At 66.1% G+C, this 57,671-nt stretch carries 45 protein-coding genes and 2 other RNA genes (2 of these 47 running past the window's edge); 25 read left to right on the top strand and 22 right to left on the bottom strand.

Annotated features, from left to right (window positions below; translation table 11 throughout):
* A protein-coding gene (gene prmB / locus ACCQ12_RS12660; protein WP_047693191.1) for a 50S ribosomal protein L3 N(5)-glutamine methyltransferase crosses the window boundary here: on the bottom strand, positions 1–386 show its 5' end (the start). 541 nt of this gene lie to the left of the window's left edge; 386 of the gene's 927 nt are visible here — the first part of the coding sequence; its start codon is at positions 384–386; its stop codon lies beyond the left edge, outside the window.
* 80 nt (positions 387–466) lie between these two features.
* Here prmB and ACCQ12_RS12665 point away from each other — a divergent pair, with 80 nt between their 5' ends.
* Both ACCQ12_RS12665 and asd read left to right on the top strand, forming a co-directional pair.
* A complete protein-coding gene (locus ACCQ12_RS12665; RefSeq protein WP_166745094.1) occupies positions 467–1,117 on the top strand; it encodes an SCO family protein in 651 nt (216 codons plus the stop codon).
* The gene (gene asd, locus ACCQ12_RS12670; RefSeq protein ID WP_372381870.1) at positions 1,114–1,956 is read left to right on the top strand and encodes an archaetidylserine decarboxylase; all 843 of its coding nucleotides are present in this window, start codon (positions 1,114–1,116) and stop codon (positions 1,954–1,956) included. The genes ACCQ12_RS12665 and asd overlap by 4 nt, the downstream gene beginning before the upstream one ends.
* 407 nt (positions 1,957–2,363) lie before the next feature.
* On the opposite strand, the gene ACCQ12_RS12675 is transcribed toward asd, so the two are convergent.
* Complete coding sequence (locus ACCQ12_RS12675) at positions 2,364–3,947, bottom strand: transglycosylase SLT domain-containing protein (protein WP_047693195.1); 1,584 nt, start codon at positions 3,945–3,947, stop codon at positions 2,364–2,366.
* Between the two features lie 284 nt (positions 3,948–4,231).
* Here ACCQ12_RS12675 and ACCQ12_RS12680 point away from each other — a divergent pair, with 284 nt between their 5' ends.
* Positions 4,232–5,737 carry a helicase HerA-like domain-containing protein gene (locus ACCQ12_RS12680; RefSeq protein ID WP_372381871.1) on the top strand — a complete coding sequence of 502 codons (1,506 nt, stop codon included), beginning with the start codon at positions 4,232–4,234 and terminating at the stop codon, positions 5,735–5,737.
* 24 nt (positions 5,738–5,761) lie between these two features.
* Entirely contained in the window at positions 5,762–6,283 is a 522-nt protein-coding gene (locus tag ACCQ12_RS12685; RefSeq protein ID WP_372381872.1) for a hypothetical protein, read from the top strand.
* 207 nt (positions 6,284–6,490) lie between these two features.
* Here ACCQ12_RS12685 and ACCQ12_RS12690 read toward each other — a convergent pair whose 3' ends face one another.
* Positions 6,491–7,090: an NUDIX domain-containing protein gene (locus ACCQ12_RS12690; RefSeq protein WP_372381873.1), complete on the bottom strand. Its 600-nt coding sequence runs from the start codon at positions 7,088–7,090 to the stop codon at positions 6,491–6,493.
* A 221-nt stretch (positions 7,091–7,311) separates the two neighbouring features.
* Between ACCQ12_RS12690 and ACCQ12_RS12695 the strand changes: the two genes are divergently transcribed.
* Both ACCQ12_RS12695 and ACCQ12_RS12700 read left to right on the top strand, forming a co-directional pair.
* A complete protein-coding gene (locus ACCQ12_RS12695; RefSeq protein WP_372381874.1) occupies positions 7,312–8,583 on the top strand; it encodes a hypothetical protein in 1,272 nt (423 codons plus the stop codon).
* Between the two features lie 128 nt (positions 8,584–8,711).
* A non-coding RNA gene (locus tag ACCQ12_RS12700) (sX9 sRNA) lies at positions 8,712–8,787 on the top strand.
* Between the two features lie 4 nt (positions 8,788–8,791).
* Here ACCQ12_RS12700 and ACCQ12_RS12705 read toward each other — a convergent pair.
* Positions 8,792–10,258: a rhomboid family intramembrane serine protease gene (locus ACCQ12_RS12705; RefSeq protein ID WP_372381875.1), complete on the bottom strand. Its 1,467-nt coding sequence runs from the start codon at positions 10,256–10,258 to the stop codon at positions 8,792–8,794.
* Positions 10,259–10,369: 111 nt separating this feature from the next.
* Here ACCQ12_RS12705 and greB point away from each other — a divergent pair, with 111 nt between their 5' ends.
* Complete coding sequence (gene greB / locus ACCQ12_RS12710; protein WP_184439109.1) at positions 10,370–10,876, top strand: transcription elongation factor GreB; 507 nt, start codon at positions 10,370–10,372, stop codon at positions 10,874–10,876.
* A 154-nt stretch (positions 10,877–11,030) separates the two neighbouring features.
* On the opposite strand, the gene rimO is transcribed toward greB, so the two are convergent.
* Entirely contained in the window at positions 11,031–12,404 is a 1,374-nt protein-coding gene (gene rimO / locus ACCQ12_RS12715) for a 30S ribosomal protein S12 methylthiotransferase RimO (protein ID WP_166748946.1), read from the bottom strand.
* 182 nt (positions 12,405–12,586) lie between these two features.
* On the opposite strand from rimO, the gene ACCQ12_RS12720 reads away from it, so the two are divergent.
* The 4 genes from ACCQ12_RS12720 (at position 12,587) to ACCQ12_RS12735 (ending at position 14,525) form a co-directional block, all read left to right on the top strand.
* Entirely contained in the window at positions 12,587–13,249 is a 663-nt protein-coding gene (locus tag ACCQ12_RS12720; RefSeq protein WP_184439107.1) for a dienelactone hydrolase family protein, read from the top strand.
* Positions 13,246–13,683, top strand: coding sequence for an HIT domain-containing protein (locus ACCQ12_RS12725; RefSeq protein ID WP_372381876.1), 438 nt, complete (start codon positions 13,246–13,248; stop codon positions 13,681–13,683). Before ACCQ12_RS12720 ends, ACCQ12_RS12725 begins: the two co-directional genes overlap by 4 nt.
* Before the next feature lie 28 nt (positions 13,684–13,711).
* A complete protein-coding gene (locus tag ACCQ12_RS12730) occupies positions 13,712–13,879 on the top strand; it encodes a LiaI-LiaF-like domain-containing protein (protein WP_003486900.1) in 168 nt (55 codons plus the stop codon).
* Positions 13,880–14,339: 460 nt separating this feature from the next.
* A complete protein-coding gene (locus ACCQ12_RS12735) occupies positions 14,340–14,525 on the top strand; it encodes a LiaI-LiaF-like domain-containing protein (protein ID WP_372381877.1) in 186 nt (61 codons plus the stop codon).
* Positions 14,526–14,546: 21 nt separating this feature from the next.
* Here ACCQ12_RS12735 and dcd read toward each other — a convergent pair whose 3' ends face one another.
* The 3 genes from dcd to apbC form a co-directional block, all read right to left on the bottom strand.
* On the bottom strand, positions 14,547–15,116 hold the full coding sequence (dcd, locus tag ACCQ12_RS12740; RefSeq protein WP_010366727.1) for a dCTP deaminase: 570 nt from the start codon (positions 15,114–15,116) through the stop codon (positions 14,547–14,549).
* Positions 15,117–15,220: 104 nt separating this feature from the next.
* A non-coding RNA gene (locus ACCQ12_RS12745) (sX9 sRNA) lies at positions 15,221–15,296 on the bottom strand.
* Between the two features lie 60 nt (positions 15,297–15,356).
* Positions 15,357–16,208, bottom strand: a complete 852-nt coding sequence (gene apbC, locus ACCQ12_RS12750) for an iron-sulfur cluster carrier protein ApbC (RefSeq protein ID WP_104580497.1) — start codon at positions 16,206–16,208, stop codon at positions 15,357–15,359.
* A gap of 333 nt (positions 16,209–16,541) precedes the next feature.
* On the opposite strand from apbC, the gene ACCQ12_RS12755 reads away from it, so the two are divergent.
* Both ACCQ12_RS12755 and ACCQ12_RS12760 read left to right on the top strand, forming a co-directional pair.
* Entirely contained in the window at positions 16,542–19,532 is a 2,991-nt protein-coding gene (locus tag ACCQ12_RS12755) for a TonB-dependent receptor plug domain-containing protein (RefSeq protein ID WP_372381878.1), read from the top strand.
* 367 nt (positions 19,533–19,899) lie between these two features.
* Positions 19,900–22,989, top strand: a complete 3,090-nt coding sequence (locus tag ACCQ12_RS12760) for a TonB-dependent receptor (protein WP_372381879.1) — start codon at positions 19,900–19,902, stop codon at positions 22,987–22,989.
* A gap of 98 nt (positions 22,990–23,087) precedes the next feature.
* On the opposite strand, the gene ACCQ12_RS12765 is transcribed toward ACCQ12_RS12760, so the two are convergent.
* On the bottom strand, positions 23,088–24,683 hold the full coding sequence (locus ACCQ12_RS12765) for a phytoene desaturase family protein (protein WP_372383612.1): 1,596 nt from the start codon (positions 24,681–24,683) through the stop codon (positions 23,088–23,090).
* Positions 24,684–25,026: 343 nt separating this feature from the next.
* Here ACCQ12_RS12765 and ACCQ12_RS12770 point away from each other — a divergent pair, with 343 nt between their 5' ends.
* From ACCQ12_RS12770 to ACCQ12_RS12780, 3 genes are all read left to right on the top strand, one after another.
* Positions 25,027–27,135: a M13 family metallopeptidase gene (locus tag ACCQ12_RS12770; RefSeq protein ID WP_372383613.1), complete on the top strand. Its 2,109-nt coding sequence runs from the start codon at positions 25,027–25,029 to the stop codon at positions 27,133–27,135.
* Between the two features lie 401 nt (positions 27,136–27,536).
* Entirely contained in the window at positions 27,537–29,633 is a 2,097-nt protein-coding gene (locus ACCQ12_RS12775; RefSeq protein WP_372381880.1) for a M13 family metallopeptidase, read from the top strand.
* 170 nt (positions 29,634–29,803) lie between these two features.
* Positions 29,804–31,816, top strand: coding sequence for a M13 family metallopeptidase (locus ACCQ12_RS12780; RefSeq protein ID WP_104580502.1), 2,013 nt, complete (start codon positions 29,804–29,806; stop codon positions 31,814–31,816).
* A gap of 214 nt (positions 31,817–32,030) precedes the next feature.
* Here ACCQ12_RS12780 and ACCQ12_RS12785 read toward each other — a convergent pair whose 3' ends face one another.
* From ACCQ12_RS12785 to ACCQ12_RS12810, 6 genes are all read right to left on the bottom strand, one after another.
* On the bottom strand, positions 32,031–32,729 hold the full coding sequence (locus ACCQ12_RS12785) for a rhomboid family intramembrane serine protease (protein WP_039563949.1): 699 nt from the start codon (positions 32,727–32,729) through the stop codon (positions 32,031–32,033).
* Positions 32,730–32,770: 41 nt separating this feature from the next.
* A complete protein-coding gene (locus ACCQ12_RS12790; RefSeq protein ID WP_372381881.1) occupies positions 32,771–33,067 on the bottom strand; it encodes an MGMT family protein in 297 nt (98 codons plus the stop codon).
* Between the two features lie 539 nt (positions 33,068–33,606).
* On the bottom strand, positions 33,607–34,977 hold the full coding sequence (gorA, locus tag ACCQ12_RS12795) for a glutathione-disulfide reductase (RefSeq protein ID WP_372381882.1): 1,371 nt from the start codon (positions 34,975–34,977) through the stop codon (positions 33,607–33,609).
* Positions 34,974–36,224 carry an NAD(P)/FAD-dependent oxidoreductase gene (locus ACCQ12_RS12800; RefSeq protein ID WP_372381883.1) on the bottom strand — a complete coding sequence of 417 codons (1,251 nt, stop codon included), beginning with the start codon at positions 36,222–36,224 and terminating at the stop codon, positions 34,974–34,976. Before ACCQ12_RS12800 ends, gorA begins: the two co-directional genes overlap by 4 nt.
* 6 nt (positions 36,225–36,230) lie before the next feature.
* Positions 36,231–37,472: a DUF418 domain-containing protein gene (locus tag ACCQ12_RS12805; RefSeq protein WP_104580506.1), complete on the bottom strand. Its 1,242-nt coding sequence runs from the start codon at positions 37,470–37,472 to the stop codon at positions 36,231–36,233.
* A gap of 233 nt (positions 37,473–37,705) precedes the next feature.
* Positions 37,706–38,185 (bottom strand): FKBP-type peptidyl-prolyl cis-trans isomerase, encoded by a 480-nt coding sequence (locus ACCQ12_RS12810; RefSeq protein ID WP_047695722.1) that lies wholly within the window; start codon positions 38,183–38,185, stop codon positions 37,706–37,708.
* A gap of 109 nt (positions 38,186–38,294) precedes the next feature.
* Here ACCQ12_RS12810 and ACCQ12_RS12815 point away from each other — a divergent pair, with 109 nt between their 5' ends.
* Both ACCQ12_RS12815 and ACCQ12_RS12820 read left to right on the top strand, forming a co-directional pair.
* Positions 38,295–38,840, top strand: coding sequence for a C40 family peptidase (locus ACCQ12_RS12815; RefSeq protein ID WP_047695721.1), 546 nt, complete (start codon positions 38,295–38,297; stop codon positions 38,838–38,840).
* A gap of 109 nt (positions 38,841–38,949) precedes the next feature.
* Positions 38,950–39,699, top strand: a complete 750-nt coding sequence (locus ACCQ12_RS12820) for a C40 family peptidase (RefSeq protein ID WP_047695720.1) — start codon at positions 38,950–38,952, stop codon at positions 39,697–39,699.
* A gap of 222 nt (positions 39,700–39,921) precedes the next feature.
* On the opposite strand, the gene ACCQ12_RS12825 is transcribed toward ACCQ12_RS12820, so the two are convergent.
* The 3 genes from ACCQ12_RS12825 to ACCQ12_RS12835 form a co-directional block, all read right to left on the bottom strand.
* Positions 39,922–40,413 carry an acyl-CoA thioesterase gene (locus ACCQ12_RS12825; RefSeq protein ID WP_047695719.1) on the bottom strand — a complete coding sequence of 164 codons (492 nt, stop codon included), beginning with the start codon at positions 40,411–40,413 and terminating at the stop codon, positions 39,922–39,924.
* 290 nt (positions 40,414–40,703) lie between these two features.
* Positions 40,704–41,546 carry a class I SAM-dependent methyltransferase gene (locus tag ACCQ12_RS12830; RefSeq protein ID WP_372381884.1) on the bottom strand — a complete coding sequence of 281 codons (843 nt, stop codon included), beginning with the start codon at positions 41,544–41,546 and terminating at the stop codon, positions 40,704–40,706.
* A gap of 9 nt (positions 41,547–41,555) precedes the next feature.
* Positions 41,556–42,896, bottom strand: coding sequence for a dicarboxylate/amino acid:cation symporter (locus ACCQ12_RS12835; RefSeq protein WP_372381885.1), 1,341 nt, complete (start codon positions 42,894–42,896; stop codon positions 41,556–41,558).
* Positions 42,897–43,011: 115 nt separating this feature from the next.
* Between ACCQ12_RS12835 and ACCQ12_RS12840 the strand changes: the two genes are divergently transcribed.
* The 5 genes from ACCQ12_RS12840 to ACCQ12_RS12860 all read left to right on the top strand — a co-directional run bounded on the left by ACCQ12_RS12840 (position 43,012) and on the right by ACCQ12_RS12860 (position 49,318).
* Positions 43,012–44,745, top strand: a complete 1,734-nt coding sequence (locus ACCQ12_RS12840; protein WP_372381886.1) for an alkaline phosphatase family protein — start codon at positions 43,012–43,014, stop codon at positions 44,743–44,745.
* Between the two features lie 280 nt (positions 44,746–45,025).
* A complete protein-coding gene (tilS, locus tag ACCQ12_RS12845) occupies positions 45,026–46,327 on the top strand; it encodes a tRNA lysidine(34) synthetase TilS (protein ID WP_372381887.1) in 1,302 nt (433 codons plus the stop codon).
* Between the two features lie 31 nt (positions 46,328–46,358).
* Positions 46,359–46,622, top strand: coding sequence for an exodeoxyribonuclease VII small subunit (locus tag ACCQ12_RS12850; RefSeq protein ID WP_039411772.1), 264 nt, complete (start codon positions 46,359–46,361; stop codon positions 46,620–46,622).
* A 1-nt stretch (position 46,623) separates the two neighbouring features.
* Positions 46,624–47,499, top strand: coding sequence for a polyprenyl synthetase family protein (locus ACCQ12_RS12855; RefSeq protein WP_047695715.1), 876 nt, complete (start codon positions 46,624–46,626; stop codon positions 47,497–47,499).
* A gap of 721 nt (positions 47,500–48,220) precedes the next feature.
* Complete coding sequence (locus ACCQ12_RS12860; protein WP_355581569.1) at positions 48,221–49,318, top strand: M35 family metalloendopeptidase; 1,098 nt, start codon at positions 48,221–48,223, stop codon at positions 49,316–49,318.
* 69 nt (positions 49,319–49,387) lie between these two features.
* On the opposite strand, the gene ACCQ12_RS12865 is transcribed toward ACCQ12_RS12860, so the two are convergent.
* A complete protein-coding gene (locus ACCQ12_RS12865) occupies positions 49,388–49,777 on the bottom strand; it encodes a DUF4870 domain-containing protein (protein ID WP_047695713.1) in 390 nt (129 codons plus the stop codon).
* A 228-nt stretch (positions 49,778–50,005) separates the two neighbouring features.
* Positions 50,006–51,373 carry a metalloprotease PmbA gene (gene pmbA / locus ACCQ12_RS12870; RefSeq protein WP_372381888.1) on the bottom strand — a complete coding sequence of 456 codons (1,368 nt, stop codon included), beginning with the start codon at positions 51,371–51,373 and terminating at the stop codon, positions 50,006–50,008.
* Positions 51,374–51,572: 199 nt separating this feature from the next.
* On the opposite strand from pmbA, the gene yjgA reads away from it, so the two are divergent.
* Complete coding sequence (gene yjgA / locus ACCQ12_RS12875) at positions 51,573–52,154, top strand: ribosome biogenesis factor YjgA (protein ID WP_039411756.1); 582 nt, start codon at positions 51,573–51,575, stop codon at positions 52,152–52,154.
* A gap of 169 nt (positions 52,155–52,323) precedes the next feature.
* Here the strand turns inward: yjgA and tldD are convergent, their stop codons facing one another.
* Entirely contained in the window at positions 52,324–53,769 is a 1,446-nt protein-coding gene (gene tldD / locus ACCQ12_RS12880) for a metalloprotease TldD (RefSeq protein WP_104580513.1), read from the bottom strand.
* A 97-nt stretch (positions 53,770–53,866) separates the two neighbouring features.
* Between tldD and ACCQ12_RS12885 the strand changes: the two genes are divergently transcribed.
* Positions 53,867–54,616, top strand: coding sequence for a DUF6065 family protein (locus tag ACCQ12_RS12885; protein ID WP_372381889.1), 750 nt, complete (start codon positions 53,867–53,869; stop codon positions 54,614–54,616).
* Positions 54,617–54,742: 126 nt separating this feature from the next.
* On the opposite strand, the gene ACCQ12_RS12890 is transcribed toward ACCQ12_RS12885, so the two are convergent.
* On the bottom strand, positions 54,743–57,671 hold the 3' portion of the coding sequence (locus tag ACCQ12_RS12890; protein ID WP_372381890.1) for a YhdP family protein. 989 nt of this gene lie beyond the right edge of the window; the window shows 2,929 of its 3,918 coding nt (coding positions 990–3,918); the start codon falls outside the window, past its right edge; the stop codon is at positions 54,743–54,745.

The following is a 57,671-nucleotide window of genomic DNA, read 5'->3' on the forward strand; positions in this document are numbered from 1 at the left end:
TCGCGGCCGCCCAGCCAGGGCTCGAAGCCGGCTTCGATGAGTTCGGCGATCGGCGAGCGCGGCACCAGCGCACGCGCGTCGCTCTTGAAACTCAGCCCGGCGAACCAGGCCTCACCGGTCAGGTACGCCGCCGGGACGCGCTCGGTGATGCGACGCTCGAACAGGCCGAGTACCCGCTCTTTTTCCTCACGCAGCAGACGCGCCTGGCCGTAGGCCGGGCCCAGGTCGTGCGGCAGATGCAGGCTGTGCAGCACCAGCTGGGTGGCTTCGTCCAGCGCGTTGTCATAGCTGTGGCCGAAGGTCAGACCGGCTGCATTGAAACGGCTGGTGCCGTAGCGGATCAGGTCGATGATGGTGTGCAGTTCGTCGGCCGCGGCGGCAGTCATGGCAACAACTAAAGAGGAATCGGCCCCCGATTATAGAGGTCGGATCGGTATCATGAGCGTCCGTTGCACTGGAAACCGCCATGTTCAATCGCAATACCGGCATCGTGCTGCTGGTGGCGCTGGCCGCCGGCCTGGGGCTCTTGCTGGGGCAGAAGTTCCTCGGCGGCACGCCCAGCTCGCCCTGGCCCCCCACCCAAACCATCACCTTTTACCCGCAGCCGCGCCCGCTGCCGCAGTTCAGCCTGCGCCAGTCCGACGGCACCCAGCTGGTGCCAGGTGAACTGAAGGGGCATTGGACGCTGGTGTTTCTGGGCTTCACCTTCTGCCCGGACGTGTGCCCGACCACGCTGACCGATCTGGCGGTGGCGCAGCAGCAGTGGGAAAGCATTCCCGATGGCCTGCGCCCGCGCGTGTTGTTCGTCTCGGTGGACCCGCAGCGTGACCCGCCCGCGCGGCTGGGCGAATACGCGCATGCCTTCCACAAGGACACCCTGGCCGCCACGGCCGATGTTCCGGCGCTGGAGCGCTTTGCCACGGCGCTGGGCTTCGTGTTCCAGAAGGTGCCGGGCAAGGGCTATGCGCAGAATCCCAACGACTACAGCATGGATCATTCGGCCGGCATCGCCGTGCTCGATCCGCAAGGCCGCCTGGCCGGGCTGATCCGTCCCCCGCTCGACCCGAAGGCGATTGCCGCCGATCTCCAACAGCTGACCAAGGTAACCGCCCCGTGAGTCTCGTCACTTCCCTGACCTACGTGCTGCCGCACCGGTTGCTGTCTTCGCTGGCGCGCGCGCTGGCCTATTCCGATACGCCATCCACCAAGCAGTGGTTGATCGACACGGTGACGCGCAAGTTCGGCGTGGACCTGAGCGAAGCGCAGCAGCCTGACCCGCGCGCCTACCCCACCTTCAATGCGTTTTTTACCCGCGCCTTGAAACCCGGCGCACGCGTGCCGGATGCCGACCCGACAGCGTTGCTGATGCCGGCCGACGGCCGCATCAGCCAGCTCGGCCCGATCGAAAACGGCCGCATTTTCCAGGCCAAGGGGCAGTCGTTCACCGCCGCCGAGTTGCTCGGCGACGAAGCAGCCGCAGTGCCGTTCAACAACGGCCTGTTCGCCACCGTGTACCTGTCGCCCAAGGACTATCACCGCGTACACATGCCGTGGACCGGCACCCTGCGCGAAACCGTGCATGTGCCCGGCCGGCTGTTCAGCGTGGGCCCGGACGCGGTGCGCAATGTGCCGCGCCTGTTCGCGCGCAACGAGCGGCTGGTGTGCCACTTCGACACCGACTTTGGCCCGATGGCGTCGGTGATGGTGGGCGCGCTGCTGGTCTCCGGCGTGGAGACGGTCTGGAGCGGCGTGGAGATTCCGCGCTATGGCGACCGCATCACCCGCAAGGATTACCGCGGCAAGGGCATCGTGCTGGATCGGTTTGCGGAGATGGCCCGCTTCAACTACGGCTCGACCGTGATCGTGTTGCTGCCGCCGGGTGTGGCCACGCTCGATGCTGCACTTGCTGCCGAGACATCGGTGCGGCTGGGGCAAGCGCTTGCGCGTCGCCAGTGAATTGCAACGACACCGTCTTAGGAGCGGACCTGGTCGCGGCCAGGCATTCCCAATGATGCGTCGCCCCTACGCGCGCCGTTTTGCTCAGCCCAGATAACGCAACACACTGCACACAACAGGACTACCTGGACGGCTTCGTCGCGGCCGGGTCCGCTCCTACGGCAAGCAGCCTTGTCGTGCGCTCGCCGCCATCGTAGGAGCGGACCTTGCCGCGACGAGGCATTCCCGACAAGGCGTCGCACACCCGCGCGCCGTTTGCCAAGCCTTCGATTGAAAACACGCTGCCCAGACCCGGGCTAACGGAGCGGCATTCGCGCGGCCTGGCCTGCTCCCACGCCAGCGGGTTCAGGCCGATGCGCACCGCCGTCTGAAGGGTGCGGCCATCAGTACGGCACCACCTGCGCAACTCAGCGGTCGCAGCCCGCCAGCTTGATGCTCTGCCCCGGCTTGAGCGCGTACGCCGGCGCCTTCAGGCCGTTGGCCTTGGCCAGCTCCTTGATCTCGCACTGGTACTTGTTCGCCACGCGGCCGAGCGTGTCGCCCTTGGCGATGGTGTAGCTGCGCGCCTGCCTGGCCTTGGGCTTGGCGACCGCCGGCTGGCCGGTGGCCACGGTGGTCGGCACGCCGGCCATCGGGCTCACGTCGCCGACCGCCACGCTTGGCGTGTACTCGGGCGATGCGCTGCTGCGCACGATGGCGTTGTTGAGATCGGCCGTGATCAGGGTGCGTGCCAGGTCCGCACGCGGGCCGCTCACGCAGTAACGCGTGTACAGGCTGGCGATGCGATTGGTGGCGTTGATGACGGTGCCGGCCGGAATCCAGCCATCGGATTCGTAGCGCGGGTTGAGGTTGCGCAGCGCACGCATGTAGCCATCACGCGCGCCCATGCCACCCAGGCAAATGGTGAGTTCGTAGATCGTGGTCGACTTGGCCAGCTTGAGCGTGGCCGGCTGCGCGTCGAGCTTGGGGAAGTCCACGCCGTACTGTCGCGGGTGCAGGAAGATCCACGCCGCCGCGATCACCATCGGCACGTAGTCCTTGGTTTCGGCCGGGAACTGGTTATAGACATCCTGTTCCCAGAAGCCGCGCCCGCCGAACTGCGAGAACACGCGTGCCGCGCGCCCTTCGCCGCCGTTGTAGGCGGCCAGTGCCAGCTCGATGCTGCGGTTGAGCCCGGCCATGCGCTCGTTGAGATAGGCGGCGCTGGCTTCGGCGGCGCTGCGTGCATCGAAGCGCGTGTCGAAGCCGGTGCCGTCCGGGCCCAGCCCGAAACGGCGCCCGGTGGCCGGCATGAACTGCATCAGTCCGGCCGCGCCGGCGCGCGAATTGGCGTGCACCTTGCCGTTGGATTCCTTGGCCATGATGCCGAACAGCAGCGCCTCCGGCAGCCCGCGCTTCTGCCATTCCGGCCACATCACCCCGCGCAGGTTGCTGTAGTTGTCGTAGCTGGTCATCAGCGCCGGGCGCATGTCGGTCAGCCAGCGCCGGATGCCGGCCTGCACCGCCGGGTTGTACTGCACCATCTTGTCGAACTCATGGCGCTGGTCGTTGAGCAGCGTCGCCGCCCGCGCCGCCTCGGGCACGCCGTTGGAAGCCGGGCCGAGATGGTCGGGGTCGGCCTGCAGCAGGGTGTCGTCATCTTCCGGGTCTTCGGCAGCCGGCGCTTCGGCATCGGCGCGCGCCTTGAGCAGGCGCTTGTAGGTGGCCAGTTGATTGGCGACCAGGCAACCGCGCTGCTTGATGCAGGCGTCGATGACGTCCTCCATGTCCTCCAGTGCAGCGTCGCCCTCGGCGGTGCCCTTCGGATCGGAGTTGTTCACCAGCACCAGCGCATCGCGGTAGCGCTTTTCGGCGGCGGCCATGCGCGCATCGAGCGCGGCGGCCTTCTCCGTGTCGCGTTTGGAGATCGCGTGGGCGGCGGGGACGACAGACATCAGCGCCACCACAGCCAGGACAGGCCATGGGCGCAAACCAAAATGAGCGAGCGGCATCGTAGGCAGTACAGCGGAAAGGCAGGCAGGGTAGCCGCCGGGGCGATACCGGGGCAAGGCGCGGCGGACGCCAGGGTCAGGGCCCGTTAGCTTGGCGAGCGGGCGACATGCAGCGACATCGCGTCGGTACGGCGGTTCGAGGACGGGACGGCACAGCGCCGACCGCCCCGCGCCGCAGGCATGCCAACCCGATCGCAGGGCCAGCCCCCCTCGTCGTTACCGCCCGCCTGGACGAGTGAGGTTGCCCGCTAGAATCGGCGTCTTTCTTTCACCGGATCTGTGCCATGGCCTCGTTCCTGCTCGGCAAAGGCGTTACCGACGACATCCCGGTCACCCTGGAAGGCCGCTTCGGCAATCGGCATGGCCTGGTGGCCGGCGCCACCGGCACCGGCAAGACCGTGACCCTGATGACCCTGGCCGAAGGCTTTTCGCGGTTGGGGGTGCCGGTGTTCCTGGCCGACGTGAAGGGCGACGTCGCCGGGCTGGCCGTGGCCGGCGACGGCGCGCCCGGTGTGCTGCAGCGCGCCACGGATGTGGGCATCGCCGACTACGCGCCGGCCGCCAGCCCGGTGGTGTTCTGGGACCTGTTCGGCCAGCTCGGCCACCCGGTGCGCACCACCGTGAGCGAAATGGGCCCCACCCTGCTTGCGCGCATCCTGGAACTCAACGACACCCAGTCCGGCGTACTCGACATCGTGTTCAAACTCGCCGACGACCGTGGCCTGTTGCTGCTGGATCTGGACGACCTGCGCGCGTTGCTGGCGCTGGTGGTGGAAGAGCGCAAGGAACTGTCCACCAGTTACGGGCTGGTGTCGGCGCAGTCGGTGGCCGCGATCCAGCGCGCGCTGCTGCGGCTGGCGCAGGACGGCGGCGAGCAGTTCTTCGGTGAACCGACGCTGGAACTGGCCGAGTTGATGCGCGTGGCCCCGGATGGTCGCGGCGTGATCGGCATCCTGGCGGCCAATCAACTGGTGCTCAAGCCGAAGCTGTATTCCACCTTCCTGCTGTGGTTGTTGTCCGAACTGTTCGAGGGCTTGCCGGAAGTGGGCGACCTGGACCAGCCCAAGCTGGTGTTCGTCTTCGACGAGGCGCACCTGCTGTTCGACGATGCGCCGGCCGCGCTGGTGCAGCGCATCGAACAGGTGGTGCGCTTGATTCGCTCCAAGGGCGTTGGGGTGTATTTCTGCTCGCAGTTTCCCGACGACATCCCGGACACCATCCTCGGCCAGCTCGGCAACCGCGTGCAGCACGCATTGCGCGCCTACACCCCGCGTGACCAGAAGGCGGTCAAGACCGCCGCGCAGGCCTTCGTCGCCAATCCCAAGCTCGACGTGGCCAGCGCCATTTCCAGCCTGGGCACCGGCGAAGCCCTGGTATCGCCGTTGCAGGGCAAGGGCGTGCCGGCGCCGGTGCAGCAGACGCTGATCGCACCGCCGCGTTGCCGCATGGGCGCCATCAGCGCGCCCGAACGCGCGCAGGTCCGCGCGGCCAGCCCGGTTGGTACCCGCTACGACACCGCGATCAATCGCGAATCGGCCGCCGAACTGCTGGCACGCCGCGTGGAACAGGTGGCCACGCAGACCGCTGCCCCGCCCGCGCGTAGCCGCGAGCAGGAGGACGCGCAGGACAGCGGCTTCGGCAAGGCGGTCAAGGATGCCGTGTTCGGCACCGGGCGTCGCCAGGGCATGCTGGAAACGATGGCCAAGCAGACCTCGCGCACCATCGGCAGCAAGATCGGGCAGCAGATCGTGCGCGGTATTTTTGGAAGTATTTTTGGCGGAAAGCGCTGAGCTCGAAGCCCACCAAGGAATGCCATGAGCAAGGACGCAAAGAACACCCGACTGGCCTGCGCGATGGCCATCGCGATGGCTGCCGCCGGCACGGCCGCAGCCGAACCGGCACACCGGAGCGATCTCTGGCCCCTGGAGCGTCAGCAACTGTTGACCGGTCACTACACCGGGCAACTCGAGTCCTATACGCAAGACTGCCGCGTGGTCGGTGCCGAGCTTTCGCTTTCGATGCCGACTCCGAGCAGAAATATGCAGCGCTATACGTTGAAAACCTTCTGTATCGCTGGCGGCCACGTAAATGACGCGCCGCGTACCATAACCGGCTCCTGGGACATGGACGAGCGGATCGGCAGCTGCCTGGTACTCAACTTCATCGACGCCGACGATCCGCTGGTAGGGCCGAACATCTACGGGTTTGCCGTCGAAGAGGATCCTCCCTCCAGCGACGACCAGCATCCCACGTACCTTCTCGTTCAAGACGGGCACAATTGCCATAGCGGCAGATCACCGGAATACGACGACAAGGTGCTGCGAAGAACGCGCTGACGGCGGCGCGCCCTATCTTCGCGTGAAGGCCTTTGGCGCGTGACAAGCGACTTTTAAGCAGGCTCCTGGTGGACTGGCCGTCACGATTCTGCTGATGCGGTTTACCTGCCTTGTCACGCGTAAGCCGCGTGACTTTGTCGGCTTGCAGGTTCCAACCCAAGACAAGCCGCCTTGCAACGCTTGCGCTCACGGGTGCTCATACGCGAGCTAGTCCAGCACGCCATGCAGCTTGGCGTACTGCAGCAGCATGATGGTCTTGGCATCGGCGATGTCGCCGGAGCCGATCATTGCCAGCGCATCGTCGAGTGACATTTCCAGCACCTCGATCTCCTCGCCGTCCTCTTCGACGCCGCCGCCTTCGCTCACCTTGTCCCCGTCGAAATATTCGCCGACGAAGAAGTACAGCCGCTCGGTGACCGAGCCCGGGCTCATGAAAGCCTCAAAGACCTTGCGCACGTTGTCGATGCGATAGCCGGTTTCCTCTTCGGTTTCCTTGCGGATACAGGTCAGCGCATCGTCCTGATCGAGCAGGCCGGCGCAGGCCTCGATCAACAGGCCGTCCGGATTGCCGTTGAGCAGGGTGGGCAGGCGAAATTGCCGGGTCAACATCACCGTCTGCCTGGCGCGGCTGTAGAGCAGGATGGTGGCGCCGTTGCCGCGGTCGTATGCCTCGCGCGACAGGGTCTGCCAACGGCCGTCCTTGCGCAGGAAGTCGAAGGTGACCTTGCGGAGCACATACCAGTTGTCGGACAGCACATCGATGCTGCGAATGCGGACCTGCGGGGTGTCCAGGGTCGATGGATTCACGCGGAGCTCCTTGCGATAGGAAAAGGACAGGCGCCATGGGATGGCATGGGAAGCGCATGGCATCTGGGGCGCGCGGCCCCGCGGCGAACCGGCGACAGCGAGCGGCAGGCCGCAGGCAGCTGACCCGCCCGGACCGCAGTGGCCGAAAGGCCTCAACGCCCAATTGCGCGAGGCCGCGCATCGTCGCACAATCCCTTCACATCACACGCTTGGGGAGCGTCATGGAAGACCGTTTTCGCGCGCGCAAGGCCGCGCAGGCCGCGCCTGCGCCGTTCTGGACCCGCATTCCCGCCATTGCCACTTACCCGCTGCGCGGCTCGGCGCTGTATGCGCTGATCGCGCTGACGCTATGCAGTGCATTGCTGGTGTTGCCGGGCATTCTGAAGCTGCTGGTCATGGGCGTGCTGGGCATGGCGACCTACACCTACGCCTTCGACATCCTGCGCCACACCGCCGATGGGCAAGCCGATGCGCCCCGGCTCGGATACAACAGCTTCGACAGCGCGGTGCTGCGCCTGATCCTGCTGGCCATCGCGCTGGGCATCGTGATCGGCGCCGCCGCCGTGGTCGCGGGCCCGTTCGGGCTGACCATCGCCTATGTGGCAACCCTGTTGCTGTTGCCCGGCATGCTCATTTCGCTTGCCATCGACGGCAGCCTGCGGCGCGCATTGAACCCTGCGGTATCGATCGACATGGCGATGCGCATCGGCTGGCCATATCTGGCCGCCTACGGGCTGCTGTATGTGATCCAGGGCAGCGGCACGGCGGCGGCGTTCATTGCACTGACATATCTGCCGCCCATCGTGCGCGAGGCGACCACGCTGGTGGCCTCCATCTGGGCCCTGTTCGCCAGCTTCCATCTGATGGGGTATCTGGTCTACCAGTACCACGAAGCGCTGGGCTATACCCCCAGTGGTGGCGACGTGCAGGAACGTGCCGATCCGGATCAGCGCCTGCTCGATGAAGCCGAACACCATGTGCGCGAGGGTCACACCGACGAGGCCTTTCAGGCAGTGCGCGGTGCGGTGCGCTCGCGTGCGGTGAGCCTGGCGGTGCACGAGCTGTATCAGCGCCTGCTCCGACAGCACCATCGCAGCGACGAACTACACGAACACACCCGGCACTACATCAACCGCCTGCTGCAGGAAAGGCAGGAACGCCGCGCGCTCGCACTGCAGCGCGAAGCGCTGGACAGCGACCCTGCATTCACCCCGATGCTGCCGGAGCAGGCCACCCTGCTGGCCGAGCGCGCCAAGATGGCCGGGCAATTCCAGCTGGCCACCGATGGCTTGCTGGCCGCCATCGCAGCCTGGCCGCGCGACCCGATGCTGCCGAGCTGGTCGCTGGATGCGGGCCTGATGCTGGCCGAGCGCTTCGGCCGCGACGACCAGGCACGTGCGCTGCTGCAACACGCAACGGCGCGCTGCGACGATGCAGCGCAGCGCGCAAAGCTGGATGCGGCATTGCGCGCGGTTGCGATCCAGCCGGCGTAAAGACAGCCGCGCAGGAGCGCAAGCGATCGTCAGCGTGGCACGTCGGCCCATGGCTGCGGCCAACTGATAGCCGCTGACAAAACCACTGCGCTCATTGCCAGCCGGGCGCGGCAGATGTTCGAATCGGCAGGTACCACGCGCGCACTCCGCCTCCTCCGCGTCGCCTTCCCCTACCTGGCAACGGCTCGCCAGGTGTCGTTCGCCACGCTCATCCGTTCTCGAGCAGAAACCGCGCCTTGGCCGCCTGCCCCTGCTCGGGAAACTGGTCCAGCACCTGGCGCAGCAAACGCGTGCGCTGCTCCCCGGCGTGCAGGTCGCCGTGGCGCAGTGCCAGCACGAACCATCGCTGGGCAAGCTCGGCTCGCGGCGCGTCGCTTTCGCAGTCCTTCAACACACGCTCGGCATCGGCCAGCAGCCCGTTGCTGAGGCAGGCGTCGACCAAGGCCATGCGAGCCGGCAGCTCGCACAGGGCCAGGTCCTTGCCCAGCTCTGCTGCCACGCCCAACTGGAGCCGCGTCTGTTCTGCCGTATACGACGGAAGCCGCAACATGGTCTGCGCGTGTCGCAGCGTGTCCTGCCTGCTCCCGGCATTGCGTGCAACGCGGTAGCGCGCCAACGCGATTTCCAGGCTCTGCGGCATTTCGTCGGCCAGCTCGGCCAGCAACCGCTCTGCCTCACGGTTTTCCATACGCCCCAGATGCGACTGCGCGCGCGCCCAGCGGTCGTCGGCCTGCGCAGGCTCGTGCTCGTCCATGAACCCCGGGCGGATCTGACGCGTGGCTACGAGGATCGCGCCCAGCAGCGCGCCACTGACCAGGCCGCCGGCATGCGCCTCGAACGCCACCGAGCCGTTCTCGCTCCACAGCAGGCTGTAGATTTCCCAGCCCAACCATAGCGGCAGCAACAGGATTGCAGGCCCACGCACGTAGTTGAACACCACGAAAAACCAGTAGAAGAACCGCACCCGGCGGCGGCCCCAGACCACGCAAAATGCGCCCATCAGTGCGGCAATGGCGCCGGACGCGCCCAGCCCGCCACCGGGCTGGCCCCAACGCCACCACAGGCTCGCCGCACTGGCGCCGAAGCCGCCCGCCAGGTACAGCAGCAGGAACCATCCGCTGCCGATCGCACCTTCCAGCAAGGTGCCCAGCGCCAGCAGAAACACCATGTTGCCGAACAGATGATTCAGGTCTCCATGCAGGAAGGTGGCCGACAGCATGCGCGCCGGCGACCATTCGGAACTGCGTTGCAGATGGCGCAACGTGAATACCTTGGACAGCCGCGCGTCGTACGGCGCACGCAAGCCCTGCCATTGGCGCAGCTGTTCTTCGTTGTTGAACAGCGTGCCGCCGCGCAACGCCTGCGCAAAGGCGACATCGTGCATCGTCAGGTGGGCCAGATAGGCGGTGCGCTGGCGCGCAGGAGCGGCAGCCAGCTTGCCCTGCCGCGCAGCACGCAACCTGGGGTCGCTGGTCTGTTCCAGATAGCGGGCGTGCGCCGCCGCTTCCAGCGTGCCCAGCCCGGAGTCGACGTAGTAGCGCACGGCATCCTCGACCAGCGCATCGTCCTTGCGCTGATAACCGACGTAGACGACCACGTTGATCAGCACCAGCAGCAGCGTCACCCAGGGAATGTTCTGGCGCGACCAGGGTTTGTGCAGCGGCATGAGCAGCATGACGACATCCGTGTCCGAGAATGGCGCAAAGCTTCGCTGCGCGGCGGCAGATGCGCAAGCACGCCATGCGCGCTAGCATCGCGCCCCCGCCGTTCGATGCCCCGCCCCATCATGAGCCGCTGGCGCCCGCCTGCCGAAAAAAGCACCGCACTGATCACCCCGGAAGGCCATGGGCGCCTCAAGGCCGAGCTGGAAGAGCTGTGGCGCGTGCGCCGGCCGGAGGTGGTGCGCGCGCTGGCTGCGGCCGCTGCGGAAGGCGACCGCTCGGAAAACGCGGAGTACACCTATCGCAAGAAGCAGCTGGGCGAGATCGACCGCCGCGTGCGCTACCTGAGCAAGCGCCTGGAAGCGCTGCGCGTGGTGGACACCGCGCCCACCGACCCGCAGGCGGTGTTTTTCGGCGCGCTGGTGGAACTGGAAGATGCCGACAGCGGCGAGCTGCTGCGCTACCGCATCGTCGGCCCGGACGAAACCGATGCCGCACGCGGCTGGATCAGCATCGATTCGCCGCTGGCGCGCGCGCTGCTGAAAAAGCGCGTGGACGACGAATTCGACGCGCAACTGCCGTCTGGCAAGCACAGCTTCGTGGTGGTGTCGGTGGATTACACCGGCCAGTAGCCGCGTGATCGCATTCCGCTGACGCTCGGCGGCCGGGGCCTGGATGACCTTGGCGCGCGCCGGAGCGCACGTGTACGCGATGGGGCTGTATCGATAAGGCGTCATCGCGCACAAGCGCGCTGCTACGGACGGCGGTGTCCCGACACGTGGCCGGTTACACCATCTGCAGATTCAACGACCGCCCTTGCTGGATCGCGCCATTGGCCGGCAGCGCATCGCCGAACAGGTCGTGCTCGTCGCTGTCGGTGATTTCCACGTCGACCAGGTCGCCCACCTTCAACTGGAGCTCGCCGCCGTTCTGGATATGCACCAGGCCGTCGATTTCCGGTGCGTCCGCGCGCGAACGTGCCACCGCGATGTCGTCTTCGATCAGATCCACCAGGCATTGCTGCACGCTGCCGATCTTGGCTTCCAGACGCAGCGCAGAGATCTCCGCCTGCTTGGCCATGAAGCGCGCCAGGCGCTCCTGCTTGACCTCTTCCGGCACCTGATCCGGCAGCGCATTGGCGCTGGCGCCATCCACCGGCGAGTATGCGAACGCGCCGACGCGATCGAGCTGCGCCTGGTCCAGGAAGTCCAGCATGGACGCGAACTCGGCCTCAGTCTCGCCGGGGAAGCCAACGATGAAGGTCGAGCGCACGGTGATCTCCGGGCACATCGCCTTCCAGCGCTGTACGCGCTCCAGGGTCTTGTCCACCGCGCCCGGGCGCTTCATCAGCTTGAGGATGCGCGGGCTGGCGTGCTGGAACGGGATGTCCAGATACGGCAGCAGCTTGCCTTCGGCCATCAGCGGAATGACGTCGTCCACGTGTGGGTACGGATAGACGTAATGCAGGCGCGTCCACACGCCCAGCTCGGACAGGCCTTCGCACAACGCCTTCATGCGGGTCTGGTACATGCGGTCGCGCCACGGGCGCTCGGCGTATTTCAGATCCACGCCGTAGGCGGAGGTGTCCTGCGAGACCACCAGCAGCTCCTTGACCCCGCCGCGCACAAGCCGTTCGGCCTCGCGCAACACTTCGTCCACCGGACGCGAGACCAGATCGCCGCGCATCGAGGGGATGATGCAGAAGCTGCAGCGATGGTTGCAGCCTTCGGAAATCTTCAAGTAAGCGTAATGCCGCGGCGTCAGCTTGATGCCGTAGTCCGGCACCAGATCCACGAACGGGTCGTGCCGCGGCGGCAGCGCGGCGTGCACCGCTTCCATCACGCTCTGGTAGTCCTGCGGGCCGGACACCGCCAGCACCTGCGGGTAGGCCTCGCGGATCTGCTCCGGGCGCTTGCCCAGGCAGCCGGTGACGATCACCTTGCCGTTGGCGTTCATCGCCTCGCCGATCGCATCCAGCGATTCGGTCACCGCCGAATCGATGAAGCCGCAGGTATTGACCACCACCACGTCGGCTGCGTCGTAGCTGGGCACGATGTCGTAGCCCTCCACGCGCAGCTGGGTGAGGATGCGTTCGGAATCGACGAGCGCCTTCGGGCAGCCAAGGCTGACGAAGCCGACTTTGGGGTTCAGCTGGGACATGGAAGCAGGAGCCTGGGAGTGGAGCGGCCTGGGGCCTGGGCAGGGCCAATTATAGCGGCGCGCGGGCAGCGCTCTGAACCGCCGTTCCTCGCCAGCGGGGTCGGCTTTGCGAAACCCTCACTTTTCACGATGCCGGTCCGGTCGATAATGCGCGCCTCCCCCGCCGCACATCAGGAATTCCCATGGGTCACTGGACCACGCTCGACACCCCCGACGGCCAGGTTGCCGCCTGGCACGCCACCCCCGCTTCCAGCCCGCGCGGCGGCCTGGTGGTCATCCAGGAAATCTTCGGCGTCAACGAACATATCCGCGCGGTTGTCGACGATTACGCCGCGCGCGGCTACGAGGTACTGGCACCGGCCTTCTTCGATCTGGAAGAAAAGGACGTGCAGCTGCCCTACGACCAGGAAAGCGTCCAGCGCGGTCTGGCCTTGGCCAATGCGGTCGGCCTGGAACGCGCCGTGGAGGTGGTGAAATCCGCCGCCACGCTGCTGACCCGCGCCGGCAAGGTGGGCACGGTGGGCTATTGCTGGGGCGGCTCGGTGGCGCTGCTGTCGGCCATCCGTCTGGGCCTGCCCTCGGTGAGCTACTACGGCGGCCGCAACACCCAGCTGCTGGACGAAACCCCCAAGGCACCGGTGATGTTCCACTTCGGCGAGCAGGACGCCAGCATTCCGCCCGAGGCGATCCAGGCCCACCGCGAGAAGCTGCCGCAGATGGAGACCTTCGTGTACCCCACCGGCCATGCCTTCAATCGCAGCATCGACCCCACCCACTACGACGCCGACAGCGCCGAACGCGCGCTGGAACGCACCTTGGGCTTCTTCGAAGCGCACCTGGGATGAGTGCACCGACATCCGGCGGTGCTGTAGCGGACGGGTTTCAGCTGGATCCGCGCCTGGCGGCCGACACGGTGTTCGTCGCCGACGGGCCGTTGTCGCAGGTCCGCCTGATGGACGACACACGCTTCCCGTGGCTGGTGCTGGTGCCACGGGTGGCCGATGTCAGCGAGTGGGTCGATCTGGATGGCGGCCAGCAGCGTCTGTTGCTGGCCGAAATCAACCAGCTCTCGCAGTTGCTGCGCGTGGAGCCGGGCGTGGGCAAGCTCAATCTCGGTGCGCTGGGCAATATCGTGCGGCAGCTGCACGTGCATCTGGTCGGCCGCCATCCCGGCGATGCGGCCTGGCCCGGGCCGGTCTGGGGCAGTGGCAGCGCGCAGCGATTTGCCGCCGACGCCCTGCAGGAGCGTGTCGCGGCATGGGCGCAACGGCTACGATAGGCGCCCGTTCGCCAACCTGCCTTCTCGCATGAAATCCAATGTCGTCGCCGCGCTGATCCTGATCCTGGTGGGCCTGCTGTTCCTGGCCAACAACCTGGGCTGGACCAATCTCAGTCTTGGCCGGCTGATCGCCACCTGGTGGCCGGCGGCGCTGGTCGCCTGCGGCATCGGGATGCTGTTCGGGCGCGGCAAGTAGGTCGGGCGGGGATTCGGGAATCGGGATTGGGGAATCGTCAAAGCGGCGTGCTTGCGCTGAAGGTTCTCCGTTCAAAGAAGGTTCTCCGTTCGGCGGCTTGCTGTGATTCCAGGGAGGTGATGCCCGGTTCTGGTCCTGGCGTTGCAAACGAATCACCCGGCGCTCCCTTCTCCCGTCGGGACATTGCCCTCCTTTATGGGCGAGAAGGTGCCCCGCGGGGGCGGATGAGGGTACGGGCCAAGCTCATGCACTTGCCGGCTGCCCACTGCGCCAGGACATCTTGCTCTGCCGCATCTGCCCGAAAACTGACAGGCAACGCATTGCGTGCCCCGGCCAACCATCCTGACGCGCTCAGTAGCGATGCAACATGACGACTGTCATCCGCAACTGTTGACTTCTGGCACCTGATCGGCAGCCGTATCGCGCGCAGCATGGCCTCACACCAACCGAGGATGTCGCCATGCACTACCGCCTAATTCCTGCCCTGTTTCTGATCGTCCTGGGCGCGTTGTTTCTGCTGGACAAACTTGGGCTGGCCGATCTGGATGTGGGCCACCTGATCGCCACCTGGTGGCCGGCCTTTCTGATCGCTGCCGGCGTGCGCCAGCTGCTGCGTTACCGCGATAAAGCCGCCGCGACCTGCTGAAGGCCAAGGCAGCCCTCTGCCTCAGGTCCGCGGCAAGGTCACGCCGGTCTGGCCCTGGTACTTGCCGCCACGGTCCTTGTACGAGGTCTCGCACACTTCATCGGACTGGAAGAACAGCATCTGCGCCACGCCTTCGTTGGCGTAGATGCGCGCCGGCAACGGCGTGGTATTGCTGAATTCCAGCGTCACGTGACCTTCCCATTCCGGCTCCAGCGGAGTCACGTTGACGATGATGCCGCAGCGCGCGTAGGTGCTCTTGCCCAGGCACACCACCAATGTGTCGCGCGGGATGCGGAAATATTCCACCGTACGCGCCAACGCGAAGCTGTTCGGCGGAATGATGCAGACATCGGATTCGATGTCGACAAAACTGCCCGGGTCGAAATGCTTCGGGTCAACGATCGTCGAGTTGATGTTGGTGAAGATCTTGAACTCGCGCGAGCAGCGCACGTCGTAGCCGTAGCTGGAGGTGCCGAAGCTGACGATGCGCTGCCCGGCGGCGTCGTGCTTGATCTGCCCGGGCTCGAACGGCTCGATCATCGCGTGCTGTTCGGCCATGCGCTTGATCCAGCGGTCGCTCTTGATGCTCATGCGGTGTTCCTTGAAGACGGAAGGCGGCGGGCCGAGCGGCCCGCGCGAAGACGACAAATTCTAGCAAGCGGCCGGCATCGGCGGCCGGCCGGTGTACTGAGAGTAGCGAACACAACGTCGCGAGCAGACCTCAGCTGGGCGTAGACGGCGCTGGGGAGCCGCAGCGTGCGAAAGGTACATGCCGATTCGAACACCGGCCGCGCCCGCCTGGCGGTGAGCGCAGTCGCTTAGTTGGCTGCCCTATAGCAGCGAGGCTGAAATCGGGATGCTGGCGCGCGGGCGCTTGCCCAACTCCTCGGCCAGGCGCGCGGCAGCGGCCAGATACGCCTGCGCTGCTGCCGATTCCGGCGCGGCCACCACAATGGGTTGACCGGCATCGCCCTGCTCGCGGATCCCGATCGCCAGCGGCAACGACCCCAGCAACGGCACGCCGTACTGCGCGGCCATGCGCTCGCCACCGCCTTCGCCGAACAGGTGCTCGCGATGCCCGCAGTTGCTGCAGGTATGCACCGCCATGTTCTCGACGATGCCCAGCACCGGCACCTCGACCTTTTCGAACATCTTCAAGGCCTTGCGCGCATCCAGCGTGGCGATGTCCTGGGGCGTGGTGACGATCACCGCACCGGCTACCGGAATCTTCTGCGACAGGGTCAGTTGGATATCACCGGTGCCGGGCGGCAGGTCGATCAGCAGATAATCCAGGTCGTCCCACAGGGTGTCGTTGAACAGCTGGGTCAGGGCGGAGGTGGCCATCGGGCCGCGCCAGATCATCGGCGTGTCCTGATCCACCAACAGGCCGATCGACATCGCCTCGATCCCGAACGCGCGCAAGGGCTCGATCGACTTGTTGTCCGGGCTATCCGGGCGCCCGCTCAGGCCCAGCATCGCCGGCACGCTGGGGCCATAGATATCGGCGTCCAGCACGCCCACGCGTGCGCCCTGCTGACGCAGCGCCAGCGCCAGATTTACTGCCGTGGTGGACTTGCCCACCCCACCCTTGCCCGACCCCACCGCAATGACATTGCGGATGCGCGGATGCGGGGCGAGCGCGCCCTGCACTGCATGTGCGGCAATTCTGCGTTCGCCGCTCATGCGGCGCGGCCCTGGGTTGCACCCGTCGCGGCGCGCGCGTGTTGTTTCAACTTCATCGCCATTGTCTACCCGGTTTCATCGTATGCGGAACGCAGTCACTGCCTGACCGTGCGCTCGCGAAGCCGTGCAGTTTACCGGCTCGTGTCCAAATCGCCGTACATGTCCAGCTCTACAGCGATATCCGGTCTCGATGCAAGCGCGTGTCAAACAACGACATATTTCACAATTGTGGACACACGATTAAGGAGTTGTTACGTTCGAGATTCAGTTCAGCCAGCGCTCAGCGAGCCCGGCTGTTACCCCGCATCGTCAGTACAGGAATCTGCAAAGGTCATGTCGAGTCGTCTCCCGCAACGCACCCGTCGTCATCGTTTGAGCGCCGCCTTGTTGGCCGCGCTGGTCGCACCGGCCGGCCACGTTGCCGCGCAATCGGAAAATGGCGTGGCGCCCGGTACCACCGATCTGGACAAGGTCACCGTCACCGGCTCGCGCATTGCGCGTACCGGTTTCGTCACCCCCTCGCCGGTCACCGCCATCAGTGCCGAAGAAATCCGCGCCACCGGCGCGACCACCATCAGCGATCTGATGGCACGCATGCCGGCGCTGGCGCCGAGCTACACCTTGGGTAACTCCACCCGCTTCATCGGTACCGCCGGCCTGGGCCTGCTCGACCTGCGCGGCATGGGCGTGGACCGCACGCTGGTGCTGGTCAACGGCCGCCGCCATGTGGGCTCCAGCCCCGGTTCGACCGCAGTGGACGTCAACACCATTCCGGTGGAATGGGTCGAACGCGTGGAAGTCATCACCGGCGGCGCCTCGGCCGTCTACGGCGCCGATGCAGTGGCGGGCGTGGTCAACTTCATCCTCAAGAAATCCTTCACCGGTTTCGAGACGCGCGCGCAGACCGGCCTGGCCGATGAAGGCAATTACAACCGCTCGTTTGCCAGCTTCTCTGCGGGCACCGACTTTGCGCAAGGCCGCGGCAACATCGCCATCTCGGGCGAATACAGCAAACAGGACCGCTTCGGCCGCGGCAACCGCGCCATCGGCCGCGAGTACCTGGTCAGCGTGCAAAACCCCAGCTTCGACCCAAGCCGCCCGCCAAGCGAGAGCAACCCGCAGACCGTGCTCAGCGGCCCGGGTGGCAACCACGGCACCTCCTACGGCGGCACCTTCAACCTGGGCACGTTCGATTTCCGCAACCCGGCCACGTACGGCAACCGCTATCTGTTCAACGACGACGGCAGCTTCCGTCGCAACCGTTACAACGGCACGGTGGTGAGCAACACCTCGTGCGTGGATTGCGATTTTGCCGACCTCAACGCGGTGGCCGACCTGCAGCCGGGCTTCGACCGCAAGAGCGTCAATACCATGATCAACTTCGAGATCAGCGAAAACCATCGCGTGTTCTTCGAAGGCAAGTACAGCGAAACCGATTCGGAATTCTTCGGCCAGCCGGCATTCGACAGCTCGCTGCGCGTACGCCGCCAGAACCCGTATGTCAGCCCCGAACTCGGCGCGCTGATGGATTCGCGCGGGGCCACGCAGATCCTGATGAACCGCTTCAACGTCGACGCCGGCCGCCGCGGCGAGAACATCGAGCGCAAGACCTACCGTGCGGTGCTCGGTGCCGAAGGCAATTTCACCGACAACTGGACCTACGACGTGTCTGCCAACTACGGCAAGACCACGGTGGACCGGCTCAACCTCAACAACCGCATCAACGAACGTTGGCAGGCCGGCATCGATGCCGCGCGCGATGCCAGCGGCAACATCGTCTGCCGCACCACCCTGGATCCAAGCGCGATCAACCCCAACACCAGCCGGGTGTATTCGGCACTGGCGCGCGAGGGCTGCGTGCCCTTCAGCATCTTCGGCAACGGTGCAGTGAGCCCGGAAGCCGCCGCCTGGTTCAATACCACCGCGCGCTCCCAGGCCAAGATCCAGCAGACCGTGTTCAGCGCCTCGGTGGCCAATAGCAACCTGCTGTCGCTGCCGGCCGGCGACATCGGCATTGCCGGCGGCGTGGAATACCGCAAGGAGCAAAGCGAGGAAATCACCGACCCGCTGGCGGCATCGGGCGTGACCTTCCTCAATGCGATCCCCAACAGCGGCGGCGAATACACCGTCAAGGAAGTCTTCGTCGAAAGCACCATTCCGCTGCTGGCCGGGCTGCCGGGCGTGGATCGGTTGGCGCTGGATGTGGCTGGCCGTTATTCGGACTACAGCAGCATCGGCTCGACCAAGACCTGGAACATCGGCCTGGACTGGACCATCATCCCGTCGCTGCGTCTGCGTGGCACCCTGGCGCAGTCGGTGCGCGCGCCCAGCATCGGCGAACTGTACGACTCGCAGAGCGAGAACTTCGCCACCATCAATGACCCCTGCAATTACCTGCCCACCAATACCAATCGCCCGGGCACAGCGGGCGATGTGGGGTTGCGTCAGGCCAACTGCAGTGCGCTGGGTGTGCCGGTGGGCTGGATCGATACCTACACGGCCACCCGCCCCGGCGTGAGCGGCGGCAACCCGGACCTCAAGCCGGAGCGCGCACGCAGCCTGTCCTATGGCCTGGTGTGGCAACCAGAGTTCTTCGAAGGCTTCGGCATGTCGATCGACTACTGGCGCATCGATCTGCGCGATGCCATCGGCACCGTGACGGCCGAGACCAATGCGACGCGTTGCGTGGATAACCCCGGCGGCGTCGGCAACAGCTTTTGCGGCTTCGTGCAGCGTGCCCCGCTGGGCGGCTTCACCGACCCGCAGGGCCGCATCTATCCCGAGCACAGCATCATCGGCTGGCAGGCATTGAATGAAAACCTGGCGCGTTCGCGTCGTGTGGGCGTGGACCTGGAAATGGACTATCGCTTCCAGCTCGGCGAAGGCAACACCGTGTTGCGCTTCGTCGGCACGCGCCTGATCCAGTCGCGCGAATGGGTGTTCCAGGATTTCCCGGCCGAATACGACGAGTACGTGACCTACGTGACCGACCCGCGCTGGCGCGCACAGTTCCAGACCAAATACAACTGGAACGAGTGGCGCGCCTCGTGGGACATGAACTACGTGGACGGCAACCTGCGCGTGACCCCGGAGAGCTACAACAGCAACCCGGGCTCGGCCAGCCCGATCAAGAACGGCTCGTACGTCTACCACAACTTCCAGTTCGGCTATCAGTTCCCCGGTTCGAAGATCGACGTCTACCTGGGCATCGACAACGCCTTCGACAAAGACCCGCCGCGCAACTACTTCGGCTCGGACTTCAACTCCGCGTTGTACGACAACGTGGGCCGGTTCTTCTATCTGGGAACGACCGTGCGGTTTTGAGGGATGTGAGGAAAAGAGCCCCGCTTGGTCGGGGCTTTTTTTTTGCCAGACGTCGTAGCGAGGTTCCTCGTGTAGCGGATGCGCCGGTCGCAACCGCCTCAGCAGGTCGAGCTTGCTGCCTGAGGGTCGGCGTATCTGTATCGAATGTAACTAGCTCACGCTGGCAATTGTCGAGGTTGTTTGTTTCGGCGTGCTCTCTGCCGCCCTTTTGTGCTGAATTCACCGATTCTTGCGCGGATTTCATCTATTTCATTAAGAAATGTTTCAATCGCTTGCACCGTCAGACACAGATTCATTACGTTCGGGTTAAGGCCATCTGACTCCCCGATGACCGCCCCTTATCCGAAATCCAGTTCAAAGGTCAGGAATGAGCAATCAGTTTCGTCGCCAGGTCCTCAAGCGCACCGCCCTCGCCGTCGTGCTCGGTGCCTGCCTAGCCAACGGCGCGGTCTATGCGCAGAGCACCACCGGCAGCATCTACGGCAGCGCACCTGCCGAAGCCGGCAGCACCATCGTCGTACAGAGCGACACCGGTCTCAGCCGGACGATCACCATCGACGCCAACGGCCGTTACAACCTCGGCTCGTTGCCGGTCGGCGCTTACACCGTCACCTTGAAGCGTGGCGATCAGGTCGTCGACACCCGCAAGAACGTGCAGCTGCGCGTGGGATCCGGCACCGAGGTGTCATTTGCTGGCGCAGCTGCCAGCGGCAGCACCGATGCAACCACGCTCGGCGCGATCACGGTCACTGCCGCCAATGCACCGAAGATCGACGTCAGCTCCACCAGCTCGCGGTCGGTGATCACGTCCGAACAGCTGGCAACCCTGCCACTGGGTCGTAGCGCCGAAGCGATCGCACTGCTGGCGCCGGGGGCGGTGGCGGGCAGCGGTGCGTTCAATAATGGCTCACGCTCCGTGGTCTCGTTCGGTGGTTCGGGCGTCACCGAAAATGCCTATTACATCAATGGTTTCAACGTCAGCAACCCGCTTAGCAACCTCGGCGGCGTCAGTCTGCCCTATGGCGCCATCGATCAGCAGGAAACCTATACCGGCGGCTATAGCTCACGCTATGGCCGTTCGACCGGCGGCGTGATCAGTCAGGTCGGCAAGCGCGGCACCAACGAATGGCATTTCGGCGCGCAAGCGGTGTGGGAGCCGAAGAACCTATCGAGTTCGGTCGGCGATGTCTGGTACCCAAGCAACACACTTAACTCCAATCCGCGCTACAAGTACGAAGATCCAGAGCTGCCGGGCACGATCTATCGTAGCGGCAAGGGCGACGTGCAAAGCCGCACGGTGTACAGCGCTTATGCTGGTGGCCCTCTGATTGAAGACAAACTGTTTATCTTCGTGGCGGGCGAAACCGACAAGACCGACGGTGCAGTGACCAACACAGCGACCGCCGCTACTACGCAAGGCCGTAATCATTACGATTACAGCTCGCCGAAGTTCTACGGAAAGATCGACTGGAACATCAACGACAACAACATTCTCGAATACACCCGCATAGAAAATACCGATCGTCGTGCCGGCGCTTACAGCAACTATGATTACGACACACGATCCGATGGTGGTCCGTCCGGCCTCTACGCCGATACTTACAAGATCAAAGACACCTACGACATCTTCAAGTACACGGGCTACATCACTGACGACCTGACGGTCAACGCCACCTGGGGCCGCAGCACGCAACACAACCAGCAGTTCAACCCGCTGGTATCTCCGCTGCCCTTCATCGCCGGCCTGAATCTGCAAAATCCGGCCATCACTGGTGGCACGCCTATTTCCAACAATCAGGCGACCAATCGCTCCAAAGCGGATGACCCGATCAACAAGACGCGCAATCTGCGTCTGGAATTGAACTACCGGCTGGGCGACCACGATCTGACCGCCGGCGTGGACAACATGTACTTCAACGCCTACGACGAAGGCGTGCGCACTACCGGCCCTGGTTATCAGTGGATCTACGGCAGTGCGGGTGACGAAGTTTCGCCAGTCCGCGGCACGCTGGGCGTTGGCGCCACCGGCCCGGGTACCGACGGCTACTATGCTCAACAACGCATCTTCACCACCACCACCAGCATGGCGGTGGAGCAGAAGGCCTATTACCTGGAAGACCGCTGGCAGGTCAATGATCATTGGTTGCTGACGCTGGGTATCCGCAATGACAAGTTCACCAATTTCAACAGCGATCATGTGCCCTATGTCGATAGCGGCGACCAGTGGGCACCACGCTTGGGCGCCAGCTGGGATGTGTTCGGCGACTCCTCGCTGAAAATTTTCGCCAATTTAGGACGCTACTACCTGGCGTTGCCTAACCAGGTGGCAATCCGCGGCGCATCTGCCTCGACCTATACCGATGAATATTTCGCCTATACCGGCATCGATGCCAATGGCGAGCCGACTGGCCTGCGGCCGATCGGCCCCGGCCCGGTGTCGAGCAATGGCGAATACGGCCAGGCCCCGGATCCGAACGCCTTTGCACCAACCGATCTGAAGTCGCAGTATCAGGATGAGTTCATCCTGGGCTTTGAGAAGACGCTGGGCGAAAGCTGGAACTCGGGTGCAAAGGTCACGTACCGCAAATTGCAGGCCGCCATTGACGATGTTTGCGACACCGGACGTATCGCCGACAAGCTGGAAGCCAGCGGCGCCAACCCGGATGCGGTAGACATCCCCGGCTGCGTGATGTTCAACCCGGGCAAGACCAACACCTACAACCTCGCCAATGCCGATGGATCCGGCTATACCCAAGTCTCCATGTCGCAGTCCGACTGGGGCTTCACCGACAAGGCCAAGCGCAGCTATGTGTCGGTCGACCTGTTCCTCGAACACCCGTTCGACGAGAAGTGGTATGGCCGCGTCGACTACACCTGGTCGCACAGCTATGGCAATACCGAAGGCCAGGTGAAGTCCGACCTCGGCCAGGCCGACGTGTCCAAGACGCAGGATTGGGACTCGGCCGAACTGATGTACTACGCCGGTGGCAGCCTGGCTAACGATCGGCGCCACCAGATCAAGGCGTTCGGTGCCTATCAGATCAACCCGGAATGGATGGCCTCCGCCACCCTGCGTGTGATGTCGGGCACTCCGATCAGTTGCCTGGGCTTCTATGGCGGCCCGAATGCGGACGAGGTCGACTATGATCCGATCGGCTACGGCTCCTCGTACCACTACTGCGGCCTCCAGCCCTCGTCACCCGGCGATGCAGGCCGGACGCCGTGGATCAAGAACCTCGATTTGGGCTTGACGTACCGCCCGGCGTTCGCCGATCACAAGCTGGCCTTCGGCATGCAGATCTTCAATGTCCTCAACGACCGCGCGGTCAATCGTGTCGATGGCGTCTACGAGGGCGATGTTCCCTTCAATGTCTCCAACACCTACCGCCTGGGTCTGCAGCCTTACAACTACAACCCGCCACGCTATGTCCGCCTGACCGCCTCTTACGATTTCTGATGCGGCAAGATGACCGGAGACGTCACGACGTCTTCGGCGCGTCATCAGCACTTGCTCCAGGCCCCGGTTCGTCCGGGGCTTTTTTTATGCGGCCTGCCTCAGCCGCGAAGAATCACACGCGCCGCATTATGCCCAGGCGCTCCGGTCACCCCGCCACCGGGATGCGTGCCGGATCCACACAGATACAGCCCGGCAATCGCACCGCGATAGGCGCCCTGCCCCAGCATCGGGCGTGCGCTGAAAAGTTGATTGAGGCTGAGGGCGCCGTGGAAGATGTCGCCGCCGGTCAGCCCGAAGATGCGTTCCAGATCGAGCGGGCTGAGGATCTGCCGGCCCAGTACCGAGGCCGCGAATCCGGGTGCATAGCGCTCGACCGTCGCGATCATCAGATCGGCGACTTGCTCACGATGATCGTCCCAATGCCGGCCATCCGGCAGCTGCGGTGCCACGTGCTGGCAGAACAGGCTGGCCACGTGTTGACCGAGTGGTGCCAGCGTGTCGTCCAGCGTGCTGGGAATCAGCAGCTCGACCACCGGTTCGCGTGACCATCCCGAAGCGCGCGCATCCTGCCAGGCACGGTCCATGTAATCCAGGCTGGGCGCCAGGATGATGCCGGCGGTCAGATGATCGCCCGTGCCCGGCAAGGCGGTGAAATCCGGCAGCCGCGAGAGCGCGACATTCATGCGGAAGGTGCCCGATCCGCAGCGGTAATGCGCCATGCGTTCGCTTGTCGCCGCGGGGACATCGTCCGTCTGCATCAAGCGCTGATACAGCAGCTTCGGATTGACATTGGCCACTACTGCACGCGCACGCAGCGTCTCTCCTTGAGCGGTGATGACACCGACCGCACGCCCCTGCTCCACCAGCACGCGCTCCACTGCGCAGCCGGTGCGAATCGTCACGCCAGATTCGCGCGCACTGGCGGCCATCGCCTGGGTGATCGCGCCCATGCCGCCGATGGCGTGCCCCCAGGCGCCTTTGACGCCATTGCTTTGCCCGAACACGTGATGCAGCAACACGTAGGCGGTGCCCGGCGTGTAGGGGCTGGCGTAATTGCCGACGATGCCGTCGAAGCCGAATAGCGCCTTGATCGGAGCGCTTTCGAACCAGCGATCCAGATACTCGGCGGCCGAAATCGTGAACAGGTCGAGCAGTTCCTGCCGCAACGCGAGCGGCAGCTCCTGCAGCTGCAGCCCCAGCTTGCCCGCGCGCCATAGCTGCGGCAACGCGCGCAGCCATCCACCATCGCTGACATCCGGCGGTGGCTGCAATGCCAGCGCACGCAAGACATCGGCCAGTTGCTCCAGGCGCGCTTCATAGGCAGGCAATGCAGCGGCATCGCGCGCGGAGAACTTGCCGACTTCCAAGGCGGTGCGCCCCGCGCCGGCCAGCAGGTACTCACCAGTCGGCAATGGAAGAAAGTTAATGATGCGGCGCGCCACCACGCGCAGGCCATGTCGCTCCAGGTCAAGATCGGCGATGACCTTGGGTTGCAGCAACGACACCGTGTACGCCGCCACCGAGTTGCGAAACCCCGGATGGAACTCTTCGGTGACCGCTGCGCCGCCGACAACGTCGCGCGCTTCCAGCACCACTACCCGCTTGCCGGCTTTGGCCAGGTAGGCGGCGCAGACCAGGCCATTATGGCCAGCGCCGATGATCAGGGCATCCAACGGTTCGGAGGCGATAGGCATGCGCTTGTATATAGCACTGCTTGCACAGCAGGAGCATTCAGGTACTCGCCCCTCTCGACCGCCGCCCGCGCAACGACACAGACTTCCAGACCAGGTGAGCACAGCCTCAAGCCATAGCGCACAGGATGCGAAAACACCGGGCCGCCACTGCGCTGGTGCCCTGCGCGGGACTGCCGCCCATCCGGACACCGTCGGGCCGGTTCACCTACACATGCCGCACCCATGACCTTCGACACCATGCCATCCGGCTGGCGAGGCGTAGAGTGCCGGCCACGGCTCCGGCGACGGAGCTTCCCAATCGACTGCTGCTCCTGGAGCCTTTGTGATTCGAACACCTCATCTATTGACGTTGACCCTGGCCGTGGCGGCCGCGCTCAGTGGTTGCAAGAAATCCGACGATGCTGCGCCGGCGGCCCCGGCCGGCGACGCCGCAACTGCGGCAGCTGCGCCTGCGGCGCCCAAGACGCTGACCCTGGACCAGAGCAAGCTGCCGGCGGTGAACCAGTTCACTGCGGCAGACCTCGACCCCAACGGCAATGCCTGTACCGACCTCAACGCCTACGCCAATGCCAAGTTCCTGGCCGCCAACCCGGTGCCGGGCGACCGCACCAGCTGGGGCGCATTCGAGATGCTCGACGAGCGCTCCAACGCCGTCCAGCAGCAGTTGGTCGAACAGGCCGCTGCGGACACCAAGGCGACGGGCGTGGAGAAGATCGTCGGCGACCTGTGGTCCACCGGCATGGACGAAGCCAAGATCAACGCGCAGGGTATCGAGCCGCTGAAGCCGGAGCTGGCGGCTATCGACGCCATCAGCGACCAGGCCAAGCTGGTCGACTATCTGCGCAGCAGCGCGGCCAAGGGCAACAACGACCTCTTCAGTTTCGGCGCCGAGGCGGACTTCAAGAAGTCCAGCCAGAACATCGCCTACGCCATGCAGGGCGGCCTGGGTCTGCCGGACCCGGAGTACTACACCAGCGCCGGCAACAAGGCCAAGCTGGACGCCTACCAGGCGCACGTGGCCAAGGTGCTGGAACTGTCCGGCGTGGCCGCGGCCGATGCCGCCGCGCAGGCCAAGCAGGTGGTCGCGTTCGAAACCCGCCTGGCCAAGGTGTCCAAGACCAGCACGCAACTGTCGCGCGATGCCTCGCTGGCCTACAACCCGATCTCCCCGACCGATGCCGACAAGCTGACCCCGAACTGGTCGTGGACCGAGTTCTTCAAATCGCAGGGCGTCACCACGCCGGAGATGTTCTCGCTGGCGATCCCGGCCTTCCACCAGGAAGTGAGCAAGATGATTGCCGACACCGACCCGGCGATCTGGCGCGCGTACCTGCGCTTCCACACTGTCGATGGCGCTTCGCCGTACCTGAGCCAGCCCTTCGTCGATGAGAGCTTTGCGTTCTACAACAAGACCCTGCGCGGCCAGAAGGAAATCAAGCCGCGCTGGAAGCGCGTGCTGGCCACCATCAACGGCCAGACCGGTGAAGCGCTGGGCCAGATGTACGTCAAGGTTGCCTTCCCGGCCGAGTCCAAGGCCAAGATGGAAACCCTGGTGACCAATCTGCGCACCGCGCTCAAGGCCCGCATCGAAAAGCTGGACTGGATGAGCCCGGAGACCAAGACCAAGGCGATCGCCAAGTGGGAAAGCTTCACGCCCAAGATCGGCTACCCGGAAAAGTGGCGTGAGTGGAATGGGCTGACCACCACCCGCGACAGCTACCTGGGCAACGTGCAGGCCGCGGCCGAATACAACTACAAGTGGAACCTGTCCAAGATCGGCAAGCCGGTGGACAAGACCGAATGGGGCATGAGCCCGCAGACGGTCAACGCCTACTACAACCCGCTGCAGAACGAGATCGTGTTCCCGGCCGCGATCCTGCAGCCGCCGTTCTTCGACCCGAATGCGCCGGAGGAAATGAACTACGGCGGCATCGGCGCGGTGATCGGCCATGAGATGACCCACGGTTACGACGACCAGGGCAGCCGCTTCGGTGCCGATGGCAACTTCATCCCCGATCCGGGCTGGTGGACGCAGAAGGACCTGGACGCGTTCAAGGCGCGCACCGGCAAGCTGGTAGCGCAGTTCGACAGCTACCGCACGCCGGCCGGTGACAAGGTCAAGGGCGACCTGACCCTGGGCGAAAACATCGCCGACCTGGGCGGCCTCAATACCGCCTACGACGCCATGAAAACCGCCACCGCCGGCAAGGACGACCCGAAGACCGACGGCATCACCCGCGACCAGCGCTTCTTCCTCAACTGGGCCACGGTGTGGCGCCGCAACTTTACCCCGGAAGAACTCGTCGTGCGCCTGAAGACCGACCCGCATGCGCCGGCCAACTTCCGCGCCATCGGTGCACCGTCGAACATGCCGGCCTTCGCCGCTGCGTTCTCGTGCAAGGCGGGCGATGCGATGGTGCGTCAGGGCGACAAGCAGGTTGTGATCTGGTAATTGCGTGGTCGTTGTAAACGACGGGCGGCGATCGAGAGGTCGCCGCCCGTTTTTCTTTGGAGATGCCTCGTGAGGCTGCGCAATGCGGTCCGCGCCTTCAAGCGCCGCGCCAGCGCCGTGCACGATGCATTGACTGCACGCATCAGGTCCCGGCGACCACCAGGTGCACCGCGTCGGCGACAGAGAGTCCGTGCGCTCATGCATTGACCTGCACCACACCGCTGACGTTTGCGACGGGTGGTTCGGATTCGGGGCAAGCCCGTTCCCATTTTCCCTGCGCCATCAGGCATCTGTTGTCCAGCAATCAGCACCCTAAATACAAGTCTCAACAAAGCTCAAACGCATGCGCCAGCACGGCAGAGCCCGCCTATTCTCGGTGCTCCTTCCTGCCACTTTCTGCCATGTCAGCCATCAAGACTTCCACACTCGCCCTTGCCCTGCTGGTCGCTTTGACGGGCTGCAAGCGCGCATCCGATGACAGCAGCGTACCGACGCAGGCTACGCAGGCACCCACTGCGGCCGCCACTCCATCCAAGCCGGCTTTCGATATCGAAGAGCTGGATACCGCGTCAAGCGCGTGCACGAATCTGGATACCTTCGTCAATGCAAAGTGGGCCAAGACCAATCCGATCCCGCCCGACCAGACCAGCTGGGGGGTGTTCGACGAACTGCTGGAAAAGAGCCTGGCCACGCAGCGACAGATTGTCGAGGCCGCCGCAAAGCAGGCAGACAAGCAAGCCGATCCCCTGACCCGCAAGCTGGGCTTGCTGTATGCCTCGGGAATGGACGAACGCGCCATCGAAGCAGCGGGCTACGACCCCATCCGCCCGCAGCTGGAGGCAATTGCCGCACTCGACTCCAGCACCGCGATTGCTGACTACATCACCAAACGCTACGCAGAAGGCGACACACTGGTGTTCGATTTCGGTGCCGGCCCCGATTTCCACAAGGCTGAGCAGCAGATCGCGTTCGCCCAGGAAGGTGGCCTGGGCCTGCCGACCAAGGACTATTACACCGCTGCGCAATACGCTCCCATCCGCGCAGCCTACCTCGCCTACATCGCCAAATCGTTCGAACTCACCGGGAGCGATGCCGACACGGCCAAACGCCAGGCCAAAGACGTCATGACGCTCGAATCGCGCCTGGCCGCGGCATCGCTTGCGCCGACCGATGCCCGCCAACCCAAGAATCAATACCACTTCCTCAGCGTCGCCGATGCCGACAAGATCACACCGCACTTTTCGTGGACAACATTCTTCGCCGCGCAGGGCGTGGATGTCGGCCCCGGCTTCTCGCTGTCGCAACCACGCTTTTTTGCGGCATTCGATCAACAATTAGCCACCGCGCCGGTGGCGCAGTGGCAGGCATATCTGCGCTTCCATACCATCGATGAGGCGTCCAAGCAGCTCAGCAAGGCGTTCGTCGACAACAACTTTGCGTTTTATGGAAAGACGCTGTCCGGGCAGCCCGAACAACGGCCGCGCTGGAAGCGCGTTCTTCGTGCGGTCAACGGGGCCATGGGCGAAGGCCTTGGCGAACTGTACGTCGCCAAGGTCTTCACGCCCGACACCAAGCAACGCGCCGCCGAACTGGTGGACAACATCCGTGCCGCACTCAAGACACGGATCGAGCACGTCGACTGGATGAGCGAGCAGACCAAGGCCAAGGCCTTGGCGAAGTGGGAAACCTTCCTGCCCAAGATCGGTTACCCGGACACCTGGCGCGACTGGTCCGGGCTGGAGATCGTGCCCGGCGCGTATTACCGCAACCTGCAGGCCGCGGCAAAGTTCAACTACCACTACGACATTGCGCAGATCGGCAAACCCACCGACCGCAAGCGTTGGACGACGACGCCGCAGACGGTCAATGCGTATTACAGCCCCAGCACAAACTCCATCAGTTTCCCGGCCGCCATCCTGCAGCCGCCATTTTTCGATGCCAACGCGGATGACGCACTGAACTACGGCGCGATCGGCGCCGTCATCGGCCATGAGGCCTCGCATGGTTTCGACGATCAGGGCAGCCAATTCGATGGCGCGGGCAACAATGTCAATTGGTGGACGCCGCAGGATCGCAAAGCCTTCGAAGCGCGCACCGATGTGCTGGTCAAGCAATTCGACGCCTATGTGCCGCTGCCGAACCATCCAACCCTGCACGTCAACGGCAAGCTCACCCTGGGCGAAAACATCGCCGACCTGGGCGGCCTCAACATTGCCTACGACGCCTTGCAGACCGCGCTGCGCACGCATCCCGAGCGCGCCCGCACGATCGATGGCTACCGCCCGGAACAACGGTTTTTCCTGGGCTTTGCGCGCAACTGGCGCGAACAGGTCCGTGAGCAGCAGCAGCTGGTCTATCTGGCCTCCGACCCGCATTCGCCAAGCCACCTGCGTGCCATCGCCTCGCCGTCCAACATGCCGCAATTCGCCCAGGCGTTCTCCTGCAAGCCAGGCGATGCGATGGTGCGCCCGGACAAGGACCGCGTGGTGATCTGGTAAGCGCCTGCAAGCGCTTCCAACCCATGAGCGCACGCACAGGCCCGCACACGCGGGCCTGTCGCGTTCATGCAAACGGCCGGTACCGGAGACGAACGGCAGCGGGCGCATGCCTGCGCAGCACGCAGCCTTGCTAAACTCCGCCGACTTTACTCTGGCCACCTGTCTTCTCGATGCCCACCATTCGCCCGCTTGCCCTCGCTCTTGGCTTCAGCCTGATCACGCTGCTGTCCGCCCCCGACGCCGACGCCGCTCGCAAGAAGAAGGCAGCTCCCAAGGCCCCGGCCGTCTCCGCGGCCTGCACCGATTTCTACGACTACGCCAATGCTGGCTGGCTGAAGGCCAACCCGGTGCCGCAGGCCGGCGCCGTGACCGCGCTGGGCCAACTGTCCGACCGCGCACTGCAGCAGCAGCGTGAGTTGCTGGACGCCTCGATGAAGGCGCCGCAGGGCAATGTGCAGAAGCTGCTGGGCGATTTCTGGGCCAGCGGCCTGGATGAGGCCGCCGTGGAAAAGGACGGCTCCAACCCGATCGCCCCCTTGCTGTCGCGCATCGACGCGATCAAGAAGGCCAAGGATGTGCCCGCTTCGATCGCCGCATTGCATCAGGTCGGCATTCCGGTCGGCTTCAACTTCGGTCCCGATGTGGACCTGAAGGCGCTGGACCGCCACATCGGCTACTTCATGCAGGGCGGCATGGGTCTGCCCGACCCGGCGTTCTACACCCGTACCGATGCCGACACCCAGGCGCTGATGGGCCGCTACCGCGCCTACGTCAAGCAGATCCTGGCGTTGACCGGCACCCCGGCCGACAAGCTCGACGCCGATGCCGCCTCCGTGCTGCAGATCGAAACCGCGCTGGCGCGTAGCGCGCAGTCGGTGCAGGGCATCAACAACCCGTTCAACAACTACGCCCCGATCGCCACCAAGGAGCTGACCAAGCAGTACAAGAACCTGCGCCTGGCCGACTTCCTGGAGGCCCAGGGCGTCAAGGACGACCTGGTGTCGATGGCCGACCCGGCCATGTTCAAGCAGCTCGACAGCATGATCGTCAGCATCAAGCCGGAGCAGTGGAAGGCCTACCTGCGCTGGCGCGTGGGCGATGCGATGGCGCCGTACCTGTCCAAGAGCTTCCACGATGCCGAATACCAGTTCCGCGGCCGCCTGCTGCGTGGCGACGCCGTGGCGCCGCAGCGCTGGCAGCAGGTGCTGGATGCGATCAACGTCGCTGCCGGTCCGATGCTCGGCCGCGAGTACGTCGCGCGTTACCTGAGCAGCGACACCCGCCGCCAGGCCGAAGCCATCGCCGACCAGGTGCGCGACGCACAGCTGGCCGCGCTGGAGCGCACCGGCTGGGGTAACGGCGAGGCAGTGGCAGAAGCCAAGGCCAAATTGACCGCGATGAAGATCGAAGTCGGCGCACCGCGTCGCGATCTGGATTACACCGTGCAGCCGATGGGCCGTGGCAGCTTCGGCGGCAACATGCTGATCGCCTCGACCTGGCGTCACCGCGAGGAAATGAAGCGCATCGGCAAGGGCAACGCCGACCGTCGCTGGGACGTGCTGCCGCAGCAGCCCGCCGTCGCCTATGACATTGCACAGAACCGCCTGATCGTCACCGCTGCCGTGTTGCAGGCACCTGTGCTGACCAGCGGCAGCACGCCGGCGGCCCAGTACGGTGCTTACGGTGCGCTGGTGGCGCACGAGCTGACCCGCGCGATCGACGCCAAGGGCTCGCTGGTCGATGCCAAGGGCGAGCTGCGTAGCTGGTGGACGCCGGCCGAAAAGACCAGTTGGACGCTGCTCACCGGCAAGGTGGCCAATCAGTTCGCTGCCTATCCGTACCCGGGCGTGCCCAATGCCAAGGTCAACGGCGCGCAGACCGCCGAAGAGAACCTGGCCGATCTGGCCGGCGTCGAATTGGCCTGGCAGGCCTTCAGCAAGGCGCAACCCGCCGCCACCGAAGCCGACAAGCAGGCCTTCTTCACTGCCTGGGCCGGCCTGTGGGCACAGCAACTGTCGCCGAACGAAGCGGTGCAGCGCGCCAGCGCCGACATCCGTGCACCGGGCCAGTGGCGCACCAATGGCCCGCTGTCGAACCTGCCGGAGTTCGGAGCAGCATTCACCTGCAAGCCGGGCCAGCCGATGCAGCGCGTGGACGCGGACCAGATCAAGATCTGGCGTTGATTCACGCGCCAGGAGGTCACTGGCAATCAACACGCAGTGGCAGGCAATGAAAAAGAGCGCGGAATCCGCGCTCTTTTTTTGTCTCCACGTTTGTCGATTTACCGACCAGCCTGAAACACGCTGAACGTAGGGGCGGACCTGGCCGCGACACGGCTTTACCGGTCACCGCCGTCGCGGCCGGATCCGCTCCTATGAATCGATGCGTAGTCCGACCTCAGCGCACCACGCGCAACGGCGGCTTGCGGCCCTTGCCACCGCCCTTGCGGCCGCCGCTGCCACCGAACGGCGGCTGGCCGCGCCAATATCGGATCATCAGCCAGCCGAACAGCATGCCGCCCAGGTGCGCGAAATGCGCCACGCCCGGCTGCCAGCCGGTCGCGCCCAGAAACAATTCGATCGCGCCAAACACGATCACAAAGGTGCGCGCCTTCATCGGAATCGGCGGGAACAGCAGCATCACGCGCTGGTTCGGGAACAGCATGCCGTAGGCCAGCAATAGCCCGAACACACCACCCGAGGCCCCCACCACCGGCGCACCGCTCTGGGTGAACCAGGCCATCAGCAACTGGCACACGCCGGCCCCGGCCACGCACACCAGGTAATAGGTGAGAAAGCGCTTCTGGCCCCAGGTCTGTTCCAGCGGCGCACCGAACATGAAAAGCGCCAGCATGTTGAAGAACAGATGGTTGAAACCGCCATGCAGGAAGGCGTAGGTCAGCAACTGCCACGGCATGAAGCTGGCACCGGGCGAAAACGCATCGAAGCCGTTGGACAACGGCCACAGCATCAGCCATGACAGCGTGCTATCGGATGGCAGCATGCCCGCACCCAGGTCGCCCACCGCCCACTGCAGCAGGAACAGGCCGATGTTGGCGATCAATAAGGCTTTGGTGACGGGCGGCAGTTGGGGCATGGCGGCATTCCTTCAGAATGCTGCAGATGATAACGGCAGCCCTATGAAGGCCCCCACACGGCCGCATCCAGCCGCTGTGCGGCACTGGCCCGGCGCACACGGCCCCGCTCCACCCGGACGCCCTCGGCACACAGCCGCTGACATTGCTCGCGATGGCCTGCCGAGCCCTCGGGCAGCGCGATCCGGCCATCACTGCGCACCACGCGGTGCCAGGGCAGCTGCGGGTCGTCATTGCCGCTGAGCACGCGCGCCACCAGCCGCGCACGGCCCGGCAGGCCGGCGCGCTGGGCAACGTCCCCATAACCGGCGACCTCGCCCACGGGAATCGCGCGGATCACCTAGAGAATCCGCAGCCGCGCCTGCTCGCCGGACAGTGACTCACCCTTGGAGGCGGCATGCCCTGCAGAGGTGGCGGATAGAAATGGCGTTGAAAAGCGAGATCTGGACATCGCGCAAGCATGCCAGCTGACGGGGGTGCATATGCGCGTGCGGATCGCCCCGTAGGCTAAGAGAAAGTTGCAAGCCCCTCTCCCCCGGGAGAGGGGTTGGGGTGAGGGTACGGGCGCAGCAAGCAAACCGCTCAGGCAACGCAATATGTCGTCATTCGTCCGATGAGAGTACAAAAAGCTTTGAGCATCAGATCGAGCTCGATCAATGAGTCGCTTGTGCTGAGGCCTCTCCCCGCTGGGATAGGCTTCATTCCTTCTCACATCGGGACATTGCCCCTTTATGGGAGAGAAGGTGGCGCCCAGCGCCGGATGCGGGCACGGCTGCCACTGGAGATCGCAGTCTGGCATTAAACGCGGCAGCGCCTTATGCGCCGCCACATGGCAACCAAGCATCGATAGCGACGGGGACGCCACTGCGACGCCATCCCTCAATGCATCAACACGATCTCTTCCGACGAGGTGGGATGAATCGCCACCGTCTCGTCGAAGTCGCGCTTGGTCGCGCCCATCTTCACCGCGACCGCAAAGCCCTGCAGCATCTCGTCGGCGCTCTCGCCCAGCAGATGCACGCCAACCACGCGCTCCTCCTGGCCTGCGCATACCAGCTTGAACAGGCTGCGCTGCGGCACATCGGCCAGCGCATGCAGCATCGGGCGGAAGTTGCTGCGATAGACACGCACCTCGCCGTTGTAACGTTCGCGTGCCTGCTCCTCGGTCAGCCCGACATGGCCCAGCGGCGGGTGCGAGAACACCACGCTGGGCACGCCGTCGTAGTCCATGCGCGCATCGGGCTGGTTGCCGAACAACCTGTCCATCAGCTTGCGCGCCGCCGCGATCGCCACCGGCGTCAGCCCGACCTTGCCAGCCACATCGCCGATCGCATGAATGTTGGGCACATTGGTGGTCTGCCCGTCGTCCACCACTACCTCGCCCTTGTCGCCGAGCGTCACCCCGACGCCATCCAGACCCAGGCCGGCCGTGTTGGCGCGCCGGCCGATGGCAAAGAACACCTTGTCGAACACGTCGTTGCCTTGCTCGCGCGGATGCGCAGGATGACCATGCACGCGCAGCCCGCCCTGCGCATCGCGCTCCAGACCGGTGGTGGTGAAACCGAAATGCAGGCGTACGCCCAGGTGGCGCAGGTTGTCGGCCAACTGCAGCGTCAACTCCGCATCGAAGCGCTCCAACAGGCGATCGCTTTGCACGTACAGGTGCACACGGCTGCCAAGTGCCTGCAACAGGCCGGCGATTTCCACCGCGATATAGCCACCCCCAACGATCGCCACGTGCGCTGGCGCATGACAAAGGTTGAAGAAATCGTCGGAAACCTCGCCGTGCTCGGCGCCGTCCACGCCCGGCCGCAGCGGGTGCGCGCCGGTGGCGATGACGATGTGCTCGGCAGTGACTGGCACACCGTCGCCACCCAGGATGGTATGACGGTCCTGCAACACGCCACGCTGCGGGATCAGGACCACGCCATCTTCATTGAGACGCCGCCGATAACTGGCGTGGATGTTGGCGATGTAGCCCTGCCGATGCGTGACCAACTCCTGCCATGCCAACGCGGGGCGCGGCACATCGAACCCCAGCGCCCCGGCCAGCTCGATCTTGCCGGCCAGATCGGCCGCCAGCCACATCGCTTTTTTCGGCACGCAACCCAGGTTGACGCAGGTCCCGCCCAGCTCGCCGGGCTCCATGATCGCCACGCGCGCACCGTGTTTTGCCGCGCGAAAACCGGCCGCCAGCCCACCGGACCCGCCGCCCAGAATCACCACGTCGTAGTCGTAACGCGCACTCATGCGAATCGCTCCGCCCGGTAGGGATGCGGATCCAGCGCAGGTGCGCGGCCCGTGATCAGGTCGGCCATCAGTTTTCCGCTTGCAGTGCTCATGCTGATCCCGAGCATGCCATGGCCGGCCGCGAGCCAGACGTGAGGACGCGCCGGCACGGCGCCCAGTACCGGCACATCGTCCCAGGTCATCGGTCGCCATCCATACCAGCGTTCGATCACTGCCGGCCCGCATGGCGCATGCAGATATTCGGCGGCCGCACGTTCCAGCGCAGCCAGGCGCGCGGGTGTGAGCTGGGTGTCGTGGCCGGAAAATTCCATCGTGCTGCCGATGCGCAGCCGGTCGCGCCACGGCACCACGAACACCCAGCGATCCTTCAGCACCACCGGGCGGCGCGGCATCAACGGTGGTGCGCTGTAAGTGATCGAATAGCCCTTGCCGGCCTGCACCGGCAGGCGTAGCCCGAGCTGCGCAGCCAGCTGCGGCGACCACGGCCCGGTGGCGATCACCACCTCACGTGCGTGCAGCACCGCCGGGTCGGTGTGCACGCAGACACCGGATGCCTCCGGCAGCACGGCATGCACGCGGCAGTGCTCATCGACCACCGCCCCCTGCGCGCGCAGCACCCTGGCCAGTTCCGCGGTGTAGCGTTCCGGGCGCAGATGCGCGTCGCCAGGGAAATGGATCGCACCTGCGATGCCATCGCGAAATGCCGGATCCTGCCGCGCGTAGTCGGCGCCATCGATCACCTGCGTCTGGATGCCCCACTGCGCCAGCACCTCGCATTCGGCGCGGTACTGCGCAAAGCGGCGTGCGTCGCCGAACACATAGTCCAGCCCATCGGTCCGGTAGTCGCAGTCCAGCGCGTAACGCCTCACCCAATCATCCAGGCGGTGGCGCGCGTCGTGCAGCAGGGCCGCACGGGCATGCGCACTGGCGTGCCAGTCGCGCGCATTGCAGCGCCGTGCGAACCGCAACAGCCAGCGCCATAACGCCGGATCCAGGCGTGGCGGGATGTACAAGGGCGCGTCCGGCGTCAGCATCCATTTCACCGCCTGCGCGATCATGCCCGGCGCCGCCAGCGGTGGCGCATGGCTTGGCGTGATCGTGCCGCAGTTGCCGTGCGAGGTGGCAGCGCCCAACGCGCCGGCATCGAGCACGCGCACCTGACGGCCGGCTTCCACGAGCGCCAGCGCAGTGGCCAGGCCGATCGCGCCGGCACCGATCACCACCACGTCCTCGCGCACGGCGCTCACCCGCCGCTACCCGGCCCGGGCGTTGCTGCGCCACATCGGCGGCACGCGCAGGTAGGTCACGCTCCGCCAGACCCATTCCAGTGGCCCGAAGCGGAACCAGCGCAGCCACAGGTGGCTCAGCACCACCTGCGCGGCGAACAGCGCCACTGCGAACGGTAGTTGCCACACGCGCGGCAATTGCTCGAAGTAGCCCAGCCCGTACCCGTAGAACACCCACGTGCACAGCACCGACTGCAACAGATAATTGCTCAGCGCCATGCGGCCGGCAGGCGCAAGCCATGCCAGACGCGACGCAAAGCGCACCACCCATGCCGCATAGCCCAGGCTCATCAGCGGCCCCGCGATCAACGCCAACGCGAACGCGCCGGACAGGCGCAACGTCGCACGCGCAGGGTCCATCCATGGTTCCAGCGCGTAGCTGACCACCATGACGGCAAGCCCCAGCGGCACAGCCCCGTAGCGCAACGCGCGAAACAGCTGTGGAAAGCGCTCGGGCGCCGCGATCGCGCCGCTGCGCACGAACCAGCTGCCCAACAGGAACATGCCCAGCATGGCCGGACCATTGATGCTGAGCCCGCTCATCGCCTGGCGTAGGTCATGCCAACGCTGCACGGTGGCCTGCAGGTAGGTGCCGTGTCCAAACGCGGCGCGCTGTGCCTGCACGTTGGCTGCTGCCTGCTGCGCGGCGTCGGCCATGGCGGTGTTCCAGTCGCTCGCCGCTGCCGGATCGGACTGCATCAGCGCGATCGCACTGCCGTACAGCATCACCAGCGCTGGCGCGCACAGGTACACCAGCGCGGCAAGCCACGGCAACGTCACCGTCGGCACCTTGCGCGCGCTCAGCAGCAGGACCGCCAGCACGGCATAGGTCACCAGAATGTCACCGGACCACAGCAGCAGCGCATGCGCCAGACCGATCACCAGCAAGCCGGCAGTGCGGCGCAGGTACATGCCGATCAATCCGCGCCCTGCCTGATCGGCGCGCTGCGCCATCACCGCAAAGCCCATGCCGAACAACATCGAGAACAGGGTGTAGAACTTCCCCTGCACGAACAGATAGACCAGCGCATCGGCGATGCGGTCGGCGCCGTGCCAGTGCGGCTCCACGCCGCTCAATGCCAGATCGAGCGGTCCGACGAAGGCCTCGATGTTCATCAGCAGGATGCCGAGCAATGCAAAGCCGCGCAGTACGTCCAACACGACGATGCGCTCGGTCGCGGCAATCGGGAGCAGATCGGGTCGGGTCATTGCAACTCAGGCCATCGGGTGCGATGGCGCACATCGCAGAACGCAAACGGCCCGCCTGGAGGGCGGGCCGTCGGAAACGCCGCCGTTACCGGCTGCATCGAGCGTGGCGCAGCGCGTGCCCGCTGGTGGCGAAGTGGCGGCTCCGGCGGCCCGGCACGCAACCGAGGTGCAGACCGAACCCGGAATCCAGCACTTCACCGCCACCGGCAACGCCGACACCCTGCCCGCAGTGCTTAGTGGTGATGACCGCCGTCACCGTGAACGTGCCCGTGGTCGCGCTCTTCCTGGCTTGCTTCGCGCACTTCGATGATTTCCACGTCGAAGTGCAGGTCCTTGCCGGCCATCGGGTGATTTAGGTCGACATCGACCACGCTCATGCCGACCTTCTGCACGGTGACCGCACGCGGGCCGAAGTTGGTCTGCAGCACCACCTGGGTGCCCGGAACCAGCTTGGTGGCACCGAAATGCTTCTTGGGCACGCGCTGGCTCAGGCCTTCGCGGTACTCGCCGTAGGCCTCGGTCGCCTTGACGTCGACGCCGAAGCTTTCGCCGGCTTCCTTGTCCATCATGGCCGCTTCCAGGCCGGGAATGATATTGCCGTGGCCGATCAGGATCACCAACGGGTCACGCTCCTTGGAGCTCTCGATCGGCTCCTGGCCGATCTCCGAAACGGTGTAGTGGAAGCGGACGACGCTGTCTTTTTCGATCTTCATGCCTGGCTCTGAATGGGCTGCCCGGTGGCAGACGGTTGAGGACGGCTTGTCGGCCGCCGGGTGCGCCGCCATCATGGCGACCTTTCGAACCGCCCATTATCCCGGCTCCATGCATATCACGCCAGTTTTCGCCGCCCGCATCCATCGCGCCGCGGCCTGTTTGCTGCTGGGCCTGCTCCTGCTGGGTGGTTGCGCGCAGCAGACCCCGGTGCGGCGTCCGGCCGCTGCGCCCCCGCCGCCGCCGCGCGTCTGGCCGCAGGTGGCGCCGGCCAATCCTGCGGCGGCCAACGACATCCTGATGCGCGCATTGGGCCTGGTCGGCACCCCCTACCGGTTTGGCGGCAACACACCGGAGACCGGGTTCGACTGCAGCGGGCTGGTCACTTATGTCTACAAGGACGTGGCGGCCGTCATGCTGCCGCGCACCTCGCGCGAGCTGGCCGCGATCCAGGGGCCGCCGATCCCGCCAGAGCGGCTCGCCACCGGCGATCTGGTGTTCTTCGGAGCCGGCGGCAGCGTGACCCATGTCGGCATTTACGTGGGTGAAGGTCGCTTCGTGCATGCCCCGACCACCGGCGGTACGGTCCGCTTGGATTTCCTGGACGGCGCCTACTGGCGTGACCATTATTCAGGTTCAAAGCGGGTTTTACACTGAAATGTGATGAACATCACAAGTCATAAAACGGAAAGTTAACTTTTTTTGAACGTAACGATTCGTTCACCAGGGCATCATCTCGCATCGACAGCAGAATTGTGATTCCCGCGTGACGAACGACGAACAGATCAGCCCTGGCGCCGCCCCGCTTCCGCTCCGGAAACCGCTCCGCCTGCTTTGCGCCACCGCACTTTGGATTGCTGCACTTCCCGCTCTGGCGCAGACCGCCACCAGCGCCTCATCCACTCCGCAGACGACCACGCCAGACAGCGCCGTCGCCGCCGAGAAAGCCGCAACCCGCAGCCGCGCCGACGCCGCTGCCACCGCAACACTGGCCGCCCTGCTTCCGCACCTGGCCGCCAACGACGCCATTCCGCTGATGGACCGCTCGGCGATGTTCGCCGGCGACCTCAGCCGCCTGCTGGCCAATTACGACGTGTCGCAGAGCGCAGCCAACGCTGCACAGAACGCCGTGGCGGACAGCCGCGTGCAGGTGATCCTGCAACGCGCCATGGCCCTGCTCGGCACCCCCTACGTCTGGGGCGGCGAGTCCACCGAGGGCTTCGATTGCAGCGGCCTGGTTGGCTACGTCTTCAAGACCGCGCTGGGTATCGACCTGCCGCGCGTCTCGCGCGACATTGCGCGCGATGAATCGGCCGAGCTGATCAAGGACCCGAACGCCCTGAAGGCAGGCGACCTGGTGTTCTTCGGCAAGCGTGGCCGCATCGATCATGTCGGCCTGGTGGTCGGCGACGGCAAGTTCCTGCACGCGCCCAGCCGCGGCAAGGACGTGCGCGTGGATTCGCTGGCCAGCGGCTACTGGAGCGAGAAGTTCATCCAGGCACGTCGGGTGCTCTGACTGCCGGTGTAGACACTGCGTCGATTGCAACAAAAAGGCCGCGGCGATCCCGCGGCCTTTTTGTTGCAGTGTCGTGGCACGTTGCAGTTCTGCATCGCCCGTGACCGCTGCGTGGCAGCGGGTGCACCCGCCGCCGGCTGCACTGCACGCGCCTGGCCTCACGCTACGTGCGGCAGCTCGGGCATGCGTGGACCCCAGCGGCAGCGCAACCTGCGGTGCCGGTTACCGCGAGGTATCGGCCTGGTAATGGGACATGGTGTCCTCGATCCCCTTGCTCAGTTCCATCACCTTGAGCGCGTACTCGGCCAGGCGTTGGTCCTCCGGGGTATCCGGTCGCCACGAGGGCACTTCCACCGGCGTGACGCCGTCCGGGTCCATCGCCACGAACACGATGATGCAGTGCGTGCACAGGCGCGAGTCGCCCCCCATCGGGCTGCGCGCACGCACATCGATGGCGAAATGCATGCTGCTGCGCCCGGTGTAGACCAGCTTGGCCGACACCGCGACCAGGTCGCCGATCCGTACCGGCGCCACGAAACGGATGCCGCCCACCGCCACGGTCACGCAGTAATGCCCGCTCCAGCCACTGGCCGCCGCGAAACCGACCTGGTCGATCCACTTCATCACCACGCCGCCATGCACCTTGCCGCCGAAATTGACGTCGCTGGGCTCGGCCAGAAATCGAAATGTCAGATCACGCTGTTGGCCGATCACCGCCCGCCTCCCTCAATGGATGAGCCGGCAGTGTGCCATGTGGCTGCAACGGCGGGCATGCGTTGCGCGGCCGCGTCCACTGCTCGCGACATTGGGCGACGTTGCCCACCTACGAGGCGGTGACCTGCGCTGATCCGGCGCGAGCTCCGCAGCCCTACGAGCAGAACCGCAACGCCGGCCACCATTGCGATGTCGACGCGGCACCCACCTGGCTGTCGACGTCCGCAAGCGACCGGCCTGCGCACCGGCCGCTATATCGCAGCCTCGTCCAATGCGGCTTGCAGGCAACGCTAGGCCGTCGCGCACACTGCCGCGACGTTGTCCTGCTTGCGAAGGCAAAGCCACGGGAAATGCGGCTGTTGCAGCCTCAGCAGGCGCCGCACCCGCGCACCCAGCCGGCGCGGATCGAACCGCCATTCCACTGCAAATCGGTCGAAGGTGGCGTAGGTGTGCTGGTGATATTGCTCGGCCAATGCAGGCACGCCCAACCCGGTGAAATACCGCAGGCTGCGCGCGGCACTGTCGTTGGCGCGTTGCGGATTTGCATACAAGGGGCTGTCGAGGATGTGCAGCTCGCCGCCATCGCGCAGCTGCGCCAGCAGGCGCACCAGCAGCGCGCCGGGGTCGGCGAAATACTGGATGCACGCCGGCACCACGATGACGTCGAACACATCCCGCGGCAGTACAAGGGTGTGGATATCGGCGGCAACGAAACTCAGGCGTTGGTCGTGACCGAACACGCGTGCGGCCTGCGCAAGTTCGGTGCGATTGACGTCGATGCCGCACACGTCGCGTTGCAGCGACTGGGCGAGCCGTTGCGACAGCCAGCCATTACCGCAGCCCAGTTCAAGAATGGCGCCCTCGCCTGCGCGCGCGCGCAGGTGTTGCAGCAGCAAGTCACTGGACAGCGCGCGTACCTGCCATTCCAGGCTGGCGCCGAGCTTGCCGCCGGGGCGCGGCAGGCTGCGGACCTGCGCATCGGTATACAGGCGCCCTTCCTTGCGCCGCACCTGCAGGTAGCGATCCTCGAACGGGTCCGGCGCCAGGCTGCGCTGCACGAACACACCGTCGACCATCTCCAGCTCGGTCACTTGCGCCAGGCGCTCGCGCAGCACGGGAAATCCTGCCGTCATCGAGGGCGCTCAGCGCAGCGGCTTGGCACTGTCCGCCGGTGGATCTTCCAGTCCCACATTGGTGGAGGCGGATTCGTAGATGGTCTTGTCGAGCAGGCCGGTTTCCTTGGCCACCAGCACCGGCACCAGCATCTGCCCGGTCACGTTGGTCATGGTGCGCATCATGTCCAGGATGCGGTCGATGGCGTACAGGTAGCCGATCACTTCCAATGGCAGGTTGGCCGCGCTCAGCACCACCGTGGCCATGATCACCGCCGTGCCCGGCACGCCGGCCGTGCCGAAGCTGCCGAGTACCGAGGCGATCAGCACCACGAAATACTGGTTGGCGGTCAGCGGCACGCCGGTGTATTGCGCGATGAACACCGCGCACAACGCGGGGAAGATTGCGCCGCAGCCGTCCATCTTGATGCTGGCGCCCAGCGGCACCGCGAATGCGGCGTAATCCTTGCTCACGCCAAGGTTATGGGTGATCGAGCGCATCGCCACCGGCATGGCGGCAAAGCTCGACGAACTAACGAAGGCCACCTGCATGCCGGGCGCAGCGCCACGGAAGAACTTCCACGGGTTGAGCCCATGCACCAGCAACAGGCCGCTGTAGACCACCAGGATATGGATCGCGCAGGCCACATACAGCGCCAGCACGAAACTACCGAACGGCAACAGCTTGGCGAATCCGTAGCTGCCGACCAGGCTGGCGATCAGGCCGAAGGTGCCGAGCGGGGTCATCTCCAGCACGAAGCGGGTGACCTGGATCATGATGTCGCTCAGTTGCCCGGTCAGCTTGCGCGCCTCGGCCGCCCGTTCGCCGAGCTTGACCATCGCAAAGCCGAGCAGCCCGGCAAAGAAGATCACCGGCAGGATCGAGCCGCGCCCGGCCGCCAGCACGGTTTCGCCGGCGGCATTGGTCTTGGTCCCGATGCCGGTGAGTGCGTAGAACGGATTGGACGGCACCACTTCCAGCAACACCTTGATCGGGCTGGGCACATCGCGCGGCTTCCAGGCCGAATCCACACTCAGATTGAAATGGCCGGCGCCCGGCTGCATCAACGTGCCCACCGCCAGGCCAACGCCCACCGCCAGGGCTGCGGTGATCACGAACCACAGGAAGGTGCGCCCCCCCAGCGCGGCCACCGATTTCTGCCCGTGCAGCGACGAGATCGCGTTGATCACCGCGAAGAACACCAGCGGCACGGCGATCATCTTGATCAGGGTGACGTACAGATCGCCCAGTGGGCCGAACCACACGTCGGCCGCAGGGCCCATTGCCGCACCGGCCAGCGCGCCGAGAACGAAGCCGGCCACCACGCGCTGCCAGAACGGAATGCGCAACCAGGCCGCAACCAGTCTCATGTCGTCGAATCATCCGGGGGGAGAGTGCATGCACCTTATCGCAGGCCCGGCCTGCCCGCGAGGCCACGACTGGAACAGCGGCGTGTCATCTGTGCGACGGACGCGGGCCGGCATAATGGGCGCTGATTCAGCCACGAGTTCGACCCCGATGCGTTACCGCCTGCCTGCCCTTGCCGCCCTCACCACGCTCTGCGTCGCCGCCTGCGCCTCCACTGCCGGAAGCAGCGCCTCTGCACCCGCTGCAGTCGACGTGGACGTGCCACCCGTGACCCATCCGGCCGGCGAGACCCCGCAGTGGTGGTATCGCTCCGGTGCGGCGCGCGCCGCCGGCAACGGCGCCATGGCCGGCAAGGCGCGCAACGTGATCCTGTTCCTGGGCGATGGCATGAGCCTGACCACCGTGGCGGCCGCACGCATCCTCGATGGCCAACGCAAGGGCGGGCCGGGCGAAGAGAACCTGTTGTCGTGGGAGCAGTTCCCGGCCACCGCCTTCAGCAAGACCTACAACACCGATTCGCAGACGCCCGATTCGGCCGGCACCATGACCTCCATCACCACCGGTGTGAAGTCGCACATGGGCGCGATCGGGGTCAGCAGCGGCAATCGCAGCGACTGCGCCGACAGCTTGAACAAGGGCCTGCTGAGCTGGCTGCAACTGGCCGACAGCGCCGGCATGGCCACCGGCATCGTCACCACCACGCGCCTGACCCATGCAACGCCTGCGGCAACGTATGCGCATTCGCCGGACCGCAACTGGGAAAACGACACCGATCTTCCCGAGTCCGCGCGCACTGCCGGCTGCCAGGACATCGCCCAGCAGTTGCTGTCCACCGCCCGCTACGGACGCGGCCCGCAGGTGGTGCTGGGCGGAGGACGCAGCCAGTTCCAGACCGTGCAGGAGCGCGACCCCGAATACGACGACAAGGTGGGCCTGCGCCTGGACGGCCGCGACCTGGTGGCCGAATGGAAGCAGGCGCACCCGCAGGGCGCGTATGTCTGGAACGCGCAGCAATTGAAAGCGGCGACCGGCGCGCCGGCGCTGCTGGGGCTGTTCGAACCGGACCACATGCAGTTCGACCACGACCGCAACCGCACCCCGCAGGGCGAGCCCAGCCTGACCGAGATGACGCGCACCGCGATCCAGTCGCTGTCGCGCGACCCGAACGGGTTCGTGCTGATGGTCGAAGGCGGCCGGATCGATCACGCCAATCACGCCGGCAATGCCTACCGCGCGCTCGATGAAACCGTGTCGCTGTCCGATGCGGTGCGCACTGCCGTGCAGACCGCGCCACCGGACACGCTGATCATCGTCACCGCCGACCATTCGCACACGCTCAACTTCGTCGGCTACCCGGTGCGCGGCAACCCGATTCTGGGCAAGGTGCGCGGCACCGGCGGCGAAGAAGGCGACCGCACCCAGCTGGCCACCGACCTGGCCGGCCAGCCCTACACCACGCTCAGCTACGCCAACGGCCCCGGCTACACCGGTGCCAGCAACGCGCAGCCGGCCGGGCCCAAGAAATATCCGCACGAACCCAGCAGCAGCGAGCCGGCCGCCGGCCGCCCGGACCTCACCCACGTCGACACCGAGGCGCCCAGCTACATGCAGGAGTCGCTGGTGCCGACCAAGTCCGAAAGCCATGGCGGCGAAGACGTCGGCATCTGGGCCACCGGCCCGGGCAGCGCGGCCTTCCGCGGCACCCTGGAGGAGAACGTGATCTACCACGTCATCGTGCAGGCCACCCCGCGCCTGCGTGCGCGCCTGTGCAAGGCCGGCACCTGCAACAGTGCCGGCGTGCCGGTGGAGCTGCCCAAGCCGGCCACGTTCGAGGCGGCGGCCACGCGTTGATGGGCGGCTTGCGGCGCGATGACGGCCGGTGGGCCGGCGACCGGCCTCACCTTGCCGGCGTGTCTGCCGCATCAACGGACGGCGGTGGGCATGACGCGCAGCGGCTTGGGCGACTGGCCGCATCGGCTTGTGCTTGCCGATGCCCGGCACACCGCGATGGCCATGGCACCGCCATGCGCGCGGGCCAGGCGGTGCGATCCACACCCGCCTGGCACACGGCTGCTTCGCAGACACCGGCAACTCGCGTGCGACGCGGCGTTCGGCCTTCAGTGAGCACCCGGTGACCGACGCCACCACATTGCTGCCCGCCACTCCCCCCGGCCCGGTGGTGATCGCCTACAGCGGCGGCATGGATTCGGCGGTCTTGCTGCACGCACTGGCTGCGATTCCGGCCTACCGTGCGCGCGGCCTGCGGGCGCTGCACGTGCACCACGGCCTGCATGCCGATGCCGATGCCTGGGCGCTGCATTGCCAGCACACCTGCGCGGCACTGCAGGTGCCGCTGCGCATCGTGCAGGTGCAGGTCGCGCGTGACAGCGGGCTGGGCCTGGAGGCCGCCGCGCGCCAGGCCCGCCATGCCGCCTTTGCCGAAAGCCTTGCCCCCGGCGAATGGTTGGCACTGGCCCACCACCGCGACGACCAGGCCGAAACCTTCCTGCTGCGCGCTCTGCGCGCCTCCGGCCCGGATGGCTTGGGCGCCATGCGCGCGCAGCGGCGCTTCGCCGACGGCATGGCGTGGCGCCCGTTGCTGGCGCGGGCACGCGCCGACCTGCAGGCGTATGCAGAGGTGCACCGGTTGCACTGGATCGAAGACCCGAGCAATGCAGATGCGCGCTACGACCGCAATTTCCTGCGGACCCGGGTGCTGCCGTTGCTGCAGCAACGCTGGCCGCAGGCGGCCGACGCGCTGGCGCGCAGCGCGCAGCTGAGTGCCGACGCCGGCGAGCTGCTGCTGCACGAGGACCTGATACTGCTGCCCGATATGCAGACGGCCACGGGCGCCCTGGACCTGCAGTTGCTGCGCGCACAGCCCGCGGCACGCCGGCCGCGGTTGCTGCGCGCATGGGCAAGCGCGGCCGGCGCGCCACCGCTGCCCGCCCACGGCGTGGCGGCCCTGGAGCAGGAGATCGAGCACCCCGCCGCCGACCGGCAGGCCTGTTTTGCGTGGCAGCAGGTCGAAGTGCGCCGCTGGCGGCACCGTCTCTACCTGCGCCGCCCGTCCGTCCCATGGCCGGCGCACTGGTCTGCGCCATGGGACGGCGCGCAGCCGCTCTGCCTACCCGATGGCGCGCAGCTGCAGCTGCAGGGCGCGCCGGGGCTGCGCTTTGCGCAACCGCTGCTGGTGCGTGGCCGACGCGGTGGCGAGCGCATCGTGCTGCCGCAGCGCGCGCATTCGCATCGGCTCAAGCATCTGCTGCAGGCCTCGGATCTGCCGCCGTGGGAGCGCGATCGCCTGCCGATCCTGTGGGCCGGCGACCAGGTCCTGGCCGCGGGCGATTGCATCGTCTCGGCACCGTTGAGCCACTGGTTGCAGGCCAATGTGGCGCGCCTGGTCTGGCGCGCAGACACCACGGCGAATTGACCCGCCTGCGCGCGCGCCGCACACTTTAGCGATGGCCAAGAAGTCCTTGAACGAAACATCCCCGGTTGCCCGCTTCGAACAGTCGCTGGAAGAACTCGAGCAACTGGTGCAAAAGATGGAAGTGGGCGATCTGAGCCTGGAGCAATCGCTCACCGCCTACGAACGTGGCATCGGCTTGTACCGCGATTGCCAGCAGGCGCTGGAACAGGCCGAACTGCGCGTGCGATTGCTAACCGACCCCGCCCGCCCCGAGCTTGCCGAAGCGTTCGAGCCGCCGTCGCTGGACGGCGGCTGAGGTGAGTTCCGCGCTGTTCGAACACTGGATCGCCCGTACCGAACGCAGCCTCGACGCCGGCCTGCCAGACGCCGCACTGGCGCCGCAGCGGCTGCACGCCGCGATGCGGCACGCCGTGCTCGGCGGCGGCAAACGCATGCGTCCGCTGCTGGTGTATGCCAGCGGCGCATTGTTTGGCGCCGAGGAAGACCTGCTGGACACACCGGCGGTGGCCGTGGAGCTGATCCACGCCTACTCGCTGGTGCACGACGACCTGCCGGCGATGGACGACGACGCGTTGCGCCGCGGCCAGCCCACCGTGCATATCGCCTTCGACGAGGCAACCGCCATCCTGGCCGGCGATGCATTGCAGACCCGCGCCTTCGAGCTGCTGGCCGCCGCACCTGTCAGTGCCGAGCTGCGTGTGGGCTGGCTGCAGAGCCTGTCCACTGCTGCCGGTGCTGCCGGCATGTGCGGGGGCCAGGCACTGGATATCGATGCCACCGGCCAGCTGCAATCGCTGCACGCCTTGCAGCGCATGCATGCGCTCAAGACCGGCGCCCTGATCCGCGCGGCGGTGCGCATGGGCGCGCTGGCCGGCAATGCCGGTGCGGCCGACCAGCAGCGCGTGGACGACTTTGCCGACGCGCTGGGCTTGGCCTTCCAGGTCCGTGACGACATCCTGGACGTGGAGTCGAGCTCGGCGCAGCTGGGCAAGACCGCCGGCAAGGACGCCGCACAGTCCAAGTCCACCTACCCTGCCTTGCTTGGCATGGACGGCGCCAAATCCAAATTGGCGGAGCTGGCAACGCGCATGCACGACATCCTGCAGCCCTATGGCCAGCCGGGCGACACCCTGGCCAGCCTGGGCCGGTTCGCGGTGGACCGGGCGCACTGAAGCGCCTCGCCACGGCCACCGTCGTCTGCCAGACGACGGTGGTGCCCGACCACACTCCTCCATTGGACAGTTCTGCTCGGTCGGGAGACGGTGCGCCGAAAGCCGCTGCTCGTTCACTGCGTCACCGACCTATGCAGGGCACCTGTGCGCTGGCGCCGCGAGCCAGCACTGGCGCATACAACCGGGTCAAGGTCGCACGCAGGCATCCGGCTGCCCGGTGCATCGGCACGACCCAACGCCGGTGGCTGCGACATGACCGGCCGACCTGCTCGCAGTTGCCGTCGAGCATCGCAGTGACGCTTGGAGTGCACTCCAACACGGCGCCGAAGCGGGCGGCCCACTCGCACCTCGCCGGCTTCCGGCATCCCGCTGGCAGCCGTTCTGATCGGCCCGCACTGACGAAAGCGACCCAATCTGCGCACTCCGTGCGCCAGCGCACGGTTGCAGCCGTGAGGGCGATCGAGCGACCGGAGAAGAAGGTCACAAAATGAAACTTTCATAACTGCGGTTTGTGTCAGCCGCTGACACACGCCCATCGTCAAGAAGCGACGGGCATCACGATTTATTCCTGAATTATCGACATCGGCAGTGATTTGATCGTACTTCCGGATTATCTGTCATCAGAAATATCGTTAATTGAACGACTTGTCGCGCCCGCTCGCGCTACCTAGGTTTGGCTGGCCTGCACTCGCAGGCATCCCCCGACCAAGGAGAGTCACTGGTGAAAAATGTTTTTCTCGCATCGTTTGCAGCAGGCACGCTCGCCGTTGTTGGCGTGCTCGGTTCGGCGCAGGCGCAGTCCGTGCGCGGCCCGGTTCCGTTGACCATCGAACTGTCGCCAGTGGCCGATCAGGCTGGCCGTCATCAAGGCAAGATCGCCGTCACCGTCACCAACAACGGCAGCCAGATCGCACGCGTGCCGACCTATCAGCTGCCGCTGAAGTCGCTGGACAACGGCATTCTGGAAGTGAGCCGCGATGGCACGCCAGTGGACTACACCGGGCGCCTGGTCAAGCGCGGCCTGCCCAAGGCGGCCGACTTCACCATCCTGCAGCCGGGCCAGAGCGTGAAGGGCGAAGTCGATCTGGCCGGCGCCTACGACCTGTCCACCAGCGGCAACTACACCATCCAGGTGCGCTCCACCCTGCAGTACGCCTCGCTGTCCGACGGCAGCCTGATGAAAGCCGCCAACGGCCTGCCCGCGGTGGCCACCAGCACCCCGCTCACCGTGTGGCTGGACGGCGCACGCCGCGGCGTGCAGCGGCAGCTCGCAGTCGGCCCGACCGCCGTGGTCAACGGCATCAACTACCTCAACTGCAGCACCACCCGCACCAACCAGGCCGCCAGTGCGGTCACTGCCGCGCGCAACTACTCGCAGAACTCGCGCAACTACCTCAATGCCGGCAGCACCGGCGCGCGTTACACCACCTGGTTCGGCGCCTACAACGCCTCGCGCTACAGCCGGGTCAGCTCCAACTTCGTCAACATCGACAACGCGCTGGACCAGAACAACGGCCAGCTGACGATCAACTGCAGCTGCGAAGCGGATCTGGCGGACGCCTTCGCCTACGTGTATCCGAACCAGCCGTACGAGATCCATGTCTGCAACGCGTTCTGGAGCGCGTCCACCACCGGCACCGACTCCAAGGCGGGCACGCTGGTGCACGAGACCAGCCACTTCACCGTGGTGGCCGGTACCCAGGACCGCGTCTATGGCCAGTCTGGCGCACGTAGCCTGGCCCAAAGCAACCCGGCCCAGGCGATCACCAATGCCGACAGCCACGAGTACTTCGCCGAAAACACCCCGGCGCAGAACTGATCGCGCCATCGCCTGAAACGACAAAGGCCCGGCATCGCTGCCGGGCCTTTGTGTTTACCGCCGCGTCGATTACTTGATCAGGCGCAGCGCGAACGGGTAACGGTAATGCTCGCCGTTGTTGGCCTTGACCGCGGCCAGGATGCAGAACACCAGGTTGGCCACCCAGACCAGCGTCGGCACGAAGAACAGGATGCCGAACGAGACGATGGTCAGGATCACCGCCAGGACATAGGCAATGATCACGGTGATCTGGAAGTTCAACGCTTCCTTGGCCTGGTCGGTGGCGAACGGCTTGGACGGGCTGGCGTCCTTGCTGATCAGCCAGATCACCAACGCGCCGATAAAGGACGTCAGGATGCCGAGCAGATGCGCGGCCAGCGCCAGGGTGCGTTCTTCGGACGGCGTGCTGGTACCGATCGGCGGTGGCGGCGGTGCGGCGTGGGTGTCGAATTCGCTCATATGTCTCCCCGAACATGATTGTGGTGCGGCGGACTATAACAACGATTCAGCCAGCCACCAGTGCGGGAAGACATGGTCTCTCACGGCAGCCAGGTCCGGTCCGTGCAGCGCGCACCACCCGGACCCGACGTCCCCACCCACCACATGGCGAGACAGGCGCCTGCATGATTCATGCGTCACTGCGCCCGAGCGCAGGCGGCGCATTGACCCAGCAAACGAACGCCTAGCTCAGCTATCGCCGGCCACGGTCATGCGGTTGATCAGCACCGAGCCGATCTTGACGTGTGAGCGCGGGTCGACATCGCTACCCACCGCTTCGATACCGGCGAACATGTCGCGCAGGTTGCCGGCGATGGTCAGCCCGTCCACCGGATAGGCGATGGCGCCGTTCTCGATCCAGAAACCGCCGGCGCCGCGCGAATAATCGCCGGTCACGGGGTTGACGCCGTTGCCCATCAGTTCGGTGACCAGCAGGCCGCGCGACATGCCGGCAACCATCGATGCCAGATCGCCCGCGTTGGCGCTGACCTGCAGGTTGTGCACCCCGCCGGCGTTGGCGGTGGTCTGCAGCCCCAGCTTGCGGGCCGAATAGCTGCCCAGCACGTAGCGCTGCAGCACGCCGTCGGTGATCAGCGCCGAGCGCCGCGTGGCCACGCCTTCGCCATCGAACGCGGCCGAACGCAGCCCGCGGCGCAGATGCGGCAGTTCTTCGATGTTGAACCAGTCCGGAAACAACTTGGTGCCGACGCTGTCGAGCAGGAAGCTGGCGCGGCGATACAGCGCGCCACCGGACACTGCACCGAGCAGATGGCCGACCAGCGAACGCGCCACTTCCGGCGCGAACAGTACCGGCAACTGCCCGGTAGGCAGGGAGCGCGGCTGCAGGCGCGCCAGGGTGCGCTCGGCAGCGTGGCGGCCAATGGCCTCCGGCGCTTCGAGGTCCTCGCGCGCCAGGGCACTGCTGTACCAGCCGTCACGCTGCATGCCGTCGCCCTGCCCGGCAATCAACGCGCAGCTGATCGAATGATGGGTGCCGCGTTCGCGTCCGATGAACCCATGCGAGTTGGCGTAGACCGACAGGCTGAGCCCGGTGCTGGCCGAGGCGCCGTCGGAATTGCTGATGCGCGCGTCCGCCTCACGCCCGGCGCTCTCGCAGGCCAGGGCCAGATCCACCGCTGTGTCGGCGTCCAGCGCCCACGGGTGCCAGCTGTCGAGGTCGGGGAACTCGCGCGCCATCAGCTCCGGATCGGCCAGGCCGGCGGCCACGTCGTCTTCGGTGTAGCGCGCGATGGCACAGGCCTGCGCGACGGTGGCTTCCAGGCTGGACTCCTGCAGGTCGGCGGTGCTGGCACTGCCCTTGCGCTTGCCGAAGTAGACGGTCACTGCAATGCCGCGGTCGCGGGTGGATTCGACCGTTTCCACCTCGCCCAGGCGTACGTTGACGTCCAGGCCGCGCTCCTCGCTACAGCTCACTTCGGCCTGGGTGGCGCCGGCTGCACGGGCGCGCTCGAGCAGGCGCTGCGAGATATCGGTCAATGCGTCCAGACGCTGCAGGCTGTCGTCGGCGACACGGGTTTCGGAGGAGAGTGCGTTCAATGCTTTATCCTTTGGATGCGGATCCGTCCGCGAAAGCCCGACCATCCATGGTCGGACTGTCTGAATTTGGATGCGGATCCGTCCGCGAAAGCTCGGCCATCCGTGGCCGGAGTGTCTGAATTTGCTGCGGAGTCTTCCGCCGGAGTCCGGCCGTTCGTGGCCGGAAAGTCAACTAACCAAGTTTCGGGATGTAGTGGCAATGCGCGGACGTGATGAAGAGACCGGTGAATTCCGCGGCGCCAGCCGCAGCCAGCAACGGCGCGAGGCGCTGGAAATCTTCGACCTGGGCGAAAAGCTGGTGGCGCTGACCCCGGCGCAGCTGGCCAAGCTGCCGGTGCCCGAGTCGCTGATCCCGCATATCGAAGAGAGCAAGCGCATCACCTCACACATCGCGCACAAGCGACAGCTGGCGTTTCTGGCCAAGCACATGCGCCGCGAGGACGACGAAACCCTGGCCGCGATCCGCGATGCGCTGGACGCCAACAGCGACACCGCGCGCCGCGAGGTGGCCGCGATCCACCGGGTCGAGCGTTGGCGCGAGCGCCTGCTCGCCGAAGGCGACGTCGCGCTGGCCGAACTGCTGGAAGCCTACCCGGCCGCCGACCGCCAGCAGCTGCGCCAGCTGGTGCGCAACGCGATCCACGAACGCGCCAAGAACAAACCACCGCGTGCGTATCGCGAACTGTTCCAGGTGCTGCGCGAGCTGTCTCAAGAGCAGGGATTGGAGAGTGGGGATTCGGGATTGGACGACGACGAATCGGCGTCGGAAGGCGACGAATAAGGAGCTGTCCGATCCATCAATCGAGGCAACGACCATCCCGGCCGTTGCCACTCCCGAATCCCGATTCCCGATTCCCGTCTGCTGAACCGGCAAACCGCAAAGGCCCGACGCACTGCTCTGCGCTCCTGCCGTTGCGAATCCCGAATCCCGATTCCCGAATCCCCGCATCTCAGGCCTGCGTCCCGCCAACCGTGATGCCGTCGATCAACAACGATGGCTGGCCGACGCCGACCGGCACGCTCTGCCCGTCCTTGCCGCACACGCCCACGCCTTCGTCCAGCGCCAGATCATTGCCGATCATGCGCACCTTCTGCATGGTCTCCGGGCCGTTGCCGATCAGGGTGGCGCCCTTGACCGGCGCGGTGACCTTGCCGTCTTCGATCAGGTAGGCCTCGGTGGCCGAGAACACGTACTTGCCGCTGGTGATGTCGACCTGGCCGCCGCCGAAGTTCACGGCGTAGATGCCCTTCTTGACCGAGCGGATCATCTCTTCCGGGTCGTGCTGGCCGGCGCGCATGTAGGTGTTGGTCATGCGCGGCATGGTCAGGTGCGCGAACGATTCGCGGCGGCCATTGCCGGTGGGCGCCACGCCCATCAGGCGCGCGTTGTGGCTGTCCTGCATGTAGCCCACCAGCACGCCGTCTTCGATCAGCGTGGTGCACTGGGTCGGGGTGCCTTCGTCGTCGATATTGAGCGAGCCGCGGCGTCCGTCCAGGGTGCCGTCGTCGACGATGGTCACGCCCGGCGACGCCACGCGCTCGCCGATGCGGCCGGCGTAGACGCTGGTGCCCTTGCGATTGAAGTCGCCTTCCAGCCCGTGGCCCACTGCCTCGTGCAGCAGCACGCCGGGCCAGCCGGGGCCGAGCACCACCGGCATCACGCCGGCCGGCGCCGGTATCGCCTCCAGGTTGACCAGCGCCTGGCGCAGCGCTTCGCGCGCAAACCCTTCCGGGCGGCCCTCGGCAAACAGCTCGGCGTAGCCATACCGGCCACCGCCTCCGGAATAACCGGATTCGCGGCGGCCGTTGTGCTCGACGATCACCTGCACGTTCAGGCGTACCAGCGGGCGCACGTCGGCGGCCAGCACGCCATCGCTGCGGGCGATCAACACCGTGTCCACGCCGCCGGACAGGCTCACCATCACCTGCTTGACGCGCGGGTCGGCAGCGCGCAGGTACTGGTCGATGCGGCGTAGCAGCTCCACCTTGGTGGCGCTGTCCATGTCGTCGATGGGATCGGTGGCCGGGTACAACGCCCGGCCATTGCCACGCACCAGCGCGCGCGTGGACTGCGCACCGCCGTCGCGCGAGATCGCACGGGCCGACTGCGCCGCTTCCAGCAAGGTCTCGCGCTGGATGTCGTCGGAATACGCAAACCCGGTCTTTTCGCCGGCGATGGCGCGCACGCCCACGCCCTGTTCGATGGAATGTGCACCGTCCTTGACGATGCCGTCTTCCACGCTCCAGCTCTCGCGCCGCGAATGCTGGAAATACAGATCGCCGAAGTCGATGCCCGGGCCCAGCAGGGCGCCGAAGGTGCGGTCGAGATGGCCGGCATCCAGGCCGGAAGGAAGCAGCAGCCGGGTTTCGGCCAGAGTGAGTGCGTGATCGGTCATGCGGTCAGGATGGGGCCCGCGCGCCGGGGAGACAAGTCGTTCGGCTGAACATGCGGCGCCGCTATCATCGCCGCCAGCTCTTATCGATCGCCCGCGCATGAAGCTCATCGCCCACGTTCTGGACGGCCACACGCTGGACATCCGCCCCGCCCCGCATGAGCGCGCGTGGATGGATGCCACCGACCAGCGCTACGCCTACCGTTGCCTGCCGCTGGCGATCGCCAATGCGCATGGTTGGGAGCTGCTGTGCCAGTCGGGTTTCGACGCCGATTGGGACGGCGGCGACGCGCTGGCGGCAATCACCATCAACGCTGATCCAGAGACGGTCGCGCCGGCGATCAGCCACTTCGGTTATGGCGTGCTGACCTTCCATGTGCCCTGCCTGTTCCGCACCGACACCGGCATCGACCTGTTCGTCACCGGCCCGTTGAACCGACCCAAGGACGGCATCGGCGCGTTGAGCGGGCTGGTGGAAACCGACTGGAGCCCGCACACCTTCACCATGAACTGGCGCTTCACCCGGCCGGGGCGGGTGCGTTTCGAGGCGGGCGAGCCGTTCTGCCATCTGTTCCCGCTGCAGCGGCAGTTGATCGAGCAGGTGCAGCCGCAATGGAAGCCGCTTTCCGAAGCGCCGCAGCTGGCGCAGCAACATGCCGACTGGACCCACAGCCGCACGCGCTTTCTGGATGCACTGCCGGATGCGCAATCGGCGGCGGCGCGTGAAAAATGGCAACGCGGCTACTTTCTGGGCGTGCCCGCGCCTGGGCGACCGCCGGCGCCTGGGCACCGCTCGCGGCTGCGCCTGCCGATGTTCACGCGCGCCGACAACGACAGCCCTGCCGAATGAATGCGGCAAAGCGTCGGCATGCACGGCTTGCCGGCTGGCGCGCGTGCTGCATTCGATCGGCGCACGGATTGAGAGCCTGAGACCAATCAGCACCGATCCCCGCTGACGCTGACGCAATCGAGGGCGTCAGCGTGGCGACCGACCGGGGGTGCCTGGGGTTGCCGTTGGCGCAGCCGGTTTGCCCGGCGCACGCTCGCGCACGTCGCGTTCGACCACATCTACCTGCGGGTCCTTCCACGGGCCGGTGACGTGGTAGGTCTTGGCACCGATCGCACCCAGCGGTTTGCCGAGCACCGCGTTGGCGGCCGCGCCCACCGCCGCGCCGACCGGGCCGCCAGCCACGGCGCCGACCACGGTCAGCAGATTGCCGGCCTTGGGGTTGACGTCCACGGTCTGGTCGAAGGTCTGCGCGCGCAGGTCGGTCTGCCCACGGATGGCGATATCCGCCGCCGGGCCGGCGATGCGGATGGCGTCGGTGCGCGCGAAGCCTTCGCCAAAGCGCACCTCGCCGTCCAGCGTATTGAAGGCCAGCCCCTTGGAGAAGAAATCGCGGAAGTCGAACATCAGCCGGCGCGGCAGCTGCGCCACGCTGAGCAGGCCCAGCACGCGCCCGGCGCCCGGCTCCACTTCCAGCAGCTGGCCATTGCGGACATCGACCTTGAGGTTGCCGTCCAGCGAGCCGAGCGCAAAGCCGGTCGGCGAGCCCTGCCAGCCGGCATTGAGTTCCAGCTGGCCCTCGCCCCCGCGCAGCTGGCCGCCCAGGGTGAGGTTCTGCAACAGATTGCCGAGATTGCGGCTGTCCACCCGCGCCGACAGCCGCGTGCTGGCCGCCTCGCCCTTGCCGCGCCAGGCGCCGGTCAGGCCGATGCTCTGGTCCTCCGAGCGCAGCTGCAGCTGGTCCACCTGCATGCCATCGGTGAGCCGGCTGCTGCGCAGGGTGGCCGCGCCGAAGGTCATCTTGCCCACGCGCAGGTCGTCGATATCCAGCGCCAGCGGCGGGATCGACACCGGGTCGAACTCGGCCACCGCCCGTCGCGCCGGCTCGGGCAAGGCACCGGCCAGCGGATCGCCGGGCTCCGGCGCCGCAGGCTCGGGGGCCTCGGCCACCGGCTGCCAGCGCACGGTGCCGAGCTTGCCCTGCACGGTGCCACCGTCGGCATTGGGCACGGTCAGCTGGCCGGCAAGCGAGGGGCCATCCAGCGTCACCGCCACTGCATCGCGGGTCGGCCGCAACCGCAGCCGCGTCTGCGGAAACACGCCGCCGATCATCAGCAACCTGTCTGCCTGCACGTCGACCTGCTGCAGGGGGACGGCATCTTTTTTGGGCGTGGCCGGTTGGCCCGGCAGCGGCGGCATGTCCGCAGCGCTGCTGCCGCGCGCCAGGCTGATCCAGTCGATCGCATCCAGCGAGGCGGTGCGGCCGGTCACCACCAACCCGTTCGCAGGCGGGCGCTCGCTCACCGTGTCGGTGCCCATCACCACGCGCACGCCGGTCTGCTCGCCGTGACTGCTGGCCTTGAGCGCCACCAGCTTGCCGAACGCCACATCGATATCGCCATCGCCCACCGGCAACGCCACCTTGACCTGGGTATCCAGCGGCCGGGCGGCGGGTTTGTCCAGCGGCGCGGGCAGGTCCAGGGTGGTGCCCACCAGCTCGGACCGCAGCGTCAGCATGGCCTGCGCATCCAGCTGGCCGGGCGTCGGCAGTGGCACATCCACCCCCACCTGCCATGGCGCGCTGCCATGCACGTAGGGGCGCAGCCACTCCATCTGCGGTGCGCGGTCGAACAACTCCTTGGCATCCAGGGTGGCACCCAGCCGCGCCTCGAACGCCTGCCCGGGGTCTTGTACGAAGCCACCGGCGCGCAGCGCCAGCGTGCCGCTGCGGCCCTGGTGCTGCACGCTCAACTGCTCGGCCGCAAAGCCGCTGTCGCGATACTCGGCCTGGCCACTGACCTGGTCGAAGGCCAGGTTCCAGCGCGCGTCGGCCAGCCTGGCGCCCTGCAGTGCCACCGTGCCCTGCAGGTGACCGCCCACCCCGTGGGTGCGTAACGGCCGCAGCAGATCGAAGCTCACCGCCGCCGGGCCGGACACCGTGAGATTGCGCAAGGTGTCGCCATAGCGGCGCTCCAACGGGCTCTTGCGCAGCATGCCCAACAGCTGCGCGGCATCGGCCTGGGTGGAGGCGCGCACGTACAGCTCGGAGGTGGTGAAGCTGGGGATGCCGGCCTCCAGTTGCCTGATCGGGGTGCCGGCCAGATCGCCGCTGCCCTGCAGGGAGAATCCGTTGGCGACGAAGCGCAGGTCGGCCTGCACCTGTTCCATCGCCGGCCAGTCCGGCTGGAAGCGGATCACGCCATCGCGGATGTGCCCAAACGCCTCGAAGCGCCCGTCGTTGTTGTCGAACGGCCACTCGTCCAGATCGCCGCTGACCAGGCCGGTACCGCCGGTGACGACACCACCGGCCACGGCCATGTCCAGCCAGTCGATGGCGGCCTTGCTCATCTTGGAGCGGATCCAGAACTTGCGCGCCACCGGCAGGGCGACATCGTCCAGCTGCGCGGCCAGCTGCATGCGTGGGCGGCTGCCGTCGTTCTGGAACCACAAGCCGCCGCGCACGTTGGCGCCGTACTCCCTGGCCTGCACGCGCAGCGCGGGCGTGGCCACCTGCCAGCCTGCGCCGTCGCGCCAGCCGACGATCTTGCCGGCCAACTGGATCTCGTGCACCACGCCAAAGCCGGTAGGCCAGTCGAAGCGCACCGTGGCATCGGGCGCGGTGTCCAGCTCGCCGCCTTGCGCATCGCCGTCGACGCGGCCGCGCAGGCCGCTGATGCCGGGCGAATTGCCCACCGGCAGAAACCCGAGCTCTTCGATCTGCCCCTGCGCGCGCACCGGCCCGCCCTGCTCGCCGGCGATCTGCACATCGGCCACCCGCAGTTGCGGTTTGGACAAGGTCAGCCAGCGCCGTAGTGCGGGCGACAACCGGTCGCTCAGCGCGGCTGCGGCGATCAGGCCGGAGACATCCGCCTTGCCGACAGCCACCGCATAGCGGCGC

The sequence above is a fragment of the Xanthomonas sp. NCPPB 1068 genome, from assembly GCF_041479385.2.
Classification (GTDB): domain Bacteria; phylum Pseudomonadota; class Gammaproteobacteria; order Xanthomonadales; family Xanthomonadaceae; genus Xanthomonas; species Xanthomonas cannabis.

What these genes read in the sequence shown, in the direction of transcription:
- ACCQ12_RS12885 (WP_372381889.1), top strand. Translation starts at nt 53,867, where the DNA reads ATGAAGCTCATCGCCCACGTTCTGGACGGCCACACGCTGGACATCCGC.
- greB (WP_184439109.1), top strand. Translation starts at nt 10,370, where the DNA reads ATGAGCCGCTGGCGCCCGCCTGCCGAAAAAAGCACCGCACTGATCACC.
- ACCQ12_RS12815 (WP_047695721.1), top strand. Translation starts at nt 38,295, where the DNA reads ATGCATATCACGCCAGTTTTCGCCGCCCGCATCCATCGCGCCGCGGCC.
- gorA (WP_372381882.1), bottom strand. Translation starts at nt 34,977, where the DNA reads ATGAGTGCGCGTTACGACTACGACGTGGTGATTCTGGGCGGCGGGTCC.
- ACCQ12_RS12760 (WP_372381879.1), top strand. Translation starts at nt 19,900, where the DNA reads ATGAGCAATCAGTTTCGTCGCCAGGTCCTCAAGCGCACCGCCCTCGCC.
- ACCQ12_RS12805 (WP_104580506.1), bottom strand. Translation starts at nt 37,472, where the DNA reads ATGACCCGACCCGATCTGCTCCCGATTGCCGCGACCGAGCGCATCGTC.
- ACCQ12_RS12835 (WP_372381885.1), bottom strand. Translation starts at nt 42,896, where the DNA reads ATGAGACTGGTTGCGGCCTGGTTGCGCATTCCGTTCTGGCAGCGCGTG.
- tldD (WP_104580513.1), bottom strand. Translation starts at nt 53,769, where the DNA reads ATGACCGATCACGCACTCACTCTGGCCGAAACCCGGCTGCTGCTTCCT.
- dcd (WP_010366727.1), bottom strand. Translation starts at nt 15,116, where the DNA reads ATGAGCATCAAGAGCGACCGCTGGATCAAGCGCATGGCCGAACAGCAC.
- ACCQ12_RS12850 (WP_039411772.1), top strand. Translation starts at nt 46,359, where the DNA reads ATGGCCAAGAAGTCCTTGAACGAAACATCCCCGGTTGCCCGCTTCGAA.
- ACCQ12_RS12665 (WP_166745094.1), top strand. Translation starts at nt 467, where the DNA reads ATGTTCAATCGCAATACCGGCATCGTGCTGCTGGTGGCGCTGGCCGCC.
- ACCQ12_RS12685 (WP_372381872.1), top strand. Translation starts at nt 5,762, where the DNA reads ATGAGCAAGGACGCAAAGAACACCCGACTGGCCTGCGCGATGGCCATC.
- ACCQ12_RS12735 (WP_372381877.1), top strand. Translation starts at nt 14,340, where the DNA reads ATGCACTACCGCCTAATTCCTGCCCTGTTTCTGATCGTCCTGGGCGCG.
- ACCQ12_RS12865 (WP_047695713.1), bottom strand. Translation starts at nt 49,777, where the DNA reads ATGAGCGAATTCGACACCCACGCCGCACCGCCGCCACCGCCGATCGGT.
- ACCQ12_RS12775 (WP_372381880.1), top strand. Translation starts at nt 27,537, where the DNA reads ATGTCAGCCATCAAGACTTCCACACTCGCCCTTGCCCTGCTGGTCGCT.
- ACCQ12_RS12730 (WP_003486900.1), top strand. Translation starts at nt 13,712, where the DNA reads ATGAAATCCAATGTCGTCGCCGCGCTGATCCTGATCCTGGTGGGCCTG.
- ACCQ12_RS12810 (WP_047695722.1), bottom strand. Translation starts at nt 38,185, where the DNA reads ATGAAGATCGAAAAAGACAGCGTCGTCCGCTTCCACTACACCGTTTCG.
- ACCQ12_RS12830 (WP_372381884.1), bottom strand. Translation starts at nt 41,546, where the DNA reads ATGACGGCAGGATTTCCCGTGCTGCGCGAGCGCCTGGCGCAAGTGACC.
- ACCQ12_RS12675 (WP_047693195.1), bottom strand. Translation starts at nt 3,947, where the DNA reads ATGCCGCTCGCTCATTTTGGTTTGCGCCCATGGCCTGTCCTGGCTGTG.
- ACCQ12_RS12780 (WP_104580502.1), top strand. Translation starts at nt 29,804, where the DNA reads ATGCCCACCATTCGCCCGCTTGCCCTCGCTCTTGGCTTCAGCCTGATC.
- ACCQ12_RS12680 (WP_372381871.1), top strand. Translation starts at nt 4,232, where the DNA reads ATGGCCTCGTTCCTGCTCGGCAAAGGCGTTACCGACGACATCCCGGTC.
- ACCQ12_RS12755 (WP_372381878.1), top strand. Translation starts at nt 16,542, where the DNA reads ATGTCGAGTCGTCTCCCGCAACGCACCCGTCGTCATCGTTTGAGCGCC.
- ACCQ12_RS12695 (WP_372381874.1), top strand. Translation starts at nt 7,312, where the DNA reads ATGGAAGACCGTTTTCGCGCGCGCAAGGCCGCGCAGGCCGCGCCTGCG.
- ACCQ12_RS12840 (WP_372381886.1), top strand. Translation starts at nt 43,012, where the DNA reads ATGGGCGCTGATTCAGCCACGAGTTCGACCCCGATGCGTTACCGCCTG.
- ACCQ12_RS12725 (WP_372381876.1), top strand. Translation starts at nt 13,246, where the DNA reads ATGAGTGCACCGACATCCGGCGGTGCTGTAGCGGACGGGTTTCAGCTG.
- apbC (WP_104580497.1), bottom strand. Translation starts at nt 16,208, where the DNA reads ATGAGCGGCGAACGCAGAATTGCCGCACATGCAGTGCAGGGCGCGCTC.
- ACCQ12_RS12705 (WP_372381875.1), bottom strand. Translation starts at nt 10,258, where the DNA reads ATGCTGCTCATGCCGCTGCACAAACCCTGGTCGCGCCAGAACATTCCC.
- ACCQ12_RS12720 (WP_184439107.1), top strand. Translation starts at nt 12,587, where the DNA reads ATGGGTCACTGGACCACGCTCGACACCCCCGACGGCCAGGTTGCCGCC.
- ACCQ12_RS12765 (WP_372383612.1), bottom strand. Translation starts at nt 24,683, where the DNA reads ATGCCTATCGCCTCCGAACCGTTGGATGCCCTGATCATCGGCGCTGGC.
- rimO (WP_166748946.1), bottom strand. Translation starts at nt 12,404, where the DNA reads ATGTCCCAGCTGAACCCCAAAGTCGGCTTCGTCAGCCTTGGCTGCCCG.
- yjgA (WP_039411756.1), top strand. Translation starts at nt 51,573, where the DNA reads ATGCGCGGACGTGATGAAGAGACCGGTGAATTCCGCGGCGCCAGCCGC.
- ACCQ12_RS12785 (WP_039563949.1), bottom strand. Translation starts at nt 32,729, where the DNA reads ATGCCCCAACTGCCGCCCGTCACCAAAGCCTTATTGATCGCCAACATC.